The following is a 45359-nucleotide window of genomic DNA, read 5'->3' on the forward strand; positions in this document are numbered from 1 at the left end:
AGATTTTTAATTTTAATTATTCTTTTTCAGGGCATATGTATATATTCTTGATCTTAAAGGCTAAGATGGTATCATAGATAAAGGATAAATATAAATAATATTCATATATGATTTGCACTTATCGCCGCTCTCGTCCTTTGGGCGGGAGCTTTTTGACATTCTGATTAGGAGGTTTCAAGATGCCGCAAGAAAACAATACTTTTTACATTACAACACCGATTTATTATCCGAGCGGAAAATTACATATCGGCCATGCATATACGACAGTCGCGGGAGATGCAATGGCACGCTACAAAAGATTAAAAGGGTTCGATGTTCGCTATTTAACGGGAACGGACGAGCATGGACAAAAGATTCAGCAAAAAGCTGAACAGGAAAACATTACACCTCAGGAGTATGTGGATCGCGCAGCGGCAGATATTCAAAAACTGTGGAAGCAGCTTGAAATCTCAAACGACGACTTCATTCGTACGACAGAAAAACGGCATAAAGTTGTCATTGAAAAGGTGTTTCAAAAGCTTCTTGATAATGGGGACATCTATCTTGATGAGTATGAAGGCTGGTACAGCATCCCTGATGAAACGTTCTACACGGAAACTCAGCTTGTTGATATCGAGCGGAATGAAAAGGGAGAGGTCATCGGCGGAAAAAGCCCTGACAGCGGTCACCCAGTTGAATTGATCAAAGAGGAGTCTTATTTCTTCCGTATGGGGAAATACGCGGAGCGTCTTTTGAAATACTATGAAGAAAATCCGACCTTCATCCAGCCGGAATCACGCAAAAACGAAATGATTAATAACTTTATTAAGCCTGGACTCGAGGATTTGGCAGTATCACGTACCACTTTTGATTGGGGCGTAAAGGTGCCGGAAAATCCAAAGCACGTTGTATATGTTTGGATTGACGCACTATTTAACTATTTAACAGCACTAGGTTATGATACAGAAAATGATGAGCTGTATCAAAAGTATTGGCCTGCCGATGTTCATTTAGTCGGTAAGGAGATTGTACGATTCCATACGATTTACTGGCCAATTATGCTGATGGCTCTGGATCTGCCTCTGCCAAAGCAAGTATTCGCTCATGGCTGGCTTTTGATGAAAGACGGAAAAATGTCGAAATCAAAAGGAAACGTTGTAGATCCGGTCACATTAATTGAACGCTATGGGTTAGACGAGCTTCGCTATTACCTGCTTCGCGAAGTGCCATTCGGATCTGACGGTGTATTCACGCCGGAAGGATTTGTTGAGCGGATCAACTATGATCTAGCGAATGATTTAGGAAACCTATTGAATCGTACTGTTGCGATGATCAATAAGTATTTTGACGGACAGATCGGTTCTTACAAAGGTGCTGTTACGGAATTTGACCAAACGCTCACTTCGGTTGCTGAAGAAACAGTGAAAGCTTATGAGAAAGCAATGGAAAACATGGAATTCTCGGTAGCACTTTCGACTTTATGGCAGCTCATCAGCCGCACCAACAAATACATTGATGAGACAGCTCCATGGGTGCTTGCGAAAGATCCGGCAAAAGAAGAAGAATTGCGATCCGTTATGTATCATCTCGCTGAATCATTGCGTATTTCAGCGGTACTGCTTCAGCCATTCTTAACAAAAACACCGGAAAAAATGTTCGAGCAGTTGGGCATTACTGATGAATCTTTAAAAGCTTGGGACAGCATTACAGCTTTTGGCCAGCTGAAAGATACAAAAGTACAAAAAGGCGAGCCGTTGTTCCCACGTTTAGAGGCAGAGGAAGAAATTGCTTATATCAAAGGGAAAATGCAAGATTCGGCACCAGCGAAAGAAGAAACAAAAGAAGAAGAGCCGCAAGAGGTAGATCGTTTACCTGAAATTACGATTGATCAATTCATGGATGTAGAGCTTCGCGTAGCTGAGGTCATTGAGGCAGAGCCAGTAAAAAAAGCAGACCGGTTATTGAAGCTGCAGCTGGATCTTGGTTTTGAAAAGCGCCAAGTGGTATCCGGCATAGCGAAGCATTATACGCCTGAAGAGCTTGTTGGAAAGAAACTCGTTTGTGTAACAAATCTAAAACCGGTTAAACTGAGAGGCGAGCTTTCTCAAGGTATGATCCTTGCAGGGGAAGCAGACGGCGTCTTAAAAGTCGTATCTATCGATCAGTCGTTACCAAAAGGCACAAGAATTAAATAATGATAAACAAAAGGTGTTTCACGTGTAACAATTCGTCGAACACCTTTTGTGTTTCGACAAGAAAGGAGTTTTTCACTTATGTTGTTTGACACACACGCGCATTTAAATGCGGAACAATATGATACTGATCTGGAAGAGGTTATTGAACGGGCAAAAGCTGAAAAAGTTGAACGAATTGTCGTAGTTGGTTTTGACCGTCCAACCATTACCCGTGCGATGGAAATGATTGAGGAATATGATTTTATTTATGCAGCTATCGGGTGGCATCCTGTTGACGCGAATGACATGACAGAGGAAGATTTAGCTTGGATTAAAGAGCTTTCTGCTCATGAGAAAGTGGTAGCGATAGGTGAAATGGGACTTGATTATCACTGGGATAAATCACCTAAAGACATTCAAAAAGAGGTGTTTAGAAAACAAATTGCCTTAGCGAAAGAGGTCAATCTGCCTATTATCATTCATAACCGTGATGCAACGGAGGATGTCGTGACTATTCTGAAAGAGGAAGGCGCAGAAGCTGTGGGCGGAATCATGCACTGCTTTACAGGAAGTGCGGAAGTGGCAAGAGAATGCATGAAAATGAATTTTTATTTATCATTTGGAGGGCCGGTGACATTCAAAAACGCGAAGAAACCGAAGGAAGTAGTGAAGGAAATTCCGAATGACCGGTTGCTGATTGAAACGGACTGCCCGTTTCTCACGCCTCACCCTTTCCGCGGGAAAAGAAATGAACCGAGCTATGTGAAATATGTGGCAGAACAAATCGCAGAATTAAAAGAAATGACCTTTGAGGAGATTGCCTCAATCACGACTGAAAATGCGAAAAGACTTTTCCGTATAAACTGACAAAAAACGCTAGCGGGTTTTGTAAGAGCTTGTCCCTTACAGCGTTTTTCTATAAAAGTTCTACATGCTTTCTTCTCCTCATAGGATAGGTTTGTCGACAAGTCTTTCTTCCGTTTCTCAGTGTATTTCAGGATAATGAAGAAGACACTGAGCTTTTGGGAGAAAGAGAAGGGAGGGTTGACAGCCTTTTAGATACTCTATATAATCTCTCCGAGGAGAAGGAGGCGTTTTTCATCACACAAAAAATGAAAAAGCTGTTTTCCGTAAAGCTTAGCAAAAGCAAAGTCATTCTGGTTGCTGCTTGTTTGCTTTTGGCAGGAAGCGGGACTGCGTACGCGGCTCATGAGCTGACGAAACAATCAGTCTCAGTTTCTATCAATGGCAAAAAGAAACATATACGCACACATGCAAGTACAGTCGGTGATCTTTTGGAGACGCTTGATATCAAGACAAGAGACGAAGACAAGATCACACCTGCTAAACAGACAAAGATAACAGCAGATATGGACGTTGTGTATGAGGCTGCAAAACCTGTGAAGCTTACAATAAACGGGGAAGAAAAGACATTATGGTCAACAGCAAAAACGGTCGGTGCATTACTGGACGAACAAGATGTTGATGTGAAAGAACAAGATCAAGTTGATCCCGCAATAGATACAGATATTTCGAAAGACATGAAGATTAACATAGAGCCCGCATTTCAGGTTACTGTGAATGATGCAGGAAAACAAAAGAAGATCTGGACGACTTCGACTACGGTCGCTGACTTTTTAAAACAGCAAAAGATGAACATAAAAGACGAAGATAAAATCAAGCCTGCGTTAGATGCAAAGCTGACGAAAGGAAAGGCTGATATTACAATTACTCGTATCGAAAAGGTCACCGATGTAGTTGAAGAGAAGATTGCGTTCGATGTGAAAAAGCAAGAAGACGCTTCTCTTGAAAAAGGGGAAGAAAAGGTCGTCCAAAAAGGAAAAGAAGGCAAGCTTAAGAAACATTTCGAGGTCGTTAAAGAAAACGGCAAAGAAGTGTCCAGAGAGCTTGTAAAAGAAGAAACAGCTGAACAAAGCAAAGATAAAGTGATTGCTGTCGGCACAAAGCAGAGCAGTCCAAAAGTTGAAAAGGTCAGCGCTTCAGGTGATTCAAAAACAGTTGTGTCCCGCAGCAATGAATCATCAGGAAAAGTCATGACTGTATCATCTACGGCTTATACGGCAAGCTGCAGCGGCTGTTCAGGACATACAGCGACAGGCGTCAATTTAAAAAATAATCCGAATGCCAAAGTCATCGCTGTGGATCCCAATGTCATTCCGCTAGGCTCCAAAGTCCACGTGGAAGGCTATGGATATGCCATTGCTGCAGATACTGGTTCAGCGATTAAAGGGAACAAAATAGACGTCTTTTTCCCAGAGAAATCATCGGCGTACCGATGGGGAAATAAAACAGTCAAAATTAAAGTCTTAAATTAATATATACTTATGATTCAGAGGGTTTTGCGCCCTCTGTTTTTTTCGTTATAATAGACAAAGTGTATTTTATGCTTATTAGACGCTCGACATAAGAAAAAGTTTCATAAATATACAAAAGTTTTTATTTTGTCTTGGAGGAAATAATGAAAATAAAAGAGATCATTGTGGTCGAGGGGCGTGACGATACGGCCCGCATCAAATTGGCTGTTGATGCAGACACAATTGAAACAAATGGTTCAGCCATCGACGATCATGTGATTGACCAAATCCGTCTGGCTCAGAAGACCAGAGGCGTGATTATTTTAACGGATCCGGACTTTCCGGGAGAGAAGATCCGCAAAACCATTTCAGAGGCTGTACCCGGCTGTAAGCATGCATTTTTGCCAAAGCATCTTGCCAAACCTAAAAACAAGCGGGGAATTGGTGTGGAGCATGCATCGGTTGAAAGCATTAGGGCATGTTTAGAAAATGTCCATGAGGAGATGGAAGCGCAGCCGAGTGACATTTCGGCTGAGGATTTGATTCATGCCGGACTAATAGGCGGATCTGCGGCCAAACGCCGCCGCGAACGACTGGGTGATCTGTTGAAAATCGGCTATACAAATGGCAAACAACTTCAAAAACGGCTGCAAATGTTTCAAATTAAAAAAAGTGATTTTATGAGTGCGCTCGATACCGTTATGCGGGAGGAACAGAATGAATAAAGATATTGCGACACCGATTAGAACGAAAGAGATATTAAAGAAATACGGTTTTTCTTTTAAAAAGAGCTTAGGACAGAATTTCTTAATTGATACGAACATTTTAAACCGAATTGTCGATCACGCGGAAGTGACGGAGAAAACAGGTGTCATTGAAATCGGCCCAGGAATCGGTGCTTTAACCGAACAGCTTGCCAAGCGGGCGAAAAAAGTCGTGGCATTTGAGATTGACCAGCGATTACTGCCGATTCTGAAGGATACGCTGTCACCTTACGACAATGTCACTGTCATTCATCAGGACGTGTTAAAGGCTGATGTCAAATCGGTCATTGAAGAACAATTTCAAGACTGCGATGAGATTATGGTAGTAGCCAACCTTCCTTATTACGTAACAACACCGATTATCATGAAACTGCTTGAAGAGCATCTTCCGCTGAAAGGGATTGTGGTCATGCTGCAAAAAGAAGTGGCTGAGCGCATGGCGGCTGATCCTTCATCTAAGGAATACGGCTCGCTTTCAATCGCGGTGCAGTTTTATACAGAAGCCAAAACGGTGATGATCGTTCCGAAAACCGTATTTGTCCCTCAGCCTAATGTCGATTCCGCAGTCATACGTCTCATTCTCCGAGACGGCCCGGCAGTGGACGTAGAAAACGAATCCTTTTTCTTTCAGCTCATCAAGGCAAGCTTTGCACAGCGCCGTAAAACGCTGCTCAATAACTTAGTTAACAATCTGCCTGAAGGAAAAGCACAAAAATCAACGATTGAGCAAGTGCTTGAAGAAACAAATATTGACGGCAAGCGCCGAGGTGAATCCCTGTCTATCGAGGAGTTCGCAGCGCTGTCTAACGGATTGTATAAAGCCCTTTTCTAAAAGGGCTTTCAGCGTATCGACAAACCCTCGCATTCGTTGTCAAGACTGCGCTTCAATGCTCACGAATTATAACATTCGCTGCGCTCCGATGCTCGCCTTTCCTAGACTTCAAGGGTTTTCAATCACGCTGAAAGGAGAAAAAATGCTAAAGAGAAACCGTTTTAGCGTTTTTTCAACAATAGGAAAGCCCTTTTCTAAAAGGGCTTTTTGTTTTGCGCACCACATGGACTGCCGCTACATAGGCTAGAGAAGGACCTTTCATTCAATGATAAGAAAAAACTTGGACTCAGCGAAAAAAGGCGCTTTCTCAAGGCTCTTTCTTTCATGATGAGGCTTAGTCTATGTGTGGAGTGAGGAACGTGCAATTTCAAATAGGGGATATGGTAGCCAGAAAATCCTATCAGATGGATGTTTTGTTTCGAATTATAGGAATAGAGCAAACAAGCAAAGGAAATTCAATTGCCATTTTGCATGGAGATGAAGTCAGGCTGATTGCTGATTCGGATTTTTCTGATCTGGTGGCAGTGAAAAAGGATGAGCAGATGATGCGGAAAAAGAAAGATGAGAGCAGGATGAATGAGTCGCTCGAATTGCTCCGCCAGGATTATAAGCTGCTCAGAGAAAAGCAGGAGTACTTTGCGACAAGCCAGTATCAGCATCAGGAGCATTATTTCCATATGCCTGGCAAAGTGCTTCATCTGGATGGTGACGAAGCATATCTTAAAAAATGCCTGAATGTCTATAAAAAAATTGGTGTGCCGGTCTATGGCATCCATTGCCACGAAAAGAAAATGTCTGCTTCTATTGAAGAATTGCTCGACAAATATCGACCAGATATCCTGGTGATCACAGGGCATGATGCGTATTCGAAGCAAAAGGGCGGAATTGATGATTTGAACGCGTACAGACATTCTAAGCACTTTGTTGAAACAGTTCATAACGCCCGAAAAAAGATCCCTCACTTAGATCAGCTTGTTATTTTTGCGGGGGCCTGCCAATCTCATTTTGAATCACTCATCAGAGCGGGTGCAAATTTTGCGAGTTCACCCTCAAGAGTAAATATTCATGCGCTTGATCCGGTATATATCGTCGCGAAGATCAGCTTTACACCGTTTATGGAACGAATCAATGTATGGGAAGTGCTCCGTAATACGCTGACAAGAGAGAAAGGGCTTGGAGGTATTGAAACAAGAGGAGTACTGAGAATTGGTATGCCTTATAAGTCCAAATAACAGTTGAAAACCTGCATAGTAGATCTATGCGGTTTTTTTATTTTGCATAATGATACATAATTTACCGAAACTTGCAGAACATAATTGAGGAATCATAGAATTTTGTCAAAATAATTTTATTGACAACGTCTTATTAACGTTGATATAATTTAAATTTTATTTGACAAAAATGGGCTCGTGTTGTACAATAAATGTAGTGAGGTGGATGCAATGGCGAAGACGTTGTCCGATATTAAAAGATCGCTTGATGGGAATTTAGGTAAAAGGCTGACGTTAAAAGCAAACGGTGGCCGCCGAAAAACGATTGAGCGTTCGGGCATTTTAGCTGAGACGTACCCTTCTGTTTTTGTGATACAACTAGATCAAGACGAGAACTCGTTTGAAAGAGTTTCATACAGTTATGCTGATATTTTGACTGAGACTGTTGAGCTGACATTTAATGATGACGCAGCAAGCTCAGTGGCATTTTAACGGGCAGTGAACCTTTTGTTTACTGCTTTTTGTTTTGCCCTTTTTTGGTTTCCAGTAATTTTAACGAAAGTTCCATTTGATTTAACAAAAGATAAAACAGTCACATATTATCGTGACGTGCACGAATGGCTATCACTTCTAAAAAAGGGGTTGTTTCGTTTGGGCAGACGTCGTGGAGTTATGTCAGATGAGTTTAAATATGAGCTGGCTAAGGACCTTGGTTTTTATGACACAGTAAAAAATGGCGGTTGGGGCGAAATTCGGGCCCGCGATGCTGGTAATATGGTAAAACGCGCCATTGAAATCGCTGAACAGCAAATGGCTCAGAATCATAATAACCGATAAGGATGTGACCCGGGGGACGTGCCGTTCCCCGGTTTTTTATATTGGATATAAATACATAATGGGCTGAATATGGATATGTTCATCCTGTACTTCAAATGTGATACAATGTTCATACTTATGTTTAGATGGAGAAGTAGGTGAAAGCTATGCGTATTTTAGAAAAAGCGCCAGCCAAGATCAATCTGTCACTTGACGTCACCCGAAAGCGCCCGGATGGTTATCATGAAGTCGAAATGATCATGACGACAATTGATTTAGCTGATCGAATTGAATTGACGGAGCTGGCAGAGGATGAAGTGAGGGTTTCCTCCCACAACCGTTTTGTGCCTGATGACCAAAGAAACTTAGCTTATCAGGCCGCCAAGCTGATCAAGGACAGATACAACGTGAAAAAGGGAGTTTCCATCATGATTACGAAGGTAATTCCGGTGGCTGCCGGTCTTGCCGGCGGAAGCAGTGATGCGGCGGCGACACTCAGAGGGCTGAACAGACTGTGGAATTTAAATCTTTCTGCGGAAACGCTTGCTGAGCTTGGAGCGGAAATTGGCTCCGACGTTTCATTTTGTGTCTATGGAGGAACTGCACTTGCAACAGGGCGCGGCGAGAAAATTAAACATATCAGCACGCCTCCGCACTGCTGGGTCATTTTAGCGAAGCCGACAATCGGTGTTTCAACTGCTGAAGTGTACAGAGCGCTGAAACTGGATGACATAGAACATCCTGATGTACAAGGCATGATCGAGGCGATAGAGGAAAAGAGTTTTCAGAAGATGTGCAGCCGTTTAGGCAATGTGCTCGAATCTGTTACGCTTGATCTGCATCCTGAAGTCGCGATGATCAAAAACCAGATGAAACGCTTTGGTGCAGATGCCGTGTTAATGAGCGGGAGCGGTCCGACAGTGTTTGGACTGGTTCAGTATGAGTCGAAGGTGCAGAGAATTTATAACGGGTTAAGAGGCTTCTGCGATCAAGTTTATGCGGTGAGAATGATCGGCGAACAGAACGCTCTTGATTAAATCCGTATGTTAAGTTATATTGATCTTAAAATATTCGGATTTTGGGGGTAAGTTCATGAAGTTTCGTCGCAGCGGCAGATTGGTGGACTTAACAAATTACTTGTTAACCCATCCGCACGAGTTAATACCGCTAACCTTTTTCTCTGAGCGGTATGAATCTGCAAAATCATCGATCAGTGAAGATTTAACAATTATTAAACAAACCTTTGAACAGCAGGGGATCGGTACTTTGCTTACTGTTCCCGGTGCTGCCGGAGGCGTTAAATATATTCCGAAAATGAAGCAGGCTGAAGCTGAAGAGTTTGTGCAAACTCTTGGACAGTCGCTGGCAAATCCTGAACGTATCCTTCCGGGCGGTTATGTATATTTAACGGATATCTTAGGAAAGCCATCTGTACTCTCCAAGGTAGGGAAGCTGTTTGCTTCTGTGTTTGCAGAGCGCGATATTGATGTTGTCATGACCGTTGCCACGAAAGGCATCCCTCTTGCGTACGCAGCTGCGAGCTATTTGAATGTGCCTGTTGTGATCGTTCGTAAAGACAATAAGGTAACAGAAGGCTCCACAGTCAGCATTAATTACGTTTCAGGCTCCTCAAACCGCATTCAAACAATGTCACTTGCGAAAAGAAGCATGAAAACGGGTTCAAACGTACTCATTATTGATGACTTTATGAAAGCAGGCGGCACAATAAATGGTATGATTAACCTGTTGGATGAGTTTAACGCAAATGTGGCGGGAATCGGCGTCTTAGTAGAGGCCGAAGGAGTAGATGAACGTCTTGTTGATGAATATATGTCACTTCTTACTCTTTCAACCATCAACATGAAAGAGAAGTCCATTGAAATTCAGAATGGCAATTTTCTGCGTTTTTTTAAAGACAATCTTTTAAAGAATGGAGAGACAGAATCATGACAAAAGCAGTCCACACAAAACATGCCCCAGCGGCAATTGGGCCTTATTCACAAGGGATTATCGTCAACAATATGTTTTACAGCTCAGGTCAAATCCCTTTGACTCCTTCAGGCGAAATGGTGAACGGAGATATTAAGGAGCAGACTCATCAAGTATTCAGCAACTTAAAAGCGGTTCTGGAAGAAGCGGGTGCTTCTTTTGAAACAGTTGTAAAAGCAACTGTGTTTATCGCGGATATGGAACAGTTTGCGGAAGTAAACGAAGTGTACGGACAATATTTTGACACTCACAAACCGGCGAGATCTTGTGTGGAAGTCGCAAGACTCCCGAAGGATGCGCTAGTCGAAATTGAAGTTATTGCATTGGTAAAATAATAAGAAAAGTGATTCTGGGAGTGCCCGGGATCACTTTTTTATTTACCTTATGCCCGAAATAAAAGCGATATGACCTAATTGTGTAACTATATCCTATTTTTTCAAAAAATATTTTAAAAACGAGCAGGATTTCAGAGAAAATCGTGGAATTGATACACTAATGCTTTTATATAGGGAAAAGGTGGTGAACTACTGTGGAAGTTACTGACGTAAGATTACGCCGCGTGAATACCGATGGTCGCATGAGAGCGATTGCATCCATCACGCTGGATCACGAATTTGTTGTACATGATATTCGTGTGATTGATGGAAACAATGGTCTTTTCGTTGCGATGCCGAGTAAACGCACCCCTGATGGAGAGTTCCGCGATATTGCTCATCCTATTAATTCAAGCACGCGAGGAAAGATTCAAGATGCCGTGTTAAATGAGTATCATCGTCTGGGTGACACTGAAGCATTAGAATTCGAAGAAGCTGGAGCTTCTTAAAAAATAACCAAAAAGCAAGGACTGCTGAAAGGGCTGACATAAGCCTTTTGCCGGCGGTCCTTTTTTAATTCTGATTTTTCAAACGTATTTGCACTCAATAGAAAATTCTTGCACTTCATGAAGTCTCCTTGAAATCAGAAGATATTTAGGATATATTTTTCTATGGATAAAAGGGATATTGGAGGCCAATAAATGGATAAGCGGTTTGCAGTTGTTTTAGCGGCTGGACAAGGAACGAGAATGAAATCGAAGCTTTATAAAGTCCTTCATCCAGTTTGCGGTAAGCCTATGGTAGAGCACGTCGTGGACGAAGCCTTAAAATTATCTTTATCGAAGCTTGTCACGATTGTCGGACATGGTGCGGAAGAAGTGAAAAAGCAGCTTGGTGATAAAAGCGAGTACGCGCTTCAAGCAGAACAGCTTGGCACTGCTCATGCTGTAAAACAGGCACAGCCATTTCTTGCTGACGAAAAAGGCGTCACGATTGTCATTTGCGGAGATACGCCGCTTTTAACAGCAGAGACGATGGAAGAGATGCTGAAAGAACATACACAAAGAGAAGCGAAAGCTACGATTTTAACTGCGGTTGCAGAAGATCCAACCGGATATGGCCGCATTATTCGCAGCCAAAACGGAGCGGTTCAAAAAATCGTTGAGCATAAGGACGCCTCTGAAGAAGAACGTCTTGTAACTGAGATCAATACCGGTACGTATTGTTTTGACAATGAAGCGCTATTCCGGACTATTGATCAGGTGTCTAATGATAATGCCCAAGGCGAGTATTATTTGCCGGATGTCATAGAGATTCTTAAAAATGAAGGCGAAACTGTTGCCGCTTACCAGACTGGTAATTTCCAAGAAACGCTCGGAGTTAATGATAGAGTTGCTCTTTCTCAAGCAGAACAATTTATGAAAGAGCGTATTAATAAACGGCATATGCAAAATGGCGTGACGTTGATTGACCCGATGAATACGTATATTTCTCCCGACGCTGTTATCGGAAGCGATACTGTGATTTATCCTGGAACTGTAATTAAAGGTGAGGTGCAAATCGGAGAAGATACGATAATTGGCCCTCATACGGAGATTATGAATAGTTCCATCGGCAGCCGTACGGTTATTAAACAATCGGTAGTCAATCACAGTAAAGTGGGGAATGATGTAAACATAGGACCTTTTGCTCACATCAGACCTGATTCTGTCATTGGGAATGAAGTGAAGATCGGAAACTTTGTAGAAATTAAAAAGACTCAATTCGGAGACCGAAGCAAGGCATCTCATCTAAGCTATGTCGGTGATGCTGAGGTAGGCACTGATGTAAACCTGGGCTGCGGTTCAATTACTGTCAATTATGATGGGAAGAATAAGTATTTGACAAAAATTGAAGATGGCGCGTTTATCGGCTGCAACTCCAACTTGGTTGCCCCTGTCACAGTCGGAGAAGGCGCTTATGTGGCGGCAGGTTCAACTGTTACGGAAGATGTACCTGGAAAAGCGCTTGCTATTGCCAGAGCGAGACAAGTAAATAAAGACGATTATGTGAAAAACATTCATAAAAAATAATCCTAAATTCGGAGGTTTATCCATGTCTAATCAATACGGAGATAAGAATTTAAAGATTTTTTCTTTGAATTCGAATCCAGAGCTTGCAAAAGAAATCGCAGATATAGTTGGAGTTCAATTAGGGAAATGTTCTGTCACAAGATTTAGTGACGGGGAAGTCCAAATTAATATCGAAGAAAGTATTCGCGGATGTGATTGTTACATCATCCAGTCTACAAGTGACCCCGTTAACGAGCATATTATGGAACTGCTGATTATGGTAGATGCGTTAAAACGCGCTTCTGCAAAAACGATTAACATTGTTATTCCTTATTACGGTTATGCACGTCAAGACAGAAAAGCAAGATCCCGTGAGCCAATCACAGCTAAACTTTTCGCTAACCTGCTTGAAACAGCTGGTGCGACTCGTGTGATTGCACTCGACCTGCATGCGCCGCAAATTCAAGGATTCTTTGATATACCGATTGACCACTTAATGGGTGTTCCGATTTTAGGAGAATATTTTGAAGGCAAAAACCTTGAAGATATCGTCATTGTTTCACCAGACCACGGCGGTGTGACACGTGCCCGCAAACTGGCTGACCGACTAAAAGCGCCGATTGCGATTATCGATAAACGCCGTCCGCGTCCAAACGTGGCGGAAGTTATGAATATTGTAGGTAATATCGAAGGGAAGACTGCTATCCTCATCGATGACATTATTGATACTGCAGGTACGATTACACTTGCTGCTAATGCGCTCGTAGAAAACGGAGCGAAAGAAGTATATGCATGCTGTACACACCCTGTACTATCAGGCCCTGCGGTTGAACGAATTAATAATTCAACAATTAAAGAGCTCGTTGTGACAAACAGCATCAAGCTTCCTGAAGAAAAGAAAATTGAACGCTTTAAGCAGCTTTCAGTCGGACCGCTTCTGGCTGAGGCGATTATTCGCGTTCATGAGCAGCAATCAGTCAGCTATCTGTTCAGCTAAACCGTTTTTTGAGGTTTAAATCCTAATCGTTATGGGTATTGTTTGTAATAGGACAATTAAAACGATAATAGGATGGTGCTGAATATGGCAACTTTAACGGCAAAAGAAAGAACGGACTTTACTCGTTCATCTCTTCGGAATATCCGTACTTCAGGACATGTTCCAGGTATCATATATGGGAAGGATACTGGCAACAAACCAGTGTCATTAGACAGTGTGGAGCTGATCAAAACGCTGAGGGACGAAGGCAAAAATGCCGTCATTACGCTTGAGGTCAGCGGAGAGAAACACTCTGTCATGGTGACAGACCTGCAAACGGACCCGCTGAAAAATAAAATCACTCATGCTGATTTTCAAGTAGTCAATATGAGTGAGGACATTGAAGTGGAAGTTCCGATTCATCTGACCGGAGAAGCCATTGGTGTGAAAAACGGAGGCGTATTGCAGCAGCCGCTATATGCACTTACTGTAAAGGCTAAGCCAAAAGCCATTCCGCAAACGATTGAGGCTGATATTTCTAATCTCGATGTAAATGAAGTACTGACGATCGCGGATTTGCCTGCTGGCGGTGACTACTCCTTTCATCATGAATCAGATGAGGTCGTGGCTTCTATCCTTCCTCCGCAGCAGCAGGAAGCAGCTGAGATCGATGAAGAGGAATCTGCAGATGCTCAGCCTGAAGGTGAAAACAAAGAACAATAATAGCTTAAGGCGTAACCCTCCCGCGGTTACGTCTTTTGTGCTAGAATGAGAAGAATTATAGCCCGTTTATGAAGACGGGAGTTTTGTGACTAAGGGAGGATTCGCCATGCTTGTGATTGCCGGTCTCGGAAACCCGGGGAAGAACTATGAAAATACACGGCATAATGTCGGATTTATGGTGATAGATCAGCTTGCAAAGGAATGGAATATAGAGCTGAATCAAAATAAATTTAACGGATTATACGGAACCGGATTTGTTTCCGGCAAAAAGGTTCTACTTGTTAAACCGCTTACATATATGAATTTATCAGGAGAATGTTTGCGGCCTTTAATGGATTACTATGATGTGGATAACGAAGATTTGACAGTCATTTACGACGATCTTGACCTTCCGACTGGCAAGATTCGGTTAAGAACGAAAGGAAGCGCCGGAGGGCACAACGGCATCAAATCACTGATCCAGCATCTTGGAACATCCGAGTTTGACCGTATCCGCATCGGAATCGGCCGGCCTGTAAACGGCATGAAGGTCGTTGATTATGTGTTAGGCTCCTTTACAAAGGAGGAGGCACCTGAGATCGGGGAAGCGGTTGATAAATCTGTGAAGGCTTGTGAGGCTTCTCTGAGTAAACCGTTTTTAGAAGTCATGAACGAATTTAACGCAAAGGTATAAAATGAAACAACAAAGTCCATACTACACCAAAATGACTTTTTCATCAGGAGGTCCCTTGTATGGCTTTGCATTATTATTGTCGTCATTGCGGAGTGAAAGTAGGCAGTCTCGAATCTTCAATGGTATCGACAGACTCACTTGGATTTCAGCACTTAACAAATGAGGAAAGAAACGATATGATTTCTTATAAAGAAAATGGAGATGTCCATGTTTTGACGATATGTGAAGACTGCCAAGAGGCGCTTGACCGAAATCCGCATTACCACGAATATCACACATTTATTCAATAAAAAGCTTTGGTGTAGACACTAGACCAAAGCGTTTTTCTGTTCTCACAGGAAACAGAGAGGAGGGGCCATATGGACAACATTCAAACCTTTATAAAAGAAAGCGATGACTTTAAATCCATCATCAACGGTTTACACGAGGGCCTGAAGGAACAACTGCTCGCGGGTCTGTCGGGTTCCGCGCGTTCTGTTTTTACTTCTGCCCTGGCTAATGAAACGAATAAGCCTATCTTTCTCATCACCCATAACTTATATCAAGCCCAGAAAGTAACAGATGATCTGACTTCACTTCTGGAGGATCGGTCTGTCCTTTTGTACCCCGTCAATGAACTCATCTCATCAGAAATCGCAGTGGCAAGCCCTGAATTGCGGGCGCAGCGATTAGATGTCATTAATAGATTAACGAATGGAGAAGCGCCGATTGTCGTTGCTCCTGTAGCTGCCATCAGAAGAATGCTGCCGCCTGTAGAGGTGTGGAAAAGCAGCCAGATGCTCATTCAAGTAGGGCATGATATCGAACCTGACCAGCTAGCGTCACGGCTGGTGGAGATCGGGTATGAACGGTCTGATATGGTATCTGCGCCCGGAGAATTCAGTATTCGCGGAGGAATCATTGATATTTATCCGCTGACTTCAGAAAATCCGGTGAGAATTGAACTTTTTGACACTGAAGTCGATTCAATCCGCAGCTTTAATTCAGATGATCAGCGGTCAATTGAGACCCTTACTTCGATCAATATCGGTCCTGCGAAGGAATTAATTATCAGACCGGAAGAAAAAGCACGGGCGATGGAGAAAATCGATAGTGGTCTTGCTGCGAGCTTGAAAAAATTAAAGGCTGACAAGCAAAAAGAAATACTTCATGCGAATATTTCCCACGATAAAGAACGCTTGTCTGAAGGCCAGACAGATCAGGAGCTCGTGAAGTATCTCTCATATTTCTATGAAAAGCCTGCTAGTTTACTAGATTACACACCTGAAAATACACTTCTGATTTTGGATGAAGTCAGCCGGATTCATGAGATGGAAGAACAGCTTCAAAAAGAAGAAGCAGAGTTTATAACAAATCTTCTTGAGGAAGGCAAGATTTTGCATGACATTCGTTTGTCATTCAGCTTCCAAAAAATAGTGGCTGAGCAAAAACTGCCTCTGCTGTACTATTCTTTATTTTTGCGGCATGTACAGCATACGAGTCCGCAAAATATCGTCAATGTGTCAGGCCGTCAAATGCAGAGTTTCCATGGGCAAATGAACGTGCTCGCAGGTGAAATGGAGCGTTTTAAAAAATCAAATTTCACTGTTGTGTTCTTAGGAGCAAACAAGGAACGTACACAGAAATTGTCATCTGTTTTGGCTGATTATGATATCGAGGCCGCCGTGACAGACAGCAAAAAAGCGCTTGTTCAGGGACAGGTCTATATCATGGAAGGTGAGCTCCAATCGGGATTTGAGCTGCCATTAATGAAGCTTGCCGTTATTACGGAAGAAGAACTGTTCAAAAACCGTGTGAAAAAGAAGCCGCGAAAACAGAAGCTTACCAATGCAGAGCGCATCAAGAGCTATTCTGAGCTTCAAATTGGTGATTATGTCGTTCATATTAATCACGGGATCGGAAAATACCTGGGAATTGAAACCCTTGAAATCAACGGAATTCATAAAGACTATTTAAATATTCATTATCAGGGAAGTGACAAGCTTTACGTCCCTGTAGAACAAATTGATCAGGTGCAAAAATATGTCGGCTCCGAAGGAAAAGAGCCAAAGCTGTATAAATTAGGCGGAAGCGAATGGAAACGGGTTAAGAAAAAAGTAGAGACATCCGTTCAGGATATTGCTGATGACTTAATTAAGCTCTATGCCGAAAGAGAAGCGAGCAAGGGATACGCGTTTTCTCCTGACCATGAGATGCAGCGTGAATTCGAATCAGCTTTCCCTTATCAAGAGACTGAGGATCAGCTCCGTTCGATTCACGAAATCAAAAAAGACATGGAAAGAGAACGTCCGATGGACCGCTTGCTGTGCGGAGATGTGGGCTACGGTAAAACAGAGGTTGCCATACGTGCCGCGTTTAAGGCGATCGGCGACGGAAAGCAGGTAGCTCTGCTCGTTCCCACAACCATTTTGGCACAGCAGCACTATGAAACCATTAAAGAGCGCTTCCAGGACTATCCGATTAATATCGGCCTTCTCAGCAGGTTCAGAACAAGAAAAGAAGCAAACGAAACAATCAAAGGATTGAAAAACGGGACGGTTGATATCGTCATCGGGACGCATCGTCTGCTATCAAAAGATGTCGTGTATAAAGACTTAGGGCTCCTCATCATTGATGAAGAGCAGCGTTTCGGTGTAACCCATAAAGAAAAGATCAAGCAAATTAAAGCCAATGTTGATGTTTTAACGCTAACAGCAACGCCGATTCCGCGTACGCTGCATATGTCTATGCTTGGCGTAAGGGATCTTTCAGTCATCGAAACCCCGCCGGAAAACCGCTTCCCCGTACAGACGTATGTTGTGGAATACAATGGCGCTCTTGTCAGAGAGGCAATTGAACGTGAGCTTGCACGCGGGGGCCAGGTCTATTTCTTGTACAACCGGGTAGAGGACATCGAGCGGAAAGCGGATGAGATCTCAATGCTTGTCCCGGACGCAAAGGTGACGTACGCCCACGGAAAAATGACAGAAAATGAATTAGAAACCGTTATGCTGAGTTTCCTTGAAGGAGAATCAGACGTTCTCGTCAGTACAACCATTATTGAAACAGGTGTGGACATCCCGAACGTCAATACGCTGATCGTATTTGACGCCGACAAGATGGGTCTTTCTCAGCTTTACCAGCTGCGGGGGCGTGTCGGCCGTTCTAACCGTGTTGCATATGCGTACTTCACGTACCGTCGGGATAAAGTGCTGACAGAAGTAGCTGAAAAAAGGCTGCAGGCCATTAAAGAATTCACTGAGCTAGGTTCCGGTTTTAAAATCGCAATGCGTGACTTAACCATTCGCGGAGCCGGGAATCTTCTTGGCGCCCAGCAGCATGGCTTCATCGATTCGGTCGGATTTGACCTCTATTCCCAAATGCTGAAAGAGGCCATTGAAGAACGTAAAGGAGACACAGCGAAGACGGAGCAGTTTGAAACAGAAATTGATGTCGAGCTTGATGCGTATATTCCAGAAACATATATTCAAGACGGCAAACAGAAAATTGATATGTATAAACGCTTTAGATCTGTGGCGACAATCGAAGAGAAGAACGAGCTTCAGGATGAAATGATCGACCGCTTTGGAAACTATCCAAAAGAAGTCGAATACTTGTTTACTGTTGCAGAAATGAAGGTTTATGCGAGACAGGAACGTGTCGAGCTGATTAAGCAGGATAAAGACGCTGTCAGATTGACGATCTCTGAAGAAGCAAGTGCTGAAATTGACGGACAGAAGCTGTTTGAGCTTGGCAATCAATATGGCAGACAAATCGGACTGGGAATGGAAGGGAAAAAACTCAAAATCTCCATACAGACGAAAGGCCGTAGTGCCGATGAGTGGCTCGACACCGTGCTAGGCATGCTGAAGGGCTTAAAAAATGTGAAAAAGCAAACCATTTCATCAACGTAAATTTTGTTACTCTCTGGTGTATATTACATTTGATGTGACGGATACTAATTTCAAGCGAGGCGGAAGGTACATAAAGTAACTGCTTTAGGTCTTTCCCACATATATATACCATCAAATGAAAGAGAGGCACCAGAGATGAAAGCAACCGGTATCGTACGTCGTATTGATGACTTAGGTCGGGTCGTGATTCCTAAAGAAATTCGAAGAACTCTGAGAATCAGGGAAGGCGATCCGCTTGAGATTTTTGTGGATCGTGACGGAGAAGTGATTTTGAAAAAGTACTCTCCGATCAGTGAGCTTGGAGACTTTGCAAAAGAGTATGCAGACGCGCTTTACGACAGTCTCGGCCATTCAGTGCTGATTTGTGATCGTGATGTATATATTGCTGTGTCTGGCAGCTCCAAAAAAGATTACTTAAACAAGTCAATCAGCGAAATGCTGGAAAGAATAATGGATCAGCGCAGCTCTGTGCTTGAGAGTGATGCGAAATCAGTACAGCTTGTGAATGGCATAGATGAGGACATGAATTCTTATACTGTCGGCCCAATAGTGGCGAATGGCGATCCGATAGGTGCTGTGGTGATTTTTTCAAAAGATCAATCAATGGGCGAAGTAGAGCATAAAGCCGTTGAAACAGCAGCTGGATTTTTGGCTCGTCAAATGGAACAGTAGGTCTTATTCCTTTTATCGAAAATAGGTATGAAAAGAACAGCTCTCCTTTGGGACGCTGTTCTTTTTCATGCGTGCCGAAATAGGATTCCAAGGGTTGGGATATGGTATAATAACCTCGTTTTTATTTGTGCTGCGGTAATACGTGAACCGTATTGCCCTTGACGTTGGGAAGGAGCTTTTGGATGGACGATTCAATAGGCGTTAAACGGCATTGGGTTTGGCAGGGGGCATTTGTTTTAATTCTGGCAGGCGTCATCACAAAAATTTTAAGCGCCGTTTACAGAGTCCCATTTCAAAACATTGTCGGCGATGTTGGATTCTATATATATCAGCAGGTATATCCCTTTCTTGGTATTGCGGTTATGCTATCAACATCAGGATTTCCGGTCATTATTTCGAAACTGATGAATGATTATAGCGAAAAAAATCATCACACTATATTAAAAATATCAGCGTGGTTTTTGTCTTTAATCGGTATGTTATTATTTCTTTGTTTATATTTGGGTGCTGTTCCCATCGCGCTCTTTATGGGGGATTCGCATCTCGCTGAGTTAATTCAAGTGACCGCGTATGCATTTCTGTTGTTCCCATTTGTCGCGTTGCTTAGAGGCGGTTTTCAAGGGCGGCACGAAATGCTCCCTTCGGCCCTATCACAGATGACAGAGCAGTTTCTGCGAGTTGCGGTGCTCTTAGGATTATCATTTTGGCTCGTCAAAAAAGGAGCCTCACTTTATACTGCGGGAGCGGCAGCAGCTTCCGGATCTCTTGCCGGAAGTTTCGTTGCATTGATAATACTCGGATTTTTTTGGTTCAAAATGAAAAGAGACAAGCAAACGGGTAGACAAAATGAAAGTGACATCACAACAAAAGAATTGACGAAAAAACTGCTGTTATATTCGGTTACAATTTGTGTAAGCAGTTTGCTGCTTTTGTTTATCCAGCTTGTTGATGCCTTGAATTTATATGCTTTGCTATCAGGTGGTGAGGCAAGCGAAGAAGCGAAACGCCTAAAGGGAATTTATGATCGGGGACAGCCCTTGCTGCAGCTCGGCTCAGTGTTTGCCATAAGCATTGCGACGTCACTCGTTCCGTATATTTCTATGGCTGTAAAAAACAAAGAGCTGAAGATCATGAAAGAAAAAATCACGTCATCTTTGAAACTGTGCCTTGTGCTCGGTACAGGCGCATCGGCTGGGTTAATTTGCATTCTTAAGCCGGTGAATATCATGCTGTTTCAAAATGGAGAAGGGACAGGTGCGTTACAAATATTTAGCAGCTCTATTTTGTTTGCATCTATGGCGGTAACGGCAGCAGCAGTCTTACAGGGCGCGGGGTACACAGTTTTTCCTGCGATAGCGGTAGGCATGGGTGTTGCAGTGAAATGGGTGTTAAACACCCTTTTGGTTCCGCGCTATGGGATTGAAGGTGCATCGCTTGCGACAGCGGCTTCCTTTGCGGCTGTCGCCGGCCTTAACTTGTATCAGCTTCGGCAAAAGGAATGGCTCGATAAGCTTAGAGGTGTTTTGATTCCGATTATTGGATCTGCTCTTTTGATGTCAGCTGTTTTGCTTGCGTATACGCGTCTCTGGACTTTCTTGCTTCCTGCAACAGGAAGAGGATCGGCTGTGATAGAGAGTCTTTCTGCTGTTGCTATTGGTGGCGCGGTGTTTATTTATTGTATGATGAGATTGGGAATATTTACAGATGAAGAGCTGAACAGTGTGCCATTCGGCAGCAAGTTAAGCAAATTCGTGAGAAGGAGAGAACAAAATGGCGGGTAAAATTACTGTCGTCGGACTTGGTGCCGGAGACATGGACCAATTGACAATTGGTATACACAAGCTGCTGACGAAGGCAGATACGCTGTATGTCAGAACCAAGGATCATCCTTTAATTGAGGAGCTTGAAAAAGAAACGAAGAACATCCGTTACTTTGACGATATATATGAGAAGCATGATCAGTTTGAGGCGGTATATGAAGAAATTGCTGACATCCTCTTTAAAGCGGCGCAGCGTGAGGACGTGGTTTATGCTGTACCGGGACACCCGTTTGTCGCAGAAAAAACAGTTCAGCTGCTGACGGAGCGGCAGGAAAAGGAAAATGTTCAAGTGAAAGTCGCAGGGGGACAAAGTTTCCTTGATGCCACATTCAATGCCTTGCAAATCGACCCGATTGAAGGTTTTCAATTTGTGGATGCCGGCACATTATCCGCGGATGAGCTAGAGCTCAGCCATCATTTGATTATATGTCAGGTTTACGACCAAATGACGGCCTCAGAAGTGAAGCTGACATTAATGGAGAAGCTGCCTGATGATTATGAGGTCGTGATCGTGACTGCAGCAGGCAGCCGTGACGAAGATATCAGGACAGTGCCATTATTTGAGCTGGACCGCAATGTCGCCTTGAATAACTTAACAAGTGTGTATATTCCGCCGATTAAAGAAGAGAAGCTGCTTTATCACGAATTCTCCACGTTCCGAAGCATCATCAGAGAGCTTCGCGGACCTAATGGATGTCCGTGGGATAAAAAGCAGACGCATCAGTCATTAAAGCAGTACATGATTGAAGAATGTTATGAGCTTCTCGAAGCAATTGACGAAGAAGACACAGACCATATGATCGAAGAGCTTGGCGACGTTTTGCTTCAGGTCTTGCTTCACGCGCAAATTGGTGAAGATGAAGGTTATTTCACAATTGATGATGTCATAAAAGGAATCAGTGAAAAAATGGTCCGAAGACATCCCCATGTGTTTAAAGATGTTAAGGTTCAGGATGAGAACGATGTATTGGCAAATTGGGAAGATATAAAAAAGGCCGAAAAAAACACATCTGAATCATCGTTATTAGACAGCGTACCGAAGACTCTTCCAGCTCTTTCGAAAGCAGCTAAATTGCAGAAAAAAGCAGCGAAGGTCGGTTTTGACTGGGAAGACGTCAGTGATATTTGGGAAAAGGTAAGTGAGGAAATGAAGGAATTTTATTCTGAGGTTTCTGAAGCTCCTCATGAACATAATCTTAAAGCCGAGTTTGGCGACATTTTGTTCGCGCTGGTGAATGTAGCCCGCTTCTACAAAATAGAGCCAGAGGAAGCGCTGACTATGACTAATGACAAATTCCGGAGACGGTTCTCATACATTGAAGAAACAGCGAAGGAAAAGGGAATCGAGCTGGCTGATATGTCTTTTGAGGACATGGACAAACTGTGGAACGAAGCAAAAGAAACTGAGAGGAGATCATAGATATGAGATTAGATAAATTTTTAAAAGTATCACGGCTGATCAAACGACGTACACTAGCGAAGGAAGTAGCTGACCAAGGACGAATCTCTATAAACGGAAACCAGGCGAAAGCAAGCTCTGACGTAAAACCGGGAGATGAACTAACGGTCCGCTTCGGCCAAAAGCTTGTAACGGTTCAAGTTAATGAATTGAAAGACACAACGAAAAAAGAAGAAGCTGCAAACATGTATACGATTCTAAAAGAAGAAAAACTCGGCGAATAGGCTTGTTCTAAAAAAATCCCCCTCCTCATACAATGCAGTAATAGTGCTAAAAGTATCGAGGATATGGGGGCTGAATAGATGAATTCATATTATGATCAAAAAGGTTCTTCGTCTGTTCCGGAACAGCATGATGTGACAATGAAAGGCCGGAAGCATTTAGATATTTCTGGGGTTAAGCATGTGGAGAGCTTCGATAATGAAGAATTCCTGCTAGAAACGGTGATGGGAATGCTCTCCGTCAGAGGCCAAAACCTGCAGATGAAAAATCTAGATGTGGAAAAAGGGATTGTTTCTATTAAAGGCAGGGTATTTGATTTAGTGTACTTAGACGAACAACAAGGGGATAAAGCTAAAGGATTTTTTAGCAAGTTGTTTAAATGACGCTGACGACACAATTCTATACAATGCTGGCGATGTCCGGTATGGGTCTCTGGCTTGGTGCTTCGCTTGATACATACCGGCTCTTTGTCATTCGTGCTAAAACAGCCAGATGGCTATTATTTATTCATGATATTCTTTTCTGGATTGTGCAAGGGCTGCTTTTCTTTTATGTCTTGCTTCATGTAAATGAGGGAGAATTCAGGATTTACATCTTTTTAGCGGTTCTGCTGGGCATTGCGACGTATCAGAGCCTTTGCAAACGAATCTATATAAAAATACTGAAATTCGTCATTTACCTTGTTGTTTCTGTTTATCAATTCTTCAAAAAACTCATTCAGCACGTGTTATTTCGTCCTATTGTGTGGACATGCGGAGCGATCATCTGGATGGCGGCATTTTTATTCAAGAAAACATACCGCCTGATCGGTTTTCTCCTGCTGTGTCTTTATAAAATAGTCATGGTTCTGTGTTTTCCGATCCGTTTTATCGTGAAACAATGTTTGAAACTTCTTCCTGTGAGAATGCGTCTAACTTTTAGACGTTTATTTGAAAAAGGTGCAGGATTTCTCAAAAAGAAGAAGAAACTATTGATAACCATAAGAACGACCATCACAAGTTTTTTGAAGAGATGAAAGGAGGACCGTCTGGTTTGAATTTTTCCAGGGAACGAACGATAACTGAAATACAAAACGACTATAAAGAACAAGTGGAACGGCAGAATCAGCTGAAGAAAAGAAGACGCAAAGGGCTGTACAGACGGTTGACTGTATTCGGCGCCCTAGTATTCCTGACGGCAATTGTGCTGGCAAGCTCTGTATGGTCCCAAACATCTTCCCTTAGCGCAAAAGAAGAAAAGAAAGAACAGCTTGAAAAAGAACTGAAAAATTTAAAGACAAAACAAGCGGATTTAAAAGAAGAAATATCCAAATTGAAGGATGAGGATTACGTCACAGAGCTTGCCAGAAGGGACTTATTCATGTCTGGAGACGGAGAAATTATCTTCAATGTGGAGAAGAAGAGCAAGTAGCCTTGTTGACACTTAAATTTTTATTTAGGTATAATTAAGCAAACGATCTTTTTATAAGCCTAAGGAGGAGCACTTTTTTTATGTCGATTGAAGTTGGCAGCAAGTTGCAAGGGAAAATTACAGGTATTACAAATTTTGGAGCATTTGTTGAATTGCCTGGAGGCTCAACCGGTCTCGTTCACATTAGTGAGGTAGCTGATAATTATGTCAAAGACATTAACGACCACTTAAAAGTCGGCGACCAAGTTGAAGTGAAAGTCATCAACGTTGAAAAAGACGGGAAAATTGGTTTATCTATTAAAAAAGCTAAAGACCGTCCGCAAGCCAGACCTAGAAATGATTTCCGTCCGAAAGAATCTTTTGAACAGAAAATGAATAAGTTTTTAAAAGACAGCGAAGATCGCTTGTCATCTTTAAAACGCAATACGGAATCAAAACGTGGAGGGCGCGGAGCAAGAAGAGGATAACTTGCTGCTTTCTATAAAATAAATGAAGCATCCGTTCATCCCGACGGATGCTTTTTTATTATCCTCACCCTTTCCAAGAGTCAGAAAATTACAACATTAAAGTTTCTGTTGACGAAAGAGACAAACCTTTGTATTATATAACTTGTGCTTAGAAGCACAAAACAATATGGCGGTGTAGCTCAGCTGGCTAGAGCGTACGGTTCATACCCGTGAGGTCGGGGGTTCGATCCCCTCCGCCGCTACCATATTTGTTTGGCCCGTTGGTCAAGCGGTTAAGACACCGCCCTTTCACGGCGGTAACACGGGTTCGAATCCCGTACGGGTCATCCTAAAAAATCGGTTTCTCTTGCAGAAACCGATTTTTTTCATTTTTAGACAACATTCTAGAAATTCTTTTGATAAACGAATATCAAGGCAGAAACCGTCGAAGATTTCTTCGGTATTGTTACCTTCTTTTGACAAAATCCTATCTGTGCATTCGCTATAATGACAGGCAACGAATATAACAGGTGGGAGATGAGAGGAATGGAAAAAGCAGAAAGAAGAGTGAACGGGCCAATGGCGGGACAGGCTTTGGAAAAACTCCAATCGTTTTTTAACAGGGGAACGAAGCTGGTGACCCATCATTTGCATTCGCTGTTTTTCTATAAAGGATTCATTTATGTCGTCATCGGATTTTTGCTTGGACGAGCTTTCATATTATCCGAGGTGCTTCCTTTCGCACTTCCTTTCTTTGGAGCGATGCTTCTCATCAGAAGAGACAAAGCGTTTTATGCGGTTTTGGCCGTGCTTGCAGGTGCACTGACTATATCTCCGAAGCACTCATTGCTCATATTAGCGGCATTGCTGGCATTCTTCGTAATTTCTAAAGTGGCTGCCTTCATTACCGACGATCGTGTAAAAGCACTCCCGATTGTCGTGTTCTTCTCCATGGCTGCAGCAAGAGCCGGGTTTGTTTATGCCCAAAATGGCGCATTTACAACCTATGATTATGTAATGGCTGTCGTTGAGGCTGGACTATCGTTTATCTTAACATTGATTTTCCTTCAGAGCCTTCCAGTTTTCACTGTGAAAAAAGTGAAACAATCGTTAAAAATAGAGGAAATCATTTGCTTTATGATCCTGATTGCTTCTGTGTTAACGGGACTGGCCGGCTTGTCCTACCAAGGGATGCAGGCAGAACATATATTGGCTCGCTATGTTGTATTGAGTTTTTCCTTTATTGGCGGAGCAAGCATTGGATGTACGGTTGGCGTCGTGACCGGCCTGATTCTTGGTTTGGCGAATATCGGAAACCTCTATCAAATGAGTCTGCTTGCTTTTTCCGGTTTATTAGGCGGCTTGCTGAAGGAAGGGAAAAAAGCAGGTGCGGCGATCGGCTTGATCGTTGGGTCGCTTCTTATATCTTTATATGGTGAAGGCTCTGCCGGTCTGATGACAACGCTCTATGAGTCACTAATCGCAGTCGGCCTGTTTTTGCTCACACCTCAATCTATTACAAGGAAAGTGGCGAGATATATTCCGGGAACTGTGGAGCATCTTCAAGAGCAGCAGCAATACGCAAGAAAAATCCGAGATGTCACTGCTCAGAAGGTAGACCAGTTCTCCAATGTATTTCACGCGCTGTCTGAAAGCTTTGCAACCTTTTACCAAGCATCAGATGAACAGACAGATGACAGTGAAGTTGATCTGTTTTTAAGCAAAATCACGGAGCATTCCTGTCAGACGTGTTACAAGAAAAACAGGTGCTGGGTACAGAACTTTGATAAAACATATGACTTAATGAAACAAGTTATGCTTGAAACAGAAGAAAAAGAATATGCATCAAACCGAAGGCTGAAAAAAGAGTTTCATCAGCATTGTTCTAAATCAAAGCAGGTTGAAGAGCTGATTGAGGATGAACTCGCACATCATCATGCCCATTTAACGCTCAAGAAAAAAGTCCAGGACAGCAGGCGCCTTGTTGCCGAACAGCTTTTAGGCGTTTCTGAGGTTATGGCCGACTTTTCTCGGGAAATAAAAAGAGAGCGAGAACAGCATTTTCTGCAGGAAGAGCAAATCATAGAGGCACTTCAGCATTTCGGAATTGAGATTCAGCATGTAGAGATCTATAGCCTTGAACAAGGAAATATCGATATTGAAATGACCATTCCGTTCAGCGGACATGGAGAAAGTGAAAAAATCATTGCCCCTATGCTTTCTGACATTCTGGAAGAACAAATTCTTGTGAAAGCCGAACAGCACTCTCCACATCCGAATGGATACAGCCATGTCGCCTTTGGGTCAACAAAATCATACAGGGTGTCTACAGGGGCGGCTCACGCTGCGAAGGGCGGCGGCCTTGTCTCCGGCGACAGTTACAGCATGATGGAGCTAGGAGCCAGAAAATATGCTGCGGCAATCAGTGACGGAATGGGCAATGGCGCAAGGGCCCACTTCGAAAGCAATGAAACGATTAAGCTTCTTGAGAAAATCCTTGAATCCGGCATTGATGAAAAAATAGCAATTAAAACCATTAACAGCATACTGTCCCTAAGGACAACTGACGAGATATATTCCACGCTTGACCTATCTATTATCGATCTTCAAGATGCCAGCTGTAAATTTCTGAAGGTTGGATCGACGCCTAGCTTTATCAAACGGGGTGACCAGGTCATGAAAGTTCAAGCGAGCAATCTGCCAATCGGTATTATTAATGAATTCGATGTGGAGGTTGTGAGTGAACAGCTAAAAGCGGGTGACCTCTTAATTATGATGAGTGATGGCATTTTTGAGGGGCCTAAGCATGTAGAAAATCATGACTTATGGATGAAGCGTAAAATGAAAGGATTGAAAACAAATGACCCGCAGGAGATTGCCGATTTGCTTATGGAAGAAGTCATCCGCACAAGGTCCGGCCAAATTGAGGACGATATGACTGTTGTTGTCGTCCGGATTGATCACAATACACCGAAGTGGGCATCCATTCCTGTTCCGGCAATCTTTCAAAACAAACAAGAAATTTCATAACGCTTTCGTATAAATCAAATTTCTTCTGGCGAAGATGGGAATATATGAATCTGAGAATCCTCGTATTCTCCAGGAGGAATGAATGTGAATAACGGACATTTAAATCAAATTTTGCTGATAACGGATGGCTGCTCGAACCATGGGGAAGACCCGCTTGCAATGGCTGCTTTTGCTAAAGAGCAGGGGATTACGGTAAACGTCATAGGTATAATGGAAGAAAATCAAATTGACCCTGAGGCTATGAAGGAAGTTGAAGGGATTGCGCTTGCCGGAGGCGGCGTGCACCAGGTCGTTTATGCATCTCAGCTTTCACAAACCGTTCAAATGGTAACAAAAAAAGCGATGACGCAAACCCTGCAAGGTGTCGTCAATCAAGAACTGAAACAAATTCTCGGAAAGAATGTGGAAATGGAAGAGCTTTCTCCGGAAAAACGCGGCGAAGTCATGGAAGTGGTAGACGAGCTTGGAGAAACGGTGCATCTTCAGGTTTTGGTTCTTGTTGATACAAGTGCAAGTATGGCGCCAAAGCTTCCAACAGTAAAAGAGGCGCTGATTGATTTGTCTGTCAGCCTCAATTCCCGAATCGGGAATAACGAATTTGCGATGTGTATATTTCCCGGGAAAAAACAAGAGGTCGAGCTTGTGCTGAACTGGACACCGAAGCTGCAATCTCTTTCCACCCTCTTTGCAAAGCTTTCGACAGGAGGCATCACGCCGACAGGTCCGGCGATTCGTGAAGCGACACTGCAATTCGAAAAAATACGCTCAAGAAGGGGCATGCTGGCAGATGATGAACGACGCTTTGACGAGTTTGGCATGTAGCCTAAAGCCTGGCACGACAATCAAAGGCAAGTGGAATGGAAACACTTATACATTGCGTAAACAGCTTGGTAAAGGGGCCAATGGAATTGTGTATTTGGCAGAAGCATCAGATGGACATGTTGCCTTAAAGGTGAGTGATGACAGCCTGTCTATTACTTCTGAAGTGAATGTCTTGAAATCTTTCTCAAAGGCCCAGTCCGTTACGATGGGGCCTTCTTTTTTTGATACGGATGATGCCTATATTCCCAGTGCCAATACGAAAGTTTCATTTTATGCAATGGAATACATAAAAGGGCCGCTGCTTTTGAAGTATGTCAGTGATAAAGGAGCAGAATGGATACCGGTATTAATGATTCAGCTATTATCCAGTTTATCGCTGCTTCACCAGCAAGGATGGATATTCGGCGATCTTAAACCTGATAATCTGATCGTAACTGGCCCGCCCGCAAGGATCCGCTGTATTGATGTGGGCGGCACGACAAAGGAAGGCCGGGCGATAAAAGAGTATACGGAGTTTTATGACAGAGGCTATTGGGGGTATGGAACAAGAAAGGCAGAGCCATCCTACGATTTGTTCGCGGTTGCTATGATTATGATCAACAGTGTGCACAAAAAAGAATTTAAGAAAACAAACCAGCCCAAAGAACAGCTTAGGTCGCTCATTGAAGGTAACCCGTTGCTGCATAAGTATAAAAAAGTGCTTCTTTCAGCCTTGAACGGAGAATATCAATCCGCAGATGAAATGAAGAAGGATATGCTCGACGCGGGGCAAAAAGCAGTACAAAGAAAACAACCTGTAAAAACATCACCGCAGCCTGCCGCACGACAGAGGCAGCAAAAACCTCGTCAAGGAAAAGTAGCGAAGACCCGGTACACCCCAAAACAGAAACCGGCTAAGTCTGGGGGGTTATTTGAAACAACGCTCATCGTGATCAGTGTTTTAGCGCTTTATTTCGCCTACATTATCTTTTTCTTAATCTGAATGGCGCAAACTCCAGAGCCTATGCTTCTTCTTTGCTTGGAGGGATTGAAAGTGATAGGATATGAATATCTTTAAAATACCTGCTCATTGTGAGGAGGACATTGTGAAAAGTGTCAAAGATTTTTTAAACAAACACAATCTTACGTTAAAAGGGGCGACAATTATTGTAGGCGTTTCCGGCGGTCCGGACTCAATGGCTCTTCTTCACGCATTGCATACTTTATGCGGCCGTTCAGCAAATATTATTGCAGCTCACGTTGATCATCGGTTCAGAGGCGCGGAATCCGAGGAGGATATGCGTTTTGTCCAAGCTTATTGTAAGGCTCAACAGCTCGTGTGTGAAACGGCTCAAATCAATGTAACCGCATATGCACAGGAAAAAGGACTCAATAAGCAGGCTGCAGCACGTGATTGCCGCTATCAGTTTTTTGAGGAAATCATGTTAAAGCACCAAGCGGACTATCTGGCGCTTGCTCATCATGGAGATGACCAGGTTGAAACAATGCTTATGAGATTGGCTAAGGGCGCGCTTGGAACGGGGCTTGCGGGAATGCAGCCGGTTAGACGTTTTGGGACGGGGCGGATCATCAGGCCGTTCCTAACGATTACAAAGGAAGAGATCCTTCGCTATTGCCGTGAAAACGGCTTGAGCTACCGGACGGATGAAAGCAACGCCGAAGATGACTACACAAGAAACAGATTCAGAAAAACAGTGCTCCCGTTCTTGAAAAAGGAGTCTCCGGATGTGCATAAAAGGTTTCAAAAAGTGAGTGAAGCACTGACGGAAGATGAGCAATTCTTACAGTCATTAACGAAAGATGAAATGAATAAAGTAATCACAAGCCAGTCTAATACATCAGTTGAAATCAATTCCTCTCAATTGCTTGCCCTCCCGATGCCTTTACAAAGAAGAGGAGTTCAACTAATATTAAACTATCTTTATGAAAACGTTCCATCATCTTTTTCAGCCCATCACATTCAACAGTTTCTTGATTGGGCGGAAAATGGCGGTCCTTCAGGAGTATTGGACTTTCCGAAAGGGCTGAAGGTGGTCAAATCATATCAGACATGTTTGTTTACATTTGAACAATGGCAGTGCAAAAATGTTCCCTTTGAATACCAAATAAGCGGAGCTGCTGATGAAACGGCAGTGCTCCCCAATGGATATCTGATAGAGGCAAAGCATTATACGGATTCGCCTGAAGAACATGGGAATGCTGTTTTTATCACAAGTGAAAAAAAGGTACAATTTCCCTTAACTATCCGGACAAGAAAAGCTGGAGACCGGATCAAACTAAAAGGGATGAACGGCTCAAAAAAGGTAAAGGATATATTTATTGATAAGAAAATGCCTCTCCAAGAAAGAGACAACTGGCCGATTGTGACGGACGCAAGCGGTGAAATTATCTGGATACCTGGCTTGAAAAAATCAATTTTTGAAGATCTTGTGATTCCAAACAGCGACCGCATTGTATTACAATATAGACAGCATGAAAAGTGTAGGGGGCAAGCAAAATCATGATGAAACATGATATCGAGAAAGTACTGATCTCAGAGGCAGAGATACAAGAGAAAGTAAAAGAGTTAGGCGCAGAATTAACGAGCGAGTATCAAGATACATTTCCGTTGGCAATCGGTGTGTTAAAAGGAGCACTTCCTTTTATGGCGGATCTTATCAAGCATATTGATACATATTTGGAAATGGATTTCATGGATGTATCAAGCTATGGAAATTCTACGGTTTCTTCTGGAGAAGTCAAAATCATTAAAGATTTGGATACATCTGTAGAGGGCCGGGACATCTTAATTATTGAAGATATCATCGACAGTGGGTTAACCTTAAGTTATCTCGTAGAGCTCTTCCGATACCGTAAAGCAAAATCAATTAAGATTGTTACCCTTTTGGATAAACCGAGCGGAAGAAAAGCGGACATCAAAGCAGACTTTGTAGGTTTTGAAGTTCCTGACGCGTTTGTAGTGGGTTACGGACTTGATTATGCTGAGCGCTATCGCAATCTGCCTTATATCGGAGTGTTAAAACCGGCAGTTTATGAAAGCTGATCGGCAGCCTGCTTCCGAGATGGTTATTGTTTGTATTGGAATGATTTTCTATGGTACTATTGAACATAGTTGTGCTTACTGTGGGAGGAGGTAAGGAATGAATCGGGTCTTCCGTAATACCATTTTTTATTTACTTATTTTATTAGTAGTAATCGGGGTTGTGAGCTACTTCCAGACCTCAAATCCGAAAACAGAAAATATGTCGTACAGTACGTTCATCAAAAACCTGGATGACGGGAAAGTTGATAGCGTATCGGTTCAGCCTGTCAGAGGTGTTTATGAGGTAAAAGGGCAGCTGAAAAACTACGACAAAGATCAATACTTTTTGACTCATGTTCCTGAAGGAAAGGGAGCAGACCAGATATTTAACGCTTTGAAAAAAACGGACGTAAAGGTTGATCCCGCTCAAGAAACAAGCGGATGGGTGACATTCCTGACGACCATCATCCCGTTTGTTATTATCTTTATTCTGTTTTTCTTCCTGCTCAATCAGGCTCAAGGCGGCGGCAGCCGTGTCATGAACTTTGGTAAGAGTAAGGCGAAGCTGTATACAGAGGAAAAGAAACGCGTCAAATTTAAAGACGTTGCAGGGGCTGACGAAGAAAAGCAAGAACTCGTTGAAGTTGTTGAGTTTCTGAAAGATCCCCGGAAGTTTGCCGAGCTTGGCGCCAGAATACCGAAAGGCGTGCTTTTAGTCGGACCTCCGGGTACCGGTAAAACATTGCTCGCCAAGGCTTGTGCAGGTGAAGCCGGCGTACCATTCTTCAGCATCAGCGGATCTGATTTCGTTGAAATGTTTGTAGGTGTCGGTGCTTCCCGTGTGCGTGACTTGTTTGAAAATGCGAAAAAGAATGCGCCTTGTTTGATTTTCATTGATGAAATTGACGCAGTGGGACGCCAGCGTGGAGCGGGTCTCGGCGGCGGACACGATGAACGAGAACAGACGCTAAACCAATTGCTTGTTGAAATGGACGGATTCAGCGCTAATGAAGGAATTATCATCATTGCTGCGACGAACCGTGCGGACATCTTGGACCCAGCCTTACTTCGTCCAGGACGTTTTGACCGTCAAATCACAGTGGATCGTCCAGATGTCATTGGCCGTGAAGCTGTATTGAAAGTCCATGCGAGAAACAAACCGCTGGATGAAACGGTTAACCTAAAATCAATTGCCATGAGAACACCAGGCTTCTCAGGCGCTGACTTAGAAAATCTCTTGAATGAAGCTGCGCTTGTGGCGGCTCGTCAAAATAAGAAAAAAATCGATGCGCGTGATATTGACGAAGCGACGGACCGTGTAATTGCCGGACCTGCTAAGAAGAGCCGCGTTATCTCCAAGAAAGAACGCAATATCGTGGCTTATCACGAAGGCGGACACACTGTTATCGGACTCGTTTTAGATGAGGCAGATATGGTTCATAAAGTAACGATTGTACCTCGGGGTCAGGCTGGCGGTTATGCTGTTATGCTGCCAAGAGAAGACCGTTACTTCCAAACGAAGCCGGAGCTGCTTGATAAAATTGTCGGCCTCTTGGGCGGGCGTGTTGCTGAAGAGATTATCTTCGGTGAAGTCAGCACAGGAGCGCACAATGACTTCCAGCGTGCGACGAATATTGCAAGACGAATGGTTACGGAATTCGGTATGTCAGAAAAACTGGGGCCGTTGCAATTTGGACAGTCTCAGGGCGGTCAGGTATTCTTAGGCCGTGATTTCAACAACGAACAGAACTACAGTGATCAAATCGCTTACGAAATTGATCAGGAAATTCAGCGCATTATCAAAGAGTGCTATGAGCGCGCGAAACAAATCCTGACTGAAAATCGTGACAAGCTTGAATTGATTGCCCAAACGCTTCTGAAAGTTGAAACGCTTGACGCTGAACAAATCAAACACCTTGTCGATCACGGAACATTGCCAGAACGCAATTTCTCTGATGATGAGAAGAATGATGATGTGAAAGTAAACATTCTGACAAAAACAGAAGAAAAGAAAGACGATACGAAAGAATAATTCGCTTTCTCTCTAAAAACTGCCGGCTGACGCTGGCAGTTTTTTTATGTAAATGATGGGCTCAGCTGCGTCTTTTACAATCATCCAATTCTGGTATCGATTTGTTTACAAATGAGCCGCTGATCGTGTATGGTATTGTAGAATGTTTGTAAAAAGTAAAGTAGAGAAACTATTCAAAAGTGGTGATAGAGGTTGTTACTGGTTATCGATGTTGGGAACACCAATACTGTACTTGGTGTATATCATGATGGAAAATTAGAATATCACTGGCGTATAGAAACAAGCAGGCATAAAACAGAAGATGAGTTTGGAATGATTTTACGCTCTTTATTTGAGCATTCCGGGCTTATGTTTGAACAGATAGATGGCATCATTATTTCATCAGTAGTGCCGCCAATCATGTTTGCGTTAGAAAGAATGTGCACAAAATACTTTCATATCGAACCGCAAATTGTCGGTCCGGGCATGAAAACTGGTTTAAATATAAAATACGACAATCCGAAAGAAGTGGGGGCAGACAGAATCGTAAATGCTGTCGCTGCGATACACTTATACGGCAATCCATTAATTGTCGTTGATTTCGGAACGGCCACAACGTACTGCTATATTGATGAAAATAAACAATACATGGGCGGGGCGATTGCTCCTGGGATTACAATTTCGACAGAGGCGCTTTACTCACGTGCAGCGAAGCTACCGCGTATCGAAATTACCCGGCCCGACAATATTATCGGAAAAAACACTGTAAGCGCGATGCAATCTGGAATTTTATTTGGCTATGTCGGCCAAGTGGAAGGAATCGTTAAGCGAATGAAATGGCAGGCAAAACAGGAACCAAAGGTCATTGCGACAGGAGGACTGGCGCCGCTCATTGCAAACGAGTCAGATTGTATTGATATCGTTGATCCATTCCTAACCCTAAAAGGGCTGGAATTGATTTATGAAAGAAACCGCGTAGGAAGTGTATAGGAGGTTTTGTAATGGATTATTTAGTAAAAGCACTTGCGTATGACGGAAAAGTTCGTGCTTATGCAGCGAGAACGACTGATATGGTAAATGAAGGACAGAGACGCCATGGTACGTGGCCGACAGCATCCGCTGCATTAGGGCGCACAATGACAGCTTCACTTATGCTCGGCGCTATGCTGAAGGGCGAAGATAAGCTGACTGTGAAAGTCGAGGGCGGAGGTCCGATTGGAGCTATTGTAGCTGATGCCAATGCCAAAGGAGAAGTCAGAGCCTATGTCTCTAACCCACAAGTTCATTTCGATTTAAATGAACAAGGCAAGCTTGATGTCAGACGTGCGGTTGGAACAAGCGGAACGTTAAGTGTTGTAAAAGATTTAGGTTTGCGTGAGTTCTTCACAGGACAAGTAGAAATCGTTTCAGGAGAATTAGGAGATGATTTTACTTACTATCTTGTGTCATCTGAGCAGGTACCTTCATCAGTGGGTGTAGGTGTGCTCGTCAATCCTGACAATACCATTCTTGCGGCAGGGGGCTTTATTATTCAGCTGATGCCGGGAACAGATGATGAAACCATCACAAAAATTGAACAGCGCCTATCTCAAGTTGAGCCGATTTCTAAGCTCATCCAAAAGGGATTGACACCGGAAGAAATTTTAGAAGAAGTCCTAGGTGAGAAACCAGAGATTTTGGAAACAATGCCTGTCAGATTCCATTGTCCTTGTTCAAAAGAACGGTTCGAAACAGCCATTTTAGGACTAGGCAAAAAAGAAATTCAAGATATGATAGAAGAAGATGGACAAGCCGAAGCAGTATGCCATTTTTGTAATGAAAAGTACTTATTTACAAAAGAAGAGCTGGAAGGGCTTCGTGACCAAACTACCCGCTAAGCTCTTTAGCGGGTTTTTAATTTGAGAAAAGGGGCTGAAAGCAGGTTTGAAATCAAGAACAATCTGGACCATTATTTTAGGGGCGCTGTTGGTTTGCTGTATTGCTGTTGCGTATACGCTGACGAAATCCCAAGCCGGCGCATCGTCATCCGGTGAGTCTATTGCGACTATCGGAGGCAAGAGTGTGACAAGAGAAGAATGGCTGAAAGAAATGGAAGACCAGTATGGGAAGTCAACGCTTGAAGATATGATCAATGTCCGAGTCGTTGAGCAGCTGGCCAAAAAGAACAATCTTAAAGTATCCAAAAGCGAAATTGATCGGGAGTTTTTGCTGATCAAAGCGGTCAATAATTCCTTTTACGAAGATGAACATACGACTGAGAAAGAGTGGAAAGACCAAATTCGTTATAATATCCTCCTTGAACAATTGTTAACAAGGGATATCGACATCTCAAACAAAGAATTGGAATCATTTTATCATAAAAATAAGGAACTATATCAGTTTGATGATTCGTATCGAATTCGGCACATTGTTGTAAAAGATGAAGAAGAAGCGAGAGAAGTCCTGAAAGAACTGAAAGGCGGCTCAAGCTTTGAAGCTGTCGCGGCGGAGAGATCTACTGACAGATATACATCACCATACGGCGGAGATTTAGGTTTTGTCACAGAGGCATCAGACAACATTCCAACAGCATACATTGAAGAGGCGAAAACACTCAAAACGGATGAATGGTCTCAGGAACCCATCAAGGTCAGCAATGGATATGCCATTATCCAGCTGAAAGAAAAACTAAAAGCAAGAACATTCTCATATGATGAAGTAAAGGACCAGATCAGACGGCAAATCGCAATGGATCAGCTTGGCGATAAAGCGACAGTTAAAACACTTTGGAAAGAAGCCGATGTATCTTGGTTTTATGGGGAAAAAAGTACTAAGTGATTGACAAAAAATTTTGAAATTGATAGATTATATACATAATACCAATACAAATAGTCGGAAATTGAGGTGTCGAGAATGGTACGTGTAGCAAACTCCATTACTGAATTAATTGGGAATACGCCAATCGTTAAATTAAATCGCCTTGCAGATGAAAACAGTGCGGATGTATATCTAAAGCTTGAATACATGAACCCTGGAAGCAGTGTAAAAGACCGTATCGGTTTAGCCATGATTGAAGCGGCTGAAAAAGAAGGAAAATTAAAAGCCGGTGATACAATCATTGAACCGACAAGCGGAAATACTGGAATCGGGCTTGCAATGGTTGCTGCTGCTAAAGGATTAAAAGCTATTTTGGTTATGCCTGATACAATGAGCATGGAGCGCCGCAACCTTCTTCGCGCATACGGCGCTGAGCTTGTGCTGACTCCTGGTGCGGAAGGCATGAAAGGCGCCATTCAGAAAGCTGAAGAGCTTGCTGAAAAGCACGGATACTTTGTGCCGCAGCAGTTCAACAACCCGTCTAACCCAGAAATTCACCGCCAAACAACGGGGAAAGAAATCGTTGAGCAATTCGGTGACGATCAGCTTGACGCATTTGTAGCCGGAATTGGCACAGGCGGAACGATTACGGGAGCTGGCGAAGTACTGAAGGAAGCATACCCTTCCATCAAGATTTACGCTGTTGAACCGTCAGATTCCCCAGTGCTTTCAGGAGGAAAACCAGGCCCCCACAAAATCCAGGGAATCGGAGCTGGATTCGTGCCGGACATCTTAAACACTGAAGTATACGATGAAATCTTCCCTGTGAAGAATGAAGAAGCATTTGAATATGCCCGCAGAGCTGCACGTGAAGAAGGAATTCTCGGAGGCATCTCATCAGGTGCGGCAATTTATGCTGCACTTCAAGTAGCGAAAAAACTCGGAAAAGGCAAAAAAGTATTGGCCATCATTCCAAGTAACGGTGAACGTTATCTAAGCACGCCGCTGTATCAATTCGATTAAAAAAAGCCAAACTCCCGGCCAGCCGGGAGTTTTTTTATTTCGTGCATCAAATATGCCATGTCTGCGACGAATGTTATTCTTGGAAGAGAAATTCACTTTTTTCACTAACAACATTGCTTTACAATGAAAACAAGCAAAAAAGAAAATAGAGGAATGATACAAATGGCACAACGCAGACCGGCAGGCAAAAAAGTACCTTTTCAAAAAGACTCATTCTTACAACAATTTGAGAAACTTGCGCAATCCCGAAAACATCATGTACTTCTCGAAAGTGCAAGAGGCGGCAGATACAGTATAGCCGGTCTTGATCCAATTGCGACTGTAAAAGGAAAAGACGGAATAACGACTATTAAGCATGGTGATGACATGCTGTTTAGAGAAGGTGACCCATTACGGGCCTTCCACAGCTGGTTTAAAACACTGGAAACAGAAACGAATCATGAGTTCCCCGACTTTCAAGGCGGAGCAATCGGGTTTCTCAGCTATGATTACGCACGTTATATTGAAAATTTTAAAATGCTCTCGTTAGATGATCTAGAAACGCCAGATATTTATTTTCTTGTTTTTGATGATATAGCGGTTTATGACCATCAAGAAGAGTCTCTATGGCTGATTACTCATGTAAATGGGTCTGACCAGGAAACAGCGGATGTGAAGCTATCTGAGTTAGAGCAGATGTGGCTGACTGAGCTTCCCGCTGTCCCTTCGCGAGAGATGAAGCCTAAAACGGATGGTTCCTTCGCGGCGCCATTTACCGAAGATGGATTCTCACAAGCTGTAGAGAAAATCAAACAATACATTGCCAGCGGAGATGTGTTTCAAGTTAATCTATCAATAAGGCAGTCACAGTCACTGCCAGCTCATCCATATCAAATTTACAAAACCTTGAGAGAAGTAAATCCTTCTCCGTACATGGCGTATTTAGAAACGCCTGATTTCCAAATCATTTGCGGATCGCCTGAACTGCTTGTCAGCAAAAAGGGCAAACGATTAGAGACGAGACCGATCGCTGGCACCCGTTCCAGAGGGAAAACGAATGAAGAAGATGAGGCGCTTGCAAACGAATTGATCCACAACGAAAAAGAACGCGCGGAACATGTCATGCTGGTTGATCTTGAGCGAAATGATCTGGGAAGAGTATCACGTTACGGGTCTGTGCGCGTGAATGAATTCATGGCGATTGAAAAATACTCGCATGTGATGCACATTGTGTCTAACGTCCAGGGTGAACTGCAGGATGGGTATGATGCTGTAGATATTATTCATGCTGTGTTTCCTGGGGGGACCATTACAGGTGCACCAAAAGTAAGGACAATGGAAATTATAGAAGAACTTGAGCCGACACGCCGCGGGCTTTATACTGGATCTATAGGATGGTTTGGATATAATCACGATCTGCAGTTTAATATCGTTATTCGAACCATTTATGCAACCGGAGGGCAGGCATTTATGCAGTCCGGCGCAGGAGTTGTGATTGATTCTGTTCCAAAGCATGAATACAGGGAATCATTCAAAAAAGCTTTTGCGATGCAAAAGGCGTTAGAGCTGAGCAAAGAAGAGACAAAAATTAGATGAGGTGAGCGGAGAAATGATTTTAATGATTGATAACTACGATTCATTCACGTACAACTTGGTACAGTATTTGGGCGAGCTTGGGGAAGAGCTGGTTGTGAAACGCAATGACAGCATCACAATCGAAGAAATTGAAGAACTGTCTCCGGACTTTCTGATGATATCTCCCGGACCGTGCAGCCCTGATGAGGCGGGAATCAGCCTCGAAGCCATTAAACATTTTGCAGGGAAAATTCCTATTTTCGGTGTGTGCCTCGGACATCAGTCCATTGCACAAGTGTTCGGTGGCGACGTGGTTAGGGCAGAACGGCTTATGCACGGGAAAACCTCGGATATCGAGCATGACGGCAAGACCATTTTTGAAGGATTGAAAAATCCTCTTGTTGCGACACGTTACCACTCACTGATCGTAAAACCTGAGACGCTGCCAAGCTGTTTTACAATAACAGCCCAAACGAAAGAAGGAGAAATCATGGCTATTCGCCACAATGACCTCCCGATAGAGGGCGTGCAATTTCACCCCGAGTCTATCATGACCTCCTTTGGAAAAGAAATGCTCAGAAATTTTATTGAGACATACCGCAAGGAAGTTATTGCGTGATGATATATGTAAACGGCCGGTATATGGAGGAGAAAGATGCAGTTCTTTCTCCTTTTGACCATGGGTTTTTATACGGAATCGGTGTTTTCGAAACCTTCAGGCTCTACGAAGGCTGTCCGTTTTTGATTGATTGGCATATAGAACGGCTTGAACGCGCGCTTGAGGATCTGCAAATTGAATATACTGTTTCAAAGCATGAGATCCTTGAGATGTTGGACAAGCTGCTAAAGCTAAATGATATTAAGGATGGAAATGCCCGTGTCAGACTGAACATATCAGCGGGGATCAGCGATAAAGGCTTTGTCGCCCAGACATACGATAAGCCGACTGTTTTATGCTTTGTAAATCAGCTGAAACCAGAAAGCCTCCCTTTGCAAAAAGAAGGAAAGGTTTTATCGATTCGTAGAAACACTCCAGAGGGATCGTTCCGGTTAAAATCTCATCATTATCTAAATAATATGTATGCGAAACGGGAGATTGGAAATGACCCCCGTGTCGAGGGAATATTTTTAACGGAGGATGGAGCTGTTGCAGAGGGTATCATATCTAATGTCTTCTGGAGAAAAGGCAGCTGTATCTATACGCCATCGCTTGATACTGGTATTCTGGACGGCGTCACGAGGCGTTTTATCATAGAAAATGCAAAGAATGCAGGTCTGGATCTCAAAACGGGCCGATATGAGCTAGAAGCTCTCTTGACAGCTGACGAAGCGTGGATGACGAACTCGGTTCTTGAAATCATCCCGTTTACTAAAATAGAAGAAGTAACCTATGGAAGCCAAAGCGGAGAAGCAGTCTCCGCTCTTCAATTGCTATATAAAAAAGAGATAAAGAACATGATACATGAAAAGGGAGGAAGAGCATGGCGCAGCAAACGATAAATCAAACACAAGTCATCCACACCAAGCCCAGCGCTTTATCATATAAAGAGAAGACGCTGGTGATGGGAATTTTAAACGTAACGCCTGACTCTTTCTCGGACGGCGGGAAGTATGACAGCTTGGACAAGGCACTGCTGCACGCGAAAGAGATGATCGATGACGGTGCCCATATCATAGATATCGGAGGAGAATCGACAAGGCCTGGCGCTGAGTGCGTGTCTGAAGATGAGGAGATGTCCAGAGTCATCCCGGTAATTGAGCGAATTACAAAGGAGCTTGGTGTTCCTATTTCTGTAGATACGTACAAGGCTTCTGTCGCAGATGAAGCTGTGAAAGCCGGCGCATCCATTATCAATGATATTTGGGGAGCCAAACATGATCCGAGGATGGCTTCCGTTGCAGCTGAACACAATGTTCCAATTGTTCTCATGCATAACCGCCCAGAAAGAAACTACAATGACTTATTGCCGGATATGCTGTCGGACTTAATGGAGAGTGTAAAAATTGCTGTTGAGGCCGGAGTAGACGAGAAGAATATTATTCTTGATCCCGGTATTGGTTTCGCGAAAAACTATCACGACAACTTGGCAGTGATGAACAAGCTGGAGATTTTCAGCGGATTGGGATATCCGGTTCTTCTGGCAACCTCCCGCAAAAGATTCATCGGACGTGTTCTGGATCTTCCGCCCGAGGAGCGGGCTGAGGGCACAGGCGCGACTGTGTGTCTCGGCATTCAAAAAGGCTGTGACATTGTCAGGGTCCATGATGTAAAACAAATTGCCAGAATGGCGAAAATGATGGACGCGATGCTGAATAAGGGAGGAGTGCACCATGGATAAAGTTTATGTAGAAGGTATGGAGTTTTACGGATATCACGGTGTGTTCAAAGAAGAAAACAAACTTGGCCAGCGGTTTAAAGTCGATTTAACCGCTGAGCTGGACTTAAGCAAAGCCGGACAAACAGACGACCTTGAGCAAACGATCAACTATGCTGAGCTCTATCACGTATGTAAAGATATCGTGGAAGGGGAGCCTGTAAAATTGGTGGAAACGCTGGCAGAACGTATCGCCGAAACTGTGCTCAAACAATTTAAGCCGGTTCAGCAATGTACGGTGAAAGTCATTAAGCCAGATCCGCCAATTCCCGGACACTATAAATCAGTAGCAATTGAAATCACGAGAAAAAAGTCATGAACAACATAGCTTATATTGCACTTGGATCTAACATTGGAAATAGAGAAACGTATTTAAGGCAAGCAGTGGCTCTGCTGCATCAGCATGCTGCTGTGACAGTCACTAAAGTGTCGTCTATTTACGAAACTGACCCGGTCGGATACGAAGATCAAGATGAGTTTTTGAATATGGCTGTTGAAATCAAAACATCACTAAACCCTTTTGAACTCCTTGAACTGACGCAGCAGATAGAAAACGAATTAGGCAGAACAAGGGAAGTAAGATGGGGGCCGCGGACGGCAGACCTTGACATTTTGTTATTTAATCGTGAAAATATTGAAACAGAGCAACTAATTGTTCCGCATCCGAGAATGTATGAGCGTTTGTTTGTCCTTGCGCCGCTTGCGGAAATTTGCCAGCAGGTTGAAAAAGAGGCTACAAGCGCTGAAACAAACCAAGAAGGTGTAAGAGTATGGAAGCAGAAATCTGGGGTAGACGAATTCGTGCATTCAGAAAGCTGAAAGGTTATACTCAAGAAGGATTTGCAAAGGCGTTAGGTATATCAGTTTCTATTCTCGGCGAAATTGAACGCGGAAACCGATTGCCGTCGGCTGTCATCATTCAAGATGCGGCAGATGTTTTAAATATAAGTGCGGACGAATTGGCACCGCCAGAAAAATAGAACAAACGAAAGGAGGAGAAAAATTGTTCAAAATCGGAGATATTCAATTGAAAAACCGGGTTGTGCTTGCACCTATGGCTGGTGTCTGCAACTCTGCGTTCAGATTGACTGTAAAGGAATTCGGAGCCGGATTGGTATGCGCTGAAATGGTCAGTGACAAAGCGATCCTTTACAACAATGCAAGAACAATGGGTATGCTTTATATCGATGAACGTGAGAAGCCTCTAAGCCTACAAATTTTCGGAGGACAAAAGGATACCCTTGTGGAAGCGGCGAAGTTTGTAGACCAGAACACAACTGCTGATATCATTGATATTAACATGGGATGTCCTGTGCCAAAGATTACAAAATGCGATGCGGGAGCCAAATGGCTTCTTGATCCTGATAAGATTTATGAAATGGTTTCTGCAGTAGTGGATGCCGTTGATAAGCCAGTAACAGTGAAAATGAGAATGGGCTGGGATGAAGACCATATTTTCGCAGTGAAAAATGCACAAGCTGTAGAACGTGCGGGCGGGAAAGCAGTTGCGCTTCACGGCCGTACGAGATTGCAGATGTATGAAGGAACGGCAAACTGGGACATCATCAAGGAAGTGAAACAATCCGTTTCGATCCCGGTTATCGGAAACGGCGATGTTAAGACACCGCAGGATGCTAAGCGCATGCTTGATGAAACAGGAGTAGACGGTGTCATGATCGGACGCGCTGCATTGGGCAACCCGTGGATGATTTACCGTACGGTTCAGTATCTTGAAACAGGTGAATTAAAAGAAGAGCCGCAAGTACGCGAAAAAATGGCCGTATGCAAACTGCATCTTGACCGCCTGATTGACTTAAAAGGTGAAAACGTAGCGGTAAGAGAAATGAGAAAGCATGCTGCATGGTATCTGAAAGGTGTAAAAGGCAATGCGAACGTTCGTAATGAAATCAATCATTGCGAGACAAGAGAAGAGTTTGTACAGCTTTTAGATGCGTTTACGGTTGAAGTTGAGGCAAAAGAGCTTCAAAATGCAAAAGTAGGATAATACCCACCTCTATTTGCTGCTCACTGCTAGTTTTGCGCTGGCAGTTTTTCTGCTTTTTTCATGAAACAATAACTGTAATGGAGTGATAACAATGAGTCAAGAAGAGCATAACCATGAAGAATTGAATGATCAGCTGCAAGTCAGACGCGATAAAATGAATCAGCTGAGAGATAACGGCATCGATCCATTTGGGGCACGTTTTGAAAGAACTCATCAGTCTCAAGAAGTTATTTCGGCATATCAAGATCTAACCAAAGAAGAGTTAGAAGAAAAAGCGATTGAAGTTACAATCGCAGGCCGCATGATGACAAAACGCGGCAAAGGAAAAGCCGGCTTTGCTCATATTCAGGACTTAGAAGGGCAAATCCAAATCTACGTAAGAAAAGACAGTGTCGGTGACGACCAGTATGAAATCTTCAAGTCTTCTGACCTTGGTGATCTGATCGGCGTAACCGGAAAAGTCTTCAAAACAAATGTAGGCGAATTGTCTGTTAAGGCAACTTCCTTTGAATTGCTGACAAAAGCGCTTCGTCCGCTTCCTGACAAATACCATGGTTTAAAAGACGTTGAGCAGCGCTATCGTCAACGCTACCTGGATCTTATCGTAAACCCAGACAGCAAACATACATTCATTACCCGAAGCAAGATCATTCAAGCTATGAGAAGATATCTTGATGATCATGGATACTTAGAAGTAGAAACACCTACAATGCACAGCATTCCTGGGGGAGCTTCTGCACGTCCATTTATCACTCACCACAATGCGTTAGATATTCCACTCTATATGCGTATTGCAATTGAACTACACCTAAAACGCCTAATTGTAGGCGGTTTAGAAAAAGTATATGAAATCGGCCGTGTTTTCCGTAACGAAGGTGTCTCTACACGCCATAACCCTGAATTTACGATGATTGAATTATATGAAGCATATGCGGACTATAAAGATATCATGAGCTTAACTGAAAACCTTGTTGCTCATATCGCCCAAGAAGTGCTTGGCACAACTACAATTCAATACGGGGAAGAGGAAATCGACCTTAAACCGGAGTGGAAAAGAATCCATATGGTTGACGCAGTCAAAGAAGCGACTGGCGTTGATTTCTGGAAAGAGGTTACTGTTGAACAGGCGCGTGAATATGCAAAAGAACACAGTGTAGAAATTAAAGATTCTATGACAGTAGGGCATATCATCAACGAATTCTTCGAACAAAAAATTGAAGAAACGCTTATTCAGCCAACGTTTATTTACGGGCATCCTGTAGAAATTTCTCCTCTTGCTAAGAAAAACCCTGAGGACCCGCGTTTTACAGACCGTTTTGAACTGTTTATCGTCGGCCGTGAACATGCCAACGCGTTTACAGAGCTGAATGATCCTATTGATCAAAGAGAACGCTTTGAAGAGCAATTAAAAGAACGTGAAGCCGGTAATGATGAAGCTCATCTAATGGATGAAGACTTTGTTGAAGCTCTGGAATACGGTATGCCGCCAACAGGAGGTTTAGGCATCGGTATCGACCGTCTGGTGATGCTGTTGACGAATGCCCCTTCTATTCGCGATGTGCTGTTATTCCCGCAAATGAGACAACGCTAATAAAGAAGAGCGGTATCCTTTCTCTATGGAGGATACCGCTCTTTTTAAATTGCTTAGTATTTCTTCAAAAAAACTATTGCACTATTATTTGCAAGGTGGTATATTATTATTCGTTGCCGCTAAACAAGGCGATAACGAAAAAAAGAACTTCAAAAAAAGTTATTGACTTCACTGAGTCAACGAGTTATAATAATAAAGTCGCTTGAACGAAGTGAACAAAATGATCTTTGAAAACTAAACAAGACAAAACGTACCTGTTAATTCATTTTTATAAATCGCACAGCGATGTGCGTAGTCAGTCAAACTACTTTATCGGAGAGTTTGATCCTGGCTCAGGACGAACGCTGGCGGCGTGCCTAATACATGCAAGTCGAGCGGACAGATGGGAGCT

45 protein-coding genes and 2 tRNA genes are annotated in these 45359 nt (G+C 43.2%); all 47 read left to right on the forward strand.

The features are described 5' to 3' along the window. Window positions 1-179: 179 nt before the first annotated feature. The 47 genes from metG to lysS all read left to right on the forward strand — a co-directional run bounded on the left by metG (window position 180) and on the right by lysS (window position 44968). Window positions 180-2174, forward strand: a complete 1995-nt coding sequence (gene metG, locus C1T29_RS00360) for a methionine--tRNA ligase (RefSeq protein WP_103750517.1) — start codon at window positions 180-182, stop codon at window positions 2172-2174. A gap of 78 nt (window positions 2175-2252) precedes the next feature. Further along, window positions 2253-3020: a TatD family hydrolase gene (locus C1T29_RS00365; protein WP_103750516.1), complete on the forward strand. Its 768-nt coding sequence runs from the start codon at window positions 2253-2255 to the stop codon at window positions 3018-3020. Between the two features lie 155 nt (window positions 3021-3175). Beyond that, window positions 3176-4489, forward strand: a complete 1314-nt coding sequence (locus C1T29_RS00370) for a ubiquitin-like domain-containing protein (RefSeq protein ID WP_040081079.1) — start codon at window positions 3176-3178, stop codon at window positions 4487-4489. Window positions 4490-4632: 143 nt separating this feature from the next. Beyond that, the gene (rnmV, locus tag C1T29_RS00375) at window positions 4633-5193 is read left to right on the forward strand and encodes a ribonuclease M5 (RefSeq protein ID WP_071582137.1); all 561 of its coding nucleotides are present in this window, start codon (window positions 4633-4635) and stop codon (window positions 5191-5193) included. Then, window positions 5186-6064 carry a 16S rRNA (adenine(1518)-N(6)/adenine(1519)-N(6))-dimethyltransferase RsmA gene (gene rsmA / locus C1T29_RS00380; protein WP_014662482.1) on the forward strand — a complete coding sequence of 293 codons (879 nt, stop codon included), beginning with the start codon at window positions 5186-5188 and terminating at the stop codon, window positions 6062-6064. The genes rnmV and rsmA overlap by 8 nt, the downstream gene beginning before the upstream one ends. Before the next feature lie 359 nt (window positions 6065-6423). Continuing rightward, complete coding sequence (gene prtG / locus C1T29_RS00385; RefSeq protein WP_095432920.1) at window positions 6424-7296, forward strand: sporulation-specific protease PrtG; 873 nt, start codon at window positions 6424-6426, stop codon at window positions 7294-7296. A gap of 210 nt (window positions 7297-7506) precedes the next feature. After that, window positions 7507-7767 carry a biofilm formation stimulator Veg gene (gene veg, locus C1T29_RS00390; RefSeq protein ID WP_003218330.1) on the forward strand — a complete coding sequence of 87 codons (261 nt, stop codon included), beginning with the start codon at window positions 7507-7509 and terminating at the stop codon, window positions 7765-7767. A gap of 159 nt (window positions 7768-7926) precedes the next feature. Further along, window positions 7927-8112, forward strand: a complete 186-nt coding sequence (locus C1T29_RS00395) for a small, acid-soluble spore protein, alpha/beta type (protein WP_040081073.1) — start codon at window positions 7927-7929, stop codon at window positions 8110-8112. A 146-nt stretch (window positions 8113-8258) separates the two neighbouring features. After that, on the forward strand, window positions 8259-9128 hold the full coding sequence (ispE, locus tag C1T29_RS00400; protein ID WP_040081072.1) for a 4-(cytidine 5'-diphospho)-2-C-methyl-D-erythritol kinase: 870 nt from the start codon (window positions 8259-8261) through the stop codon (window positions 9126-9128). 55 nt (window positions 9129-9183) lie between these two features. Then, window positions 9184-10041 carry a pur operon repressor gene (gene purR / locus C1T29_RS00405; protein WP_014662485.1) on the forward strand — a complete coding sequence of 286 codons (858 nt, stop codon included), beginning with the start codon at window positions 9184-9186 and terminating at the stop codon, window positions 10039-10041. Continuing rightward, on the forward strand, window positions 10038-10415 hold the full coding sequence (ridA, locus tag C1T29_RS00410) for a 2-iminobutanoate/2-iminopropanoate deaminase (protein ID WP_003226738.1): 378 nt from the start codon (window positions 10038-10040) through the stop codon (window positions 10413-10415). The genes purR and ridA overlap by 4 nt, the downstream gene beginning before the upstream one ends. Window positions 10416-10609: 194 nt before the next feature. Continuing rightward, on the forward strand, window positions 10610-10903 hold the full coding sequence (gene spoVG, locus C1T29_RS00415; protein WP_003218346.1) for a septation regulator SpoVG: 294 nt from the start codon (window positions 10610-10612) through the stop codon (window positions 10901-10903). Between the two features lie 192 nt (window positions 10904-11095). Then, window positions 11096-12466: a bifunctional UDP-N-acetylglucosamine diphosphorylase/glucosamine-1-phosphate N-acetyltransferase GlmU gene (gene glmU / locus C1T29_RS00420; protein ID WP_103750515.1), complete on the forward strand. Its 1371-nt coding sequence runs from the start codon at window positions 11096-11098 to the stop codon at window positions 12464-12466. 22 nt (window positions 12467-12488) lie between these two features. Continuing rightward, window positions 12489-13442, forward strand: coding sequence for a ribose-phosphate diphosphokinase (locus C1T29_RS00425; RefSeq protein ID WP_003218353.1), 954 nt, complete (start codon window positions 12489-12491; stop codon window positions 13440-13442). An 84-nt stretch (window positions 13443-13526) separates the two neighbouring features. Continuing rightward, the gene (locus tag C1T29_RS00430) at window positions 13527-14144 is read left to right on the forward strand and encodes a 50S ribosomal protein L25/general stress protein Ctc (RefSeq protein WP_103750514.1); all 618 of its coding nucleotides are present in this window, start codon (window positions 13527-13529) and stop codon (window positions 14142-14144) included. A gap of 106 nt (window positions 14145-14250) precedes the next feature. After that, a complete protein-coding gene (gene pth, locus C1T29_RS00435) occupies window positions 14251-14817 on the forward strand; it encodes an aminoacyl-tRNA hydrolase (RefSeq protein ID WP_040081067.1) in 567 nt (188 codons plus the stop codon). Between the two features lie 59 nt (window positions 14818-14876). Then, entirely contained in the window at window positions 14877-15107 is a 231-nt protein-coding gene (gene fin / locus C1T29_RS00440) for an anti-sigma-F factor Fin (protein ID WP_003243417.1), read from the forward strand. Between the two features lie 69 nt (window positions 15108-15176). Further along, window positions 15177-18710, forward strand: a complete 3534-nt coding sequence (gene mfd / locus C1T29_RS00445) for a transcription-repair coupling factor (protein WP_103750513.1) — start codon at window positions 15177-15179, stop codon at window positions 18708-18710. Window positions 18711-18845: 135 nt separating this feature from the next. Next, window positions 18846-19382, forward strand: a complete 537-nt coding sequence (gene spoVT / locus C1T29_RS00450) for a stage V sporulation protein T (protein WP_014662490.1) — start codon at window positions 18846-18848, stop codon at window positions 19380-19382. A 182-nt stretch (window positions 19383-19564) separates the two neighbouring features. After that, on the forward strand, window positions 19565-21163 hold the full coding sequence (locus tag C1T29_RS00455; protein ID WP_069840433.1) for a putative polysaccharide biosynthesis protein: 1599 nt from the start codon (window positions 19565-19567) through the stop codon (window positions 21161-21163). Further along, entirely contained in the window at window positions 21153-22622 is a 1470-nt protein-coding gene (gene mazG / locus C1T29_RS00460) for a bifunctional methyltransferase/pyrophosphohydrolase YabN (protein ID WP_095432923.1), read from the forward strand. The genes C1T29_RS00455 and mazG overlap by 11 nt, the downstream gene beginning before the upstream one ends. Window positions 22623-22624: 2 nt before the next feature. Then, window positions 22625-22885, forward strand: coding sequence for an RNA-binding S4 domain-containing protein (locus tag C1T29_RS00465; RefSeq protein ID WP_003226716.1), 261 nt, complete (start codon window positions 22625-22627; stop codon window positions 22883-22885). 78 nt (window positions 22886-22963) lie between these two features. Next, complete coding sequence (yabP, locus tag C1T29_RS00470; RefSeq protein WP_003226714.1) at window positions 22964-23266, forward strand: sporulation protein YabP; 303 nt, start codon at window positions 22964-22966, stop codon at window positions 23264-23266. After that, window positions 23263-23898 carry a spore cortex biosynthesis protein YabQ gene (gene yabQ, locus C1T29_RS00475; protein WP_014662494.1) on the forward strand — a complete coding sequence of 212 codons (636 nt, stop codon included), beginning with the start codon at window positions 23263-23265 and terminating at the stop codon, window positions 23896-23898. The genes yabP and yabQ overlap by 4 nt, the downstream gene beginning before the upstream one ends. Before the next feature lie 17 nt (window positions 23899-23915). Further along, window positions 23916-24293 carry a cell division protein DivIC gene (divIC, locus tag C1T29_RS00480; protein ID WP_040081060.1) on the forward strand — a complete coding sequence of 126 codons (378 nt, stop codon included), beginning with the start codon at window positions 23916-23918 and terminating at the stop codon, window positions 24291-24293. Window positions 24294-24373: 80 nt separating this feature from the next. Beyond that, on the forward strand, window positions 24374-24760 hold the full coding sequence (locus tag C1T29_RS00485) for a S1 domain-containing RNA-binding protein (protein ID WP_003218379.1): 387 nt from the start codon (window positions 24374-24376) through the stop codon (window positions 24758-24760). A gap of 168 nt (window positions 24761-24928) precedes the next feature. Then, a tRNA-Met gene (locus C1T29_RS00490) sits at window positions 24929-25005 on the forward strand. A gap of 9 nt (window positions 25006-25014) precedes the next feature. Then, a tRNA-Glu gene (locus C1T29_RS00495) sits at window positions 25015-25086 on the forward strand. A gap of 199 nt (window positions 25087-25285) precedes the next feature. Further along, window positions 25286-27769: a stage II sporulation protein E gene (gene spoIIE / locus C1T29_RS00500; protein ID WP_069150731.1), complete on the forward strand. Its 2484-nt coding sequence runs from the start codon at window positions 25286-25288 to the stop codon at window positions 27767-27769. A gap of 84 nt (window positions 27770-27853) precedes the next feature. Further along, on the forward strand, window positions 27854-28591 hold the full coding sequence (locus C1T29_RS00505; protein WP_003243782.1) for a vWA domain-containing protein: 738 nt from the start codon (window positions 27854-27856) through the stop codon (window positions 28589-28591). Further along, window positions 28557-29573 (forward strand): serine/threonine protein kinase PrkT, encoded by a 1017-nt coding sequence (gene prkT / locus C1T29_RS00510; protein WP_071582129.1) that lies wholly within the window; start codon window positions 28557-28559, stop codon window positions 29571-29573. The genes C1T29_RS00505 and prkT overlap by 35 nt, the downstream gene beginning before the upstream one ends. A 103-nt stretch (window positions 29574-29676) precedes the next feature. Further along, window positions 29677-31095, forward strand: coding sequence for a tRNA lysidine(34) synthetase TilS (tilS, locus tag C1T29_RS00515; protein ID WP_103750512.1), 1419 nt, complete (start codon window positions 29677-29679; stop codon window positions 31093-31095). Further along, complete coding sequence (hpt, locus tag C1T29_RS00520) at window positions 31092-31634, forward strand: hypoxanthine phosphoribosyltransferase (RefSeq protein WP_014662497.1); 543 nt, start codon at window positions 31092-31094, stop codon at window positions 31632-31634. The genes tilS and hpt overlap by 4 nt, the downstream gene beginning before the upstream one ends. 97 nt (window positions 31635-31731) lie before the next feature. Continuing rightward, on the forward strand, window positions 31732-33645 hold the full coding sequence (gene ftsH, locus C1T29_RS00525; RefSeq protein ID WP_014662498.1) for an ATP-dependent zinc metalloprotease FtsH: 1914 nt from the start codon (window positions 31732-31734) through the stop codon (window positions 33643-33645). Between the two features lie 192 nt (window positions 33646-33837). Then, a complete protein-coding gene (locus C1T29_RS00530) occupies window positions 33838-34614 on the forward strand; it encodes a type III pantothenate kinase (protein ID WP_003218395.1) in 777 nt (258 codons plus the stop codon). Window positions 34615-34625: 11 nt separating this feature from the next. After that, the gene (gene hslO, locus C1T29_RS00535) at window positions 34626-35501 is read left to right on the forward strand and encodes a redox-regulated molecular chaperone HslO (RefSeq protein WP_014662499.1); all 876 of its coding nucleotides are present in this window, start codon (window positions 34626-34628) and stop codon (window positions 35499-35501) included. Window positions 35502-35547: 46 nt separating this feature from the next. Further along, window positions 35548-36441, forward strand: a complete 894-nt coding sequence (locus C1T29_RS00540) for a peptidyl-prolyl cis-trans isomerase (RefSeq protein WP_103750511.1) — start codon at window positions 35548-35550, stop codon at window positions 36439-36441. Window positions 36442-36516: 75 nt separating this feature from the next. Then, window positions 36517-37443, forward strand: coding sequence for a cysteine synthase A (gene cysK / locus C1T29_RS00545; protein WP_014662501.1), 927 nt, complete (start codon window positions 36517-36519; stop codon window positions 37441-37443). Window positions 37444-37605: 162 nt separating this feature from the next. Continuing rightward, window positions 37606-39018, forward strand: coding sequence for an anthranilate synthase component I family protein (locus C1T29_RS00550; protein WP_103750522.1), 1413 nt, complete (start codon window positions 37606-37608; stop codon window positions 39016-39018). 13 nt (window positions 39019-39031) lie between these two features. Beyond that, window positions 39032-39616, forward strand: a complete 585-nt coding sequence (gene pabA / locus C1T29_RS00555; protein WP_069840428.1) for an aminodeoxychorismate/anthranilate synthase component II — start codon at window positions 39032-39034, stop codon at window positions 39614-39616. Further along, a complete protein-coding gene (gene pabC / locus C1T29_RS00560; RefSeq protein ID WP_103750510.1) occupies window positions 39616-40497 on the forward strand; it encodes an aminodeoxychorismate lyase in 882 nt (293 codons plus the stop codon). Before pabA ends, pabC begins: the two co-directional genes overlap by 1 nt. Next, complete coding sequence (folP, locus tag C1T29_RS00565; protein ID WP_103750509.1) at window positions 40479-41336, forward strand: dihydropteroate synthase; 858 nt, start codon at window positions 40479-40481, stop codon at window positions 41334-41336. Before pabC ends, folP begins: the two co-directional genes overlap by 19 nt. Further along, a complete protein-coding gene (folB, locus tag C1T29_RS00570; protein ID WP_103750508.1) occupies window positions 41329-41691 on the forward strand; it encodes a dihydroneopterin aldolase in 363 nt (120 codons plus the stop codon). The genes folP and folB overlap by 8 nt, the downstream gene beginning before the upstream one ends. Next, the gene (gene folK, locus C1T29_RS00575; RefSeq protein WP_014662506.1) at window positions 41688-42191 is read left to right on the forward strand and encodes a 2-amino-4-hydroxy-6-hydroxymethyldihydropteridine diphosphokinase; all 504 of its coding nucleotides are present in this window, start codon (window positions 41688-41690) and stop codon (window positions 42189-42191) included. The genes folB and folK overlap by 4 nt, the downstream gene beginning before the upstream one ends. Continuing rightward, the gene (locus C1T29_RS00580; RefSeq protein ID WP_014662507.1) at window positions 42143-42352 is read left to right on the forward strand and encodes a helix-turn-helix domain-containing protein; all 210 of its coding nucleotides are present in this window, start codon (window positions 42143-42145) and stop codon (window positions 42350-42352) included. Before folK ends, C1T29_RS00580 begins: the two co-directional genes overlap by 49 nt. 23 nt (window positions 42353-42375) lie before the next feature. Beyond that, complete coding sequence (gene dusB, locus C1T29_RS00585) at window positions 42376-43377, forward strand: tRNA dihydrouridine synthase DusB (RefSeq protein WP_103750507.1); 1002 nt, start codon at window positions 42376-42378, stop codon at window positions 43375-43377. Window positions 43378-43468: 91 nt separating this feature from the next. Next, window positions 43469-44968, forward strand: a complete 1500-nt coding sequence (gene lysS / locus C1T29_RS00590) for a lysine--tRNA ligase (RefSeq protein ID WP_103750506.1) — start codon at window positions 43469-43471, stop codon at window positions 44966-44968. Window positions 44969-45359: the final 391 nt, after the last annotated feature.

Source organism: Bacillus sp. MBGLi79 (genome assembly GCF_002953915.1).

Excerpts from the sequence above, each read along its gene's own strand:
- folP (WP_103750509.1), top strand. The coding sequence starts at position 40,479 with ATGGCGCAGCAAACGATAAATCAAACACAAGTCATCCACACCAAGCCC.
- C1T29_RS00550 (WP_103750522.1), top strand. The coding sequence starts at position 37,606 with ATGGCACAACGCAGACCGGCAGGCAAAAAAGTACCTTTTCAAAAAGAC.
- hpt (WP_014662497.1), top strand. The coding sequence starts at position 31,092 with ATGATGAAACATGATATCGAGAAAGTACTGATCTCAGAGGCAGAGATA.
- spoVT (WP_014662490.1), top strand. The coding sequence starts at position 18,846 with ATGAAAGCAACCGGTATCGTACGTCGTATTGATGACTTAGGTCGGGTC.
- cysK (WP_014662501.1), top strand. The coding sequence starts at position 36,517 with ATGGTACGTGTAGCAAACTCCATTACTGAATTAATTGGGAATACGCCA.
- pth (WP_040081067.1), top strand. The coding sequence starts at position 14,251 with ATGCTTGTGATTGCCGGTCTCGGAAACCCGGGGAAGAACTATGAAAAT.
- C1T29_RS00425 (WP_003218353.1), top strand. The coding sequence starts at position 12,489 with ATGTCTAATCAATACGGAGATAAGAATTTAAAGATTTTTTCTTTGAAT.
- hslO (WP_014662499.1), top strand. The coding sequence starts at position 34,626 with ATGGATTATTTAGTAAAAGCACTTGCGTATGACGGAAAAGTTCGTGCT.
- ridA (WP_003226738.1), top strand. The coding sequence starts at position 10,038 with ATGACAAAAGCAGTCCACACAAAACATGCCCCAGCGGCAATTGGGCCT.
- rnmV (WP_071582137.1), top strand. The coding sequence starts at position 4,633 with ATGAAAATAAAAGAGATCATTGTGGTCGAGGGGCGTGACGATACGGCC.
- pabA (WP_069840428.1), top strand. The coding sequence starts at position 39,032 with ATGATTTTAATGATTGATAACTACGATTCATTCACGTACAACTTGGTA.
- yabP (WP_003226714.1), top strand. The coding sequence starts at position 22,964 with ATGAATTCATATTATGATCAAAAAGGTTCTTCGTCTGTTCCGGAACAG.
- C1T29_RS00365 (WP_103750516.1), top strand. The coding sequence starts at position 2,253 with ATGTTGTTTGACACACACGCGCATTTAAATGCGGAACAATATGATACT.
- metG (WP_103750517.1), top strand. The coding sequence starts at position 180 with ATGCCGCAAGAAAACAATACTTTTTACATTACAACACCGATTTATTAT.
- pabC (WP_103750510.1), top strand. The coding sequence starts at position 39,616 with ATGATATATGTAAACGGCCGGTATATGGAGGAGAAAGATGCAGTTCTT.
- C1T29_RS00455 (WP_069840433.1), top strand. The coding sequence starts at position 19,565 with ATGGACGATTCAATAGGCGTTAAACGGCATTGGGTTTGGCAGGGGGCA.
- ftsH (WP_014662498.1), top strand. The coding sequence starts at position 31,732 with ATGAATCGGGTCTTCCGTAATACCATTTTTTATTTACTTATTTTATTA.
- C1T29_RS00485 (WP_003218379.1), top strand. The coding sequence starts at position 24,374 with ATGTCGATTGAAGTTGGCAGCAAGTTGCAAGGGAAAATTACAGGTATT.
- rsmA (WP_014662482.1), top strand. The coding sequence starts at position 5,186 with ATGAATAAAGATATTGCGACACCGATTAGAACGAAAGAGATATTAAAG.
- C1T29_RS00465 (WP_003226716.1), top strand. The coding sequence starts at position 22,625 with ATGAGATTAGATAAATTTTTAAAAGTATCACGGCTGATCAAACGACGT.
- lysS (WP_103750506.1), top strand. The coding sequence starts at position 43,469 with ATGAGTCAAGAAGAGCATAACCATGAAGAATTGAATGATCAGCTGCAA.
- folK (WP_014662506.1), top strand. The coding sequence starts at position 41,688 with ATGAACAACATAGCTTATATTGCACTTGGATCTAACATTGGAAATAGA.
- veg (WP_003218330.1), top strand. The coding sequence starts at position 7,507 with ATGGCGAAGACGTTGTCCGATATTAAAAGATCGCTTGATGGGAATTTA.
- fin (WP_003243417.1), top strand. The coding sequence starts at position 14,877 with ATGGCTTTGCATTATTATTGTCGTCATTGCGGAGTGAAAGTAGGCAGT.
- ispE (WP_040081072.1), top strand. The coding sequence starts at position 8,259 with ATGCGTATTTTAGAAAAAGCGCCAGCCAAGATCAATCTGTCACTTGAC.
- mazG (WP_095432923.1), top strand. The coding sequence starts at position 21,153 with ATGGCGGGTAAAATTACTGTCGTCGGACTTGGTGCCGGAGACATGGAC.
- yabQ (WP_014662494.1), top strand. The coding sequence starts at position 23,263 with ATGACGCTGACGACACAATTCTATACAATGCTGGCGATGTCCGGTATG.
- spoIIE (WP_069150731.1), top strand. The coding sequence starts at position 25,286 with ATGGAAAAAGCAGAAAGAAGAGTGAACGGGCCAATGGCGGGACAGGCT.
- folB (WP_103750508.1), top strand. The coding sequence starts at position 41,329 with ATGGATAAAGTTTATGTAGAAGGTATGGAGTTTTACGGATATCACGGT.
- C1T29_RS00580 (WP_014662507.1), top strand. The coding sequence starts at position 42,143 with ATGGAAGCAGAAATCTGGGGTAGACGAATTCGTGCATTCAGAAAGCTG.
- purR (WP_014662485.1), top strand. The coding sequence starts at position 9,184 with ATGAAGTTTCGTCGCAGCGGCAGATTGGTGGACTTAACAAATTACTTG.
- prkT (WP_071582129.1), top strand. The coding sequence starts at position 28,557 with ATGATGAACGACGCTTTGACGAGTTTGGCATGTAGCCTAAAGCCTGGC.
- mfd (WP_103750513.1), top strand. The coding sequence starts at position 15,177 with ATGGACAACATTCAAACCTTTATAAAAGAAAGCGATGACTTTAAATCC.
- glmU (WP_103750515.1), top strand. The coding sequence starts at position 11,096 with ATGGATAAGCGGTTTGCAGTTGTTTTAGCGGCTGGACAAGGAACGAGA.
- C1T29_RS00430 (WP_103750514.1), top strand. The coding sequence starts at position 13,527 with ATGGCAACTTTAACGGCAAAAGAAAGAACGGACTTTACTCGTTCATCT.